This window comes from Pontibacter sp. LHS1 (genome assembly GCF_058932855.1).
Genome location: NZ_JBZYWF010000001.1, coordinates 346,029 through 403,699 on the forward strand (window position 1 = coordinate 346,029; position 57,671 = coordinate 403,699).

The following is a 57,671-nucleotide window of genomic DNA, read 5'->3' on the forward strand; positions in this document are numbered from 1 at the left end:
GCTCTGCGCTCCCAGGTGTTACCGTGTTGGAGCGGGGCACTACAAATGGTGTTACAACCGGAATCAATGGCGAGTACACCTTAACTGTACAGCCAAACGCAACACTGGTGTTTAGCTTTATCGGTATGCAGCGTCAGGAAGTGCCAGTAAATGGTCGCTCCACGGTTGACGTACAACTTGCTGCCGATGAACGTCAACTAAGTGAAGTGGTGGTAGTGGGTTACGGTACGCAGGAGCGTCGTGAAGTAACAGGTGCTACAGCCAAGGTAAAATCAGAAGATATTCAGAACCTGCCGGTTGTGGGTGTTGACCAGGCACTGCAGGGACGTGCTGCCGGTGTGCAGATCTCCCAGAACTCTGGTACGCCAGGTGGCGGTATCACAGTGCGTGTGCGTGGTGCGACCTCCATCTCTGCCAGCAACCAGCCGCTTTATGTAGTGGATGGTGTTCCGCTAACAACAGGTGACTTCTCTCAGCTAGGCTTTGGTGGTCAGTCTACTAACGCAGTGACAGACATCAACCCGAACGATATCGAGTCAATCGACATTCTGAAAGATGCCTCTGCCGCAGCCATCTACGGTTCGCGTGCTGCCAACGGTGTGGTACTGATCACAACCAAGCGTGGTTCTGCCCGTCAGACGCAGGTAAACTTCAACATGTATACAGGTACCCAGAACTACTGGAAAAAGCCTAAGCTTCTTAACTCGCAGCAGTATGCTGAAATCATGATGGAAGCCTTCGTAAACGACGGTTTCATTCCGGAAGGTGAGTATACGCCAGAGGAGTTCGCTGACTTCTACTATGGTGGCCTCGACTTCCCGCTAGCTGACACTGATTGGGTGGATGAGATTTCCCGCGCGGCCGGTATCTCTAACTATGAGATCTCTTTGAGCGGCGGTGACCCGAAGACGCGCTACTATGTGTCTGGTAACTACTTCGATCAGAAAGGTGTTGTAATCGGTAGCCGCTATCAGCGTTACTCTACCCGACTGAACCTGGACCACCAGGCAAATGACAAGTTCTCACTGGGCACCAGCATCCAGCTAAGCCGCTCAGACAGTGACCGTATCATCAGCGACAACTCGATCACCAGCCCGTTTGCCAATGCGCTGGCTGCGTCTCCGCTCTGGCCGGTTTTCACTGATGTAGAAACAAGAACTTACTCTTACCCTAACTTCTACTATACTAACCCGGTAGCTGAAGGCCTTGAGAACGATAACGAAACACGCAACCTTCGTGCTGTTGGTAACGCGTTTGCCAAGTACTCGATCATACCGGGCCTTGACCTGCAGGTGAAAGGTGGTATAGACGTGCTGAACGTGGAAGAACGTCGTTATAGCGCCGCTAACTTCCCTGGTTCTACTTTTGAGGCGCAAGGTGGTCAGGCCATCAATGCCACTACAACTGCTACCAAGCGCTTATTAGAGGCTACATTGGCTTATAATAAAACTTTCAATGAGATACACAGCCTATCCTCTGTGATTGGTGCCAGCAACGAGGACAATCAGATCCGCAGTGCCAGCGTTACAGGTGAAGGCTTTGCAAGTGAGCGTTTCCGTTACGTATCGAGCGCTGCCCGTGTGAACGCCGGCACAAACTCTGAAATCGAGTCTGCACTCGTTTCTTTCTTCGGTCGTGTGAACTACTCCTTCAGAGACAGGTACCTGTTAGGTGTCAACTTCCGTGCTGACGGTTCTTCCCGTTTTGGTGCGAACAATCGCTTTGGCTACTTCCCATCTGTTTCTGCAGGTTGGAGACTGATCGAGGAAAACTTCATGTCAGGACTTGACTACATGAGTGAACTGAAGCTGCGTGCTTCCTACGGTGTAACTGGTAACCAGGAGATCGGTGACTTCAGATACCTGCCGCTTTACACTGGCGGTAGCAACTACCTCGACCTCTCAGGTCTGGCCCAGTCTCAACTGGCCAACCCAGACCTTAAGTGGGAAACCACCAGACAGTTTAACGTAGGTACTGACATTGGCTTCCTGAATGGCCGTGTTAATCTTGCCTTTGACTATTATGTGAAGAAGACAGAAGATCTGCTCTTTGCACGTCCTATACCAACACAGAGTGGTTTCTCTAGTGTGCAGTTCAACGTAGGTTCTACAGAGAACAAGGGCTTTGAAGTTGCCCTGAACACAGTAAACATCTCTAACCCTGGCAATGGCTTCAACTGGACAACTGATTTCAATATTGCCCGCAACCGCAACAAGGTAACGTCGCTTTATGAAGGACAGGATATTTTCTACGGCTTCGGCGGCAACTCACTGGTACTGCGCGAAGGTCAGCCAATAGGTACGTTCTACGGTCTGATCTCTGACGGCATCTACAGCAGAACGGAGGATGTTCCGGAATCTAAAGCTGAGTTCAATGGAACGATGGCTGGCGACGTGAACTTCCGTGATATCAACGGAGATGGCATTATCACAGACGATGACTTTACTGTAATTGGCAACGCACAGCCAGACTTTATCGGTGGTCTGACGAACACCTTCCGCTACAGAGGTTTCGACCTGAATGTGTTCTTCCAGTTCTCTTACGGCAACGAAATCGCTATGCCATCACGTCAGTACCAGATGCACCTTGGTGTATATGACGACAACATGGTGGAAGATGTACTGGGCAGATGGCGCCAGGAAGGTGACGTAACTGATGTACCGCGTGCTACTTACCTGGATGAGAACTACAATGGCAGAAGCAACACATCACGCTTTATCTATGATGGTTCTTACATGCGCCTCAAGAACATGGTATTAGGTTATACCCTGCCTACTTCTGTTAGCGAGCGCCTGAGAATGAGATCACTGCGTGTGTATGCTCAGGCTCAGAACCTGCTTACTTTCACAGATTACCCTGGTTTCGACCCGGAAGTGAACTTTGCAGGTACCAGCAATACAACATTGGGTGTAGATTTCTACACAGTGCCTCAGAGCCGCACCATCACATTTGGTGTTAATGTTGGATTTTAATCATTAAACCGATTATCAAGATGAAAAAGTATTCATTCATATTAGCCGCAGCTCTAGGTCTGAGTGTAATGACCGGCTGCGAAGACAGACTGGAAGTGGCTCCGACCACTCAGGTAGAGGCTGGTGTTGCCGTAACAGATTTCAATTCACTAGACAAGGCTGCTCTGGGTGCTTACAGCGCTATGCAGTCTGAAGACTATTATGGCTACCGCTACGCCTTCTACAATGAGGTATACTCCGACAACATGGAGTTCATTGGTACATTTACCACTGACCTTGAGGCAACAAGACGTGCCTTTACGGCTTCCAACTTACAGATCGATAATACCTGGGGCACTATCTATGTGGTGATCAACCGTGCTAACACCGTTATTTCTCAGGCTGATGATTTGTTTTCAGCTGGTACTATAACGGCTGAGCAGCGTGATGCGATTCAGGGTGAGATGTACTTCGTAAGAGCGCTCGCTTACTTTGACCTGGTGAAGGTGTTTGGTGGTGTACCGCTTGAATTGAATGCTACCACTGGTCTGCCAGACATTCAGTTCCTTGCACGCTCTTCTGAGCAGGAGGTGTATAACTCCATCATCAGTGACCTGACCAATGCAGAGAACATGCTGGGCACTGAGGAAAGAACAGACCCTCGCCGTGCTTCAGGACTTGCGGCAACTGCCCTGCTAGCCCGTGTACAACTGCAAATTGGCAACTATGCAGAGGCACAGGCCAAAGCAAACCAGGTTATCACAAGCGGCGCCTTCGAGCTGATGCCTACCTTTGCCAGCGTCTTCACTACAGAAGGCAGCGGCAACAGAGAGTCTATTTTTGAGATCGACTTCACGCCAAACGACCAGAACAACCTGGGTTCATCTACTAACCCGAATACACCTGGTCAGAAATTCTATGTGCGTCAGGGTACTTACGATGCATTAGAGGCTTCTGCTGAAAATGGCGACACCCGCTTCGAGGCAACTGTTCGTATTGAAGGCTCTGCCAACCGCCGCAGACTGCTGAAGTACGAAGACGCCGTGAATAATGCCGATAACGTAATTGTGATCCGTTTGGCAGAGATGTACCTGATCAGAGCAGAAGCTGCTGTAAGACAAACAGCTAATGGTGGCGACAACATTCTGCCTGTAGCGCCACAGGTACTTGCTGACATCAATGCGATAAGAACAAGAGCTGGCCTTCAGCCACTGTTGGTTCTGACAAACAGAGCTGCTCTGGAAGAAATTCTGCGTCAGCGCCGTTTGGAGTTCGTAGGTGAAGGCCTCCGCTTCATGGATCTGCGTCGCTACAACCTGACCTGCGAGGTGCTTGGCTTCTGTAACGGACAAACCTTCCGTAACCTCTGGCCAATTCCGCTTCAGCAGATTGAGCGTAACCCGAACCTGGTAAGAAACGAAGGCTACTAATCCTTGATTTTTATACCTCTTGAAAAAAGGCTCCCGGTGAGGGGAGCCTTTTTTATTTAAAATATTCTCAAATAACTAAACAATTAGTTTGTAAACTAAGTAATTAGTTATATATTTATCCTATTAATCAGCCACAAGCCCCATGAAAGAACTCACCAAAGCCGAAGAAGAGATCATGCAGATTCTTTGGAAACTGAAAAAAGGATTCGTGAAAGATATTTTGGAAGAGATGCCGGAACCTAAACCAGCCTATAATACAGTATCGACCATTGTCCGTATTTTGGAGAAGAAGGGGTTCGTCGGCTACAATGCATTCGGTAAGTCACACGAGTATTATCCGCTAGTGGCCGAAGACAAGTACAAGAGTTTCTTTTTGAAGAACTTCATGAGCGGCTATTTCGGAGGCTCTTTCGAAAAGCTTGTTTCATTCTTTGCCAAGGATAACAACCTGGACGTAAAAGAGCTGGACCAGCTGATGCGCCATGTAAAAGACGACCTTAAAGAAGAGGACCAACAAGATGGAAACAATGCTTAATTACCTGCTGCAGTCGGCTTTAGCACTGCTGGTATTATACCTGTTTTACAGACTGGTGCTGCATAACCAGCCAGGCTTGCTTTACAGCAGGCTATACCTGCTGTTGGCTCCGGTTATTGCCCTGACCATTCCGCTACTGCAACTGCCTCTGCCCCTTCAGACGGTGCTTCCCGGCACGGATGTTATACCTGCCATCCAATTGCAGGAGTTGCAGGTGATCGCATACAGCTCAGCTGCTTCGGCCACGGCACCGCTTTTCACAACTGGTCAATTGCTGTTATTACTATATAGTATGATTGGGCTTGTGTTGCTCATTAGGCTGGGCATGCAGGTGATCCGCATCCGAACCCTGGCGTCTGCCGCCAAACCGCTGCCGGCACCAGGCTCCGAGGCGACTGTGCTACAAACTGAAGGGCAGTTTCCTTCTTTCGCCTTTCTGCACTATGTATTTCTGGGCGACATGAAACACTTGTCAATCCAGGAGCAACAGCAAATCCTTTCGCATGAAATGGCCCATGTGCGCCTGCGCCATACCTACGATGTGCTTTACTATGAAATACTGACGGCTGTGCTGTGGTTTAACCCGCTGGTGTGGCTCATGAAAGAAGAGTTGCGCAATGTACATGAGTTTCAGGCCGATGCTGAAGTACTGGCGAATTGCCAGCCGCAGGAATACAGTTCACTGCTAGCCAAAGAGGCGCTTTACATGGCGGGCATACCGGTGGGAAGTTATTTCCAGAAGCCGCAAGTGTTTCGCCGCCTGCGCATGCTGCAGTTACATGGAAAACCTGTAAGCAAAGCGCGTCTGTTGCTTTCCCTGCCTGTAATACTCATACTGCTGGTAGCATTCTCAAGTAGCAAAGTAAGCGCTGATGTGACAACTCTCGTGGAAGAACCCGCTTCGCTGACGGAGCTGCTCGTAATGGCTCCAGCTCGAAAGGCCTCAAATCCAGTAGGTGAGCAGAAGCAGCAAAGTATTGTTACGGAAACTGCAGCACCGACTACTGCGACCACCGAACCGGCCAAAACAGTGAAGAAAGAGGTTAAAATGGTAGTACCAACTGCTACACCTAACATTGCGACTGAAAATCCCAGTTCTGATGAAAAACCCTATACCTATGTAGAGCAGATGCCGGAGTTTAATGGTGGTGAAACGGAGATGATGAAATTCCTGGGCCGCAACATTCGCTATCCGAAGGAGGCGCAGGATGCCGGTGTAGAAGGCCTGGTCGTATTGAGCTTTGTAGTGGATAAAGACGGCACACTTCATGACATCACGCTCCTTAAGTCCCTGAACGAAGGGCTCGATCAGGAAGCCATACGTGTAGCCGAAGCCATGCAAGGAAAATGGTCACCAGGCAGACAGGACGGGCGAGCTGTGCCAGTACGCTATACCTTGCCAGTACGCTTTGCCATAAAATAATAACCTAACATCTTATTATACCTGTCAAACTCGGCCTAAAAACCGGGGCAAGATACCTATTGCCTTATCATTCCTAAAACAGAACCATAAAACTTACATCTCATGAAAAACAAAAACACACGCAAGACCTTACTGGCCGCTCCCCTGCTGGCCCTTTCGCTAAGTTTCGGGTTGCAGACAGACGTACTTGCACAGCAAAGCAAGCCTGCAGGCCAACCCTATACCTATGTAGAGCAAATGCCGGAGTTCAAAGGCGGCGAAGGAGAAATGATGAAATTTCTGGGCACCAACATCCAATATCCGTCAGTTGCCAAAAGTAACGGACTGGAAGGGCTGGTCGTGATCACCTTCGTAGTGGAAACCGATGGCGGAATCAGTGAGGTAAAAACAGTGAAATCACTCAGCCCAGAAACTGACGAGGAGGCCATGCGGGTGGTGAAGCTGATGAGTGGCCAATGGAACCCGGGCAGTCAGAAAGGGCAAGTTGTGCGAGTGCGCTATACCTTACCGATCAGGTTTGCATTGAAGGGACCTGAACGTGCTGCTGCAGCCGATGTGGCTAACCGTATGCCTGCTTTCAAGGGTGGCACTGAGGCGATGCAACAGGCCATGCAGGCGCACCTGGCACTACCGGCCGAGGCTAAAAAGGAGAACCTGAACGCCCGTGTGGTTGTGAAGTTCTATGTTGACCGCGAAGGACAGGTATCGAACGTGCGACTGGAAGGCACCAAGCTGAAGAAAATGGTTGGTCCCGGCTCCGAACTCGACTACATGGATGCTTCTACTTTCCAGCTCCAGAACAAAACTATGCTGGCTAAGCTTTCAGAGTCAGCCATGGCGGCCGTGAAGGCTACTTCCGGCCAATGGGAACCCGCCCTCAAAAACGGACAGCCCATTGGTTCTGAACTAGTGCTTCCCGTGCAGTTCCTGAGTTCAGAATCGGGCCGTGGCAGCGAGAAGATGGGCGTGCCGAGCATGACCAAGTATACCAAGAATTTCTACAAAGCAGATGAAGTGGATGTAAAGCCGACTTTTAAGGACGGCTCTATAGAGCGATATCTTGCCAAAAACCTGCGTTATCCGGCAAGTGTTGAATTCGAAGGTCCGATCGGATTGATTTATACAGTAAAAGCTGACGGCACCATCATGCATATGATCCCGACAAGCATAGGAAAGGAATTGCATGACATACTCTCCAACGCCTTCGAGAAAACGAAGGGTCAGTGGAGCCCTGGAAAGGTAGACGGCCAAGCGGTGAGCGTAACGCAAACAATCACCATTCTGTTTGTAACCGAAAATAGCGGCAAAAAGCACGACCTGGAGAAAGCCGATGTGGTTGTAACAAGATCTAGATAAGCTATAAACACAAACTCGTTAGGTTGCCCCCTGGCACTGCGCTATGCAGTCCAGGGGTTTTTACATTTACAGCCATTACAGTAAACGGAATAATCTCTATTTTTAGCTTTTCTTTCAGCCCCATGGCTGCTTTGTTCAACTTATTCATTTCATGCAAACACCTTTACAATTCTTTACCGGCCTGACACTGGCATTTACTTTTAGCGTACTGACTCCTTCTGATACGCTCGCCCAAAGCCAAAAAACCGAAAAACGAGACATCTATACCTTTGTAGAACAAATGCCTGAATTTGAAGGCGGTGAAGCAGGTATGATGCAGTACATCGGACAGAACCTAAAGTATGCAGAGGGTCTTCCCGGCGGCTTGTTAGTGGCCTCTTTTGTCGTGAACCCCGATAGCAGCGTTTCGGACGTGGCGATCCTGAAAGGCCTGCACCCGGAGCTGGAGCAGGAAAGTGTTCGTGTGCTTGAGAGCATGTCCGGTAAGTGGATACCGGGCAGGCAAAACGGCAAGGCGGTGGCAGTAAGATTCACGTTGCCAATTCGCTTTGAGGGCAGTGAGAAGCAGAAAACTGAAAAGACGAGAACGACTCATCAGGGGAACACTACTGAGTCGGTTACCCAATCGGTCTTAGCAGAGGGAGATAAGATGCCTGAGTACAAAGACGGCATGCTTCAATTACTTAAGTTTATACAAAAGAACAGAAAGTATAATAAAGTCAACTCTCCTGAAGGCATGACTGAGATTTCATTTATAGTTCATGAAGATGGGTCTTTAAGCGATTTCGCTGTAGTCAAAAGTCTTACGCCTACTTTAGACAAAGAAGCTATTCGGGTCCTGAGCCTTACCGATGGAAAGTGGAATCCGGGTGTGCAACGGGGAAACGCTGTGAAGACAAGATTTACGATGCCTGTTCGTTTTTAATAGAGCTTACAAAGCAAGAAGCCTCCCCGGAAACATTGATTCCGGGGAGGCTTCTTGCTTTGTAAGCTCTATACCTTAAATATCCCACTCATTGAGCGTGGCCATGGCATGGTAGGCTGTCATATCAAACTGGCAGGGCACTACAGACACGTAGTTGTTTACCAGCGCCCACTCGTCGGTGTCCTCACCTTTGTCGTGATTCACGAAGCTGCCCGTCATCCAGAAGTAGCGGCGGTTGCGCGGGTCAAGGCGCTCGTCAAACTCCTCCTGCCACCTGGCATGTGCCTGCCGGCATACCTTCACACCTTTTATTGGCTCACTGCTCTTCTTTGGCAAATTCACGTTCAGGGCCGTGTTCTCAGGTATACCATGCTCCAGCGCCTGCCGGATGATCAGCTCCACAAATTCTTCGGTATGTGAGAAATCGGCCTCATGCCCGTAATCGCAAAGCGAGAACCCGATAGCCGGAAGTCCTTCGATCGCCGCCTCTATTGCCGCTGACATGGTGCCGGAGTACAGTACGCTGATGCTGGAGTTGGAACCGTGGTTGATGCCGCTCACCACAAGATCGGGACGTCTGTCTTTCAACACATGGTGCTTGGCCAGCTTCACGCAGTCGGCCGGAGTGCCGGAGCATTCGTAAGCCTCTATACCTAAGTCCTCAAAAGCAATGGAGCGGTCGAGCCGCAGCGTATTACCGATTGTGATGGCGTGCCCCATACCTGACTGCGGTCCGTCAGGTGCCACAACCACTACCTCTCCTATTTTCTTGGCTACTTTCACCAGCGTCCGTATACCTGGCGCTGTAATGCCGTCGTCGTTCGAAACCAGTATTAATGGTAAAGCCATTTTATTATTTTTAGTTGATGTATGACAAAATAAACGAATTAAGTTTTCGTGCTAATATACGACAACCCCGGCTGTCACAACAGGGTTAAGATGAATATAATGATTTCCTAATTTCACCTCATGCTTAAGAATATACTTTACGCCATTTTGTTGGGGGTGGGCATGGCAGCTTGCCTGGCCGACCGTGACAACACCGATGAAGCGGCCAATACTACCGATACGGAAACCGAAGGGGGCCCGATGACAGAAACCGTTGAATTAGGCACCCCCTCCCCCGCAACCCAGCCTGCCGACTTTGTCATTCGTAAGGGGCAGGTGGGCAACATCCGGATAGGTATGCCCATCGAGGAAATGCACAACCAGGTGCCGACAGGTCTACAGATACGGGATACCACCCTACAACTCGAGGGTCAGCAGTCTACGGCTTATGTCTTCAGCGGTCCCGACAGTCCACGTGGGCTGCTGGTGGAGCAAACCTGCGAGCCCGATTGCCAGGTATGGCGCATCCAGGTACAAGGCGAGCAGTACAAAACGGCACAGGGTTTAGGAATTGGATCAAAATACAGTGAAGTAACACAGCACCATCCGATTGCCTACACCAGTTTGGGTGAGGCGGGCTTTGTGGCGGTAAGTGAATCCGCTGGCATGTCTTTTTTACTGGATAACAGCCAGTTAGACCAGAACAGCCTTCACAAACTGAAACCCGACCAGGTACCCGCCAATACCCTTGTACGCGGTATTTTAATATATTAGATTTTTGTAATACTTCAGCGGATTACGTATTATTGCTCTCATGTCATTACTCCGCACCCGCTACAGCTATAAAAACACCGGCCTGCTGCTGCTCCGCATCGGCATCGGCATTATGTTCATCCTGCACGGCTGGCCCAAAATGGTCGGTGGGCCCGAGCGCTGGGCTAAAATAGGAGCGAACATGCAGTTGCTGGGTATAGATTTCATGCCGGAGTTCTGGGGCTTTATGGCTGCGTTTGCTGAAACAGTAGGCGGTGCGCTGCTGGTGCTGGGCCTTTTCTTCCGCCCGACTACCATCCTGCTGGTTATCACCATGCTGGTGGCTACGCTGCGCCACATGAGCGCCGGCGACGGATTTGGGGGTTACTCACATGCACTCGAAGCGGCCATCCTTTTCTTTGCCCTCTACTTCATCGGCCCGGGCAAGTATAGCCTGGATAAACAGCTCTTCCCGACTAACAAACACCGGAAGACTTTTCAGGTATAAGCAGGATTTTTGCCCTGAATTGGTTAACATTGCTTTGCAAGACCAATTGTAAACACCACACATGCTAACCACTCTACTTTTAGCCACGCTGCTGGCTACCGGAACACCTGACAAAAACGACCTCAAAACGCCTTACGAGAAGGGCAACAAGAACCAGACAGCCACTTACGACGAGGCCATCGACTGGTACCGCAAACTCGACGCTGCCTACGACGAAGTGAAAATGGTACCCTACGGCTATACCGACTCCGGTCGTTTGTTGCACCTGGTCATCATCTCCACCGACAAAGACTTCGACCCGCGCTCTATCAAACAGAAAGATAAGCGGGTACTGCTCATCCAGAACGGCATCCACCCGGGTGAGCCCGAAGGTATAGACGCGACCATGCTGTTGGCCCGCGATTATCTGCAGGATAAGAACAAACGCAAGCAGCTTGATAATGTGGTGCTGGCCATTATACCTGTGTATAGCATCGGTGGCGCGCTCAACCGCAACAGCCATACCCGCACCAATCAAAACGGACCGAAGAGCTATGGCTTCAGAGGCAATGCCCGCAACCTCGATCTGAACCGCGACTACCTCAAGACGGATTCCAAAAACGCCCAGACCTTCCACCTGATCTACCGCGACTGGGACCCGGACGTTTTCATGGACAACCATACTTCCAACGGGGCCGATTACCAGCACGTGATGACCCTGATCGCAACACAGCACAACAAGCTGAACCCGACGCTGGCCGGTTATCTGCAGGGCAAAATGCTGCCGTCGCTTTACGAGGGCATGAAAAAAGACAAATTCCCGATGGTGCCTTACATGAACACCATTGGCGAAACACCGGAGAAGGGCATCATCGGTTTCATGGAGTCGCCACGCTATGCCACTGGCTATACCGCGCTTTACAACACCATTGGCTTTGTGCCGGAGACGCACATGCTCAAGCCATTTGACCAACGGGTGCAGTCGACGTACAAGCTGATGGAGCACATGATCAGCACCGTGAGCCGCGATGCCAAAGAAATAGGTGAGTTGCGTGCCAAGGCCAAGCAGGAGACGCTGACGCAGAAGACTTTTGCTCTGAATTGGCAGCTGGATACCACAAAGGTGGAGCAGATTCCTTTCCTGGGCTATGCTGCCAGGTATAAGCCAAGCGATGTAAGCGGACTCGAGCGCCTCTATTACGATCGCAAAGCCCCCTACTCTACCAACATCAACTACTACAACACCTTCACCCCCTCTGTGACGGTGGAAAAGCCAGTGGCTTACATTATTCCACAAGCCTGGCGTGAAGTGATCGAGCGTTTGAAGCTAAACAAAGTGGAAATGCGCCAACTCAAGCGCGACACCACCCTCACGCTCGACACCTACTACATCACCGATTACAAAACTTCGCCGCGAGCATATGAAGGTCATTACCTACACACAGCTACGCAAGTGGAGACACGCACCATGCCGCGTCAGTTCCTGAAAGGTGACTACGTGGTATACCTGAACCAGGAATCGAACCGCTTCCTGGTGGAGGCGCTGGAGCCGCAGGCCGTTGACTCCTACTTCAACTGGAACTTCTTTGACAGTATCCTGATGCAGAAAGAGTACTTCTCGAGCTATGTGTTTGAGGACCTGGCCGCGGATATCCTGAAGCAAAACCCAGACCTGCGCAAGCAACTGGAGGAGCGCAAAAAGAAAGACCCGGAATTCGCCAAAAGCGCCCGCGCTCAGCTGGACTTTGTGTACAGAAACTCTCCGCACTACGAGCCAACACACAACATGTACCCGGTGGGCAGGCTGATGAAAGATGTGAAACTGCCGTTGTAATCAGAAACAGAAAAGCCACCCCGAGGGGTGGCTTTTCTGTTTCTGATTTTAAAGATGAAGGTCTAAACTGAACCTTAATCAGTTGGTATTTATTTTGCAACTACTATTCTTCGGTTATAAATTTTACTATTTGTAAATATCAATGCAGTATAAATACCTGATGGCAAAGACTCCATGTTCAGACGCCCCTTATTTGAAAAATCACGCTCAACCAGAACAGTTACGCCGTTGCTGTTAACTACTTGTATTTTATCTATCAAAAACTCACCTTCTACTATTACGATGCTATTAGCTGGGTTAGGATAAAGCTTTAGCCTTATGTTCTCTTCCTTTGGTGTACTAGTGACCGTCTTCTGAACTTTATTGATAGTGATCACTCTAGAAGTTTCATAGATAAGCCCTCCTCTATCCTTAGTCTGAATGCGTATGCTATACCTGCTCTTCGTTTCATAACTAAAAATTTCTCCCGCCTTCAGTGCATTTCCATCTATCAAGAAGGAAGAATTATCAGCACTGCCTTCACCTTCGATGAGAGTATAAGTATGAAAATCTTCAAAATCCTGGTCTGTGGTGGTAAAGGTGCCTATTATTGCACCTATTTCATTATCTTCATCTAAATCTGTTCTACTGAGTAAAATGGCTGTAGGAGCCTCATTTACATCTATTATATCGATATTGAAAACTTTTTCATAAATGCCATTAAGCTTTCTATCATCAGTCCTAACTCGAATGCTATAGGAGTTTTTCACTTCAAAATCCGGCATTACAGCTATTTTCAAAGTATTACCATCAATTCTGAATTGGCTGTTGTCCTGAGCACCTTCACCTGGCACTAAGGTATACCTGTGTGTATCTTCAACGTCAGGGTCTGTGGTAGTAAAGAAGCCTACTGTGGTGTTAGCTGCAACATTTTCAATGACAATAAAATTAGAGAGTGTAATTGAAGTTGGTTTAGCATTTGTCTTTTCACTAAATTTCATCACTGTCAGCTTAAGGGCATTCTGTCTATCCTGATACGCGACATAAGGTGTACCATTCGTATCGATGGCTAGGAAAGGAAAATTTGCCTGTCCCGCTGAAAAGCCCGCATTCCCTACAGCCTCCCAATTTGTACCTGTGAACCTCATGACAGTTGCCTTAGCACCATTTATTCCATCCTGAAAGGCGACATAGGGTAAATCATCATTATCCAGAGCCAACGTCGTAAAATATGCAGACTCTACTGAAAAACCTGACTCCCCTACTGATTCCCAATTGGTACCATTGAATTTCATTACTGAGGCTTTGGTGCCGTTTGATCTATCTGCAAATGCTACATATGGATTATCATTTTTATCTAATACCATTGATGTATAGATGGCTGAGCCTTCCGAAAATCCTGCCTTACCTACTGACACCCAATTCGTATTATTAAATTTCATTACAGTAGCTTTGCTTTCTTTACCATAATCCCGATAGGCTACATAAGGCAGATTACCCTTTCCTAGGACTAGTGAAATATGATCCGCAACCCCTGACGAAAAACCTGCAGCACCTACAGTCACCCATCTTGTTCCATCAAACTTCATTACCACCGCTTTTCCATCACCAATAGATATATCTGTGTAAGCAACGTAAGGATTACCACTGTCATCTATTGCAATGGATGAATTGTATGCCGCTCCCATCGAAAACCCAGCTGTGCCAACTACTTCCCAATTGGTACCATTAAACTTCATTACAGTTGCTTTATCTCCATTGGCTTTGTCTCCAAATGCTATATAAGGAGTTCCATCAGCATCCAATATTAAAGATGGTGCGTCTGCCGTGCCCGCAGTAAAACCAATCCTCCCTATAGGCTCCCAGAGGATGCCGTCAAACTTCATCACCGTGGCTCTACCTCCATTACTTACATCAGAATATGCTACATAAGGTATTCCACTTTCATTAAAAGCTAGTTTCGGATGATCTGCCCGCCCTGCTGTAAACCCTGCACTGCCTACCGCTTGCCAATTATCAATTACCTGACTGAAGCCTGACGAAGAAAGTATGAGGCATAACAGGAGGAGAAGTGTGTCTCTGAATGCAATCGGGAAAAGTAACTTACTGACAAAGGTGAAACTCTTCTTAACAGAAAGGATTTGCTTATACCTACCAGGTGAATATTTAACTATACTTAATGATTTGTAATAAAATGTAATAAGGTAAAAGTCTCGCATAAAAAATCAGGTAGTTGTAAATTTTAGATACTATTATATAAAGTCCATATGATTAGTAGTTGCAAACTTGAATCATCCCGTTGAAGGCAATTTAATTTTCAGCTTAGAGCCCAATTCCTTCAAAAGGAATATCAGTATGTAAAGCGGGTGCTAACTCTTAGAGCTTTTGCAATATGTAATAATGACGATAAGTTATAAATTCTAATGACATTTGTTTCAAACTCACCACACTGGATCATCTTCTTGAATGTGCTATATATAGTCATGTATGTATAGTATATTTGCTTCACTTACTGATGCAATAAATAGAATAGTCTAAAATAAGCTGAATGATCAACAATTCAATTAATTTTTTGTCATTACTGGGGTTGATACTTTTAAGCTTCGAAAGCTGTACCAGTTCCAACTCAAGTACCACCTCAGCCAGCTCTTATACCGAAATTACAGCAGAAAATTCTACCAAAGAAGTAGCTCTTAGCGAGGCGCAACTGGAGAAAGCCCGCACCAACTACGCCAGCTATTGCTCCGGCTGTCACGGCGAACAAATGGAGGCCTTCACGGACCGCAAATGGAAACACGGCAGCACCGCCAACAACCTCTTTGCCGCTATCAAACATGGATATCCAGAGGAAGGCATGCCCGCTTTTGAGCAGACTTTCTCTGACCAGGAGATCACTGCCTTGGTAGCTTACATTCAGGAAGGTATACAGAACGTGAAGCAATACGACTTCACCGAAGAAGCCGCAGCCAGTGCTGTCTATACCTCCGAGTCACTCAGCTACCGCCTCGACACCGTGGCGACCGGTATGGAAATTCCGTGGGGTATGGCGTTCCTGCCGAACGGCGATATGCTGATCACGGACCGTAACGGCGCTTTTTACCGCCTGCCAAAGGGAAGCCGTCAATTGCAGAAAATTGCTGGTACACCGGAAGTGCTGGCTCAAGGACAGGGCGGCCTGTTGGATATAGAGCTACACCCTGACTTTGCCAAAAACAACCTAATCTATCTCTCCTATTCCGCCTTCAAAAAAGGGGGCGAGCAAACCCTGTCGACCACGGCCGTGCTGCGCGCCAAACTGGAAGGCAATAAGCTCACGGATCAGACAGTGATCTTTGAGGCGCAGCCTTGGGCCCGCACCCGCCACCACTATGGCTCTCGCCTGGAGTTTGGTCGTGACGGTTTGCTGTATGTGTCCGTAGGTGACCGTGGTCAGCATCACGAAAACGTGCAAACCCTGGAGCGGACGGCAGGCAAGGTCCACCGCATCAATGACGACGGCTCTATACCTGCCGACAATCCTTTTGTGAACGAAAAAGGTGCCATCGGCTCTATCTGGACTATCGGCAACCGCAACATTCAGGGCATGACCATCCACCCACGCACTGGCGCTATCTGGACAAACGAGCATGGCCCACGCGGTGGCGACGAGGTAAATATCGCCGAAAAAGGCAAGAACTACGGTTGGCCGGTGATCTCATACGGCATTAACTACAACGGCACCGTGCTGACTGAGCTGACAAAGAAAGAAGGTATGGAGCAGCCGCTTTGGTACTGGGTCCCTTCGATCGCCCCATCAGGTATGGCTTTCGTGACGGGCAACCGCTACAAAGGTTGGGAAGGCGACTTGCTGGTTGGCTCTCTCCGTTTTCAGTTCCTGAGCAAGCTCAAAATGGATGGCGACAAGATTGTGAGTGAAGAGAAGCTACTCAAAAACATCGGCCGCGTGCGTGATGTGAAAATGGGACCGGATGGGTATATCTATGTCGCAGTGGAGAGCCCGGGGACGATTTACAGGGTTGTGCCTGTGGAGTAGGTATCGTATGAGGCGCGTCCACACCTGTGATCACGAGCAAATGCCATAGAAAGCCCTGATACTTGGGAGTCAGACACCGATGTATCCTATACAACGACAAGGGGCGGGTAGTCCAAGAATCCCATCTGCTTTAGCGGAGGGAATCTCCATGTAGAAGCAGTGGCTGACCATTGATGAGGATATGCCCTACCCGTGAGGCGGTACAAACAGAAGATTTCACTGAGCGGCTACTCCCCCCCCTTCATTAGCAATCTGTCCCGGAGCTGCTGCATGTCCTCGCTTACCTTCCGGTCCAGGATCTTGGCATAAAGCTGGGTGGTTCTCTGGTTGCGGTACCCCAACATTTGGCTTACTACCTCGATGGGCACTCCGTTGGAGAGGGTGACGGTGGTAGCAAAGGTATGGCGGGCAATGTGGAAGGTGAGCGTCTTTTGTATACCGCACACGTCAGCAATCTCCTTGAGGTAGGCGTTCATCTTCTGGTTGCTGAGCACCGGCAGCACCCTATCCTGATACAGGCACTGCGGATGATCCTGGTACCTCTCCAGAATAGCCAGGGCCATCGGCAGGAGCGGGATCCGGGAGGGCGTCTCTGTCTTTTGCCTCCTGGTGAAAATCCAACGCTCTCCGTCCATGCCTTCCCCTATTTCGGAGCGCTTGAGCTGCTGCACGTCTACATAAGCCAGGCCGGTGTAGCAGCTGAAGAGGAACACGTCCCGTACCTGCGCGAGCCGGTCGGTGGCGAACTCCTTTTCTGCGATGCGCTGCAACTCGGTTTGGGTGAGGCACTCGCGCACCACCTCCCGCTTGCTCATCTTGAAGCCCAAAAAAGGGTCGCGCTCCAGCCAGCCGTTCTTGAGGCACAGGTGGATGACCTTCTTGAAGTTGGCCAGGTATTTCATGGTGGTGTTGTGGGCGCAGTTGCGCACGGTCTTGAACCAGAATTCGTAGTCGGTGATGAAGCCGTAGGAGAGCTTCCTTACGTCGATGTCCTCGGCGCCGTACTTCCACCGGATGAAGTCGCGGGTGTGTTGCAGGGAGGTCGTGTAGCGTTCCAGGGTGCCCGGGGCGTAGTCCTTGCCCACCAGCTGCGCCATCCGCTCGTTGTGCATGCGGTACACCTCCAGCAGCAGCACCGGCTTCTCCTCCACTCCCATCCACTTTTCCCTGAACGTCTCCACTGTCACGGGTCTGCCTTCCTCGAGCAGCTCCCGGTGGTGACCATAGGCCTTGTTCCGGAGGGTGTCCAGGTAGGCGTTCACGCTCCGGGCCTCGGCTGAGCTGCCCTTCACTTTGCCCGCCTCCGCCGACCAGCGCTCGGGCGAGACGTAGCGGTGGGTGCTGAGCTCCAGCCGCCTGCCCTGCAGCGTGACGCGCAGGTAGATCGGCAAGAGATTGTCTTTGGTGGTCTTGGCTTTCCTGCCGTAGAACAGGATACTGATCTTGGTGTCCATACAATTCCTCCTTTTATGCTTAAAATTAACATTCAAACGAAGGCCGCGCAAGATGTAAAAAATATGTACATCTTACTTACAGACAGCTAGTTGCACCACAATTCGGGTACCCGAATTGGCTGCCTCAGAAAGGAGAGAAATCGTAAAATTCAGGAGGGGCTAAAAACAAAAAAGCCCTTAAATCGCTGATTTAAGGGCTTTTTATGCTAACTGATAAGTTACTCAGTTGATTTACCTGCTCAAGAACCTACGTTTGCCCGCAGCACGCGCAGGAAGTTCCCGCCCAGTATCTTCTTAATATCCTCTTCGCTATACCCTCTGGCAAGCAATTCACGGGTTATCACCGGCATATCGGCTACACTATCGAGCTGCTTCGGTGTGGAAGTGACACCATCAAAGTCAGAGCCGAGACCGACGTAGTCTACGCCGACCAGCTTCACGATGTGGTCCAGATGGTCGAGCAGGATTGACAGGGGCGGACGCAGTTGGGAAGCTTCTTCCGGATAGTTTTCCATCGCCCAGTCAAATATCTCAATAGAGTTCTTCCCTTCCTTGCGCAGTGAGTCTACTTCGGCTTTGTGACGCTCCCGAAAAGCACTCATGCGCTTGTCATAGTCCGGATCCAGGAAGCCGGAAAAGAAATTGAGGTGGATCACGCCGCCGTTTTTGGCGATGGCTTTGATCTGGTCGTCTTTCAGGTTGCGGAAATGCGGGTTGAAGTGATGCACGCAGCTGTGTGAGATCAGTACGGGCTTAGTGGTCGTAGCCATGGCATCCCAGAAAGTACGCTCCCCTACGTGGCTCAGGTCGACCAGCATGCCCAATTCGTTCATTTTACGGACTACCTGTTTGCCAAACTTGGTTAGTCCGGGCTTGCGGTTCTTGGGCAGTTCGCCGCTTTCTTCATCCATGGCAGAGGTAGCCCATGGAGTTGAGTTGTTCCAGGTCAGGGTCATGTAGATGGTGCCGCGTTTGTGTAGCGCCTCCAGGTACTTCAGGTTGCTTTCCATCATATGGCCGCCCTCTACCCCGATCATGGTCGCCATTTTATTCTGTGCAACAGCCTGCTCTATATCGGCAGGCGTACGGGCAATCATCATTTTGTCAGGATTGCGCTCCACGATGGCGTAGAGTGAGTCAATCTGAAGGTTGGCAAACTTAAAGCCTTTGCCTTTCCCATAGGTGCCGTCGCTCCAAACCGAAAAAACCTGCACATCCACTCCACCCTCTTTGAAGCGGGCCAGGTCAGAGTGTGTTTTGCCGCGCAGGTCGTCCTCTAGCCGCAGCCCTTCCAGTACCGAGATCAGCACATCGTTGTGCGTATCCACAACGATAGCTTGTTCGTGCAATTGCTTGTAATCCTGTGCCGAAGCCTGCAGGTTGCTGCAAAGCAGAGCTGCCAGGGTAAGGCCTCCGCCAAGTAATTTTTTATAATTCATAGTCTGATGCTTAAAGTCTCAAAGAGCCATACCTTAAATATAGCCAAAAGGCGCGACTTTCCTACAGTGCCCAGTTCTCCACGATCAGATTAGAGAAAGCAAAGAAATTGGTCAGGATATGCGCCAGGGTAGGTATAAGAATGCGTTGTTGCCGGAAAGCAGTATAGCCCCAAAGCAGGCCCATCATAAATGCGCCACCCACCAAAGGTAAAAACCCTCCCTGGTAGCTGATGCCATAGGCGGCATAAACCGAAATATGCCAGAGCCCGAAAAGCAGCGTAGGAAGCACGAAGGCGTACATTTTATTTTGCCCATACCTGCTCGTATAAGCACCACGCCAGTAAAACTCTTCCACAAAACCATTGGTGAGAGCAGCAAGCGCCAGCACCAGGTATAGCTCCGGACCGAGGAAGGGATATGCAACCAGAAAAGCTGCTGTAAAAGCACCGATCACCGGCACAAAGCAAAGCGTTGCCAGGAGTAAGTCTATACCTGTGCGTGGCGGCCAGCTGTAGCGTTTCCCCATATTATCCTTCTTCAACACCAGCCCATGCACAATACACCAGCACCAGTACAGTATAAAACTGGTCAGATACCCGGTCGTTTTGCCCAAAAGCTGCGGCAGTAAATAAAAGGCGGCGAAGGTAACGGGCAGCAGCAGAAAGCCTGGCAATAGCAGGCGCTTTTGGCTGACATCTTGCGGACGTATAAGTGTAGGCATCTGTTAAGCAGATTTTTTTGAGCTAAGCACAAAACAACCGATCTTGTCTGGGTGGTCCTGCACGAGGTCGGAGCTATGCTGATGACGCAGCATCCAGAGAATTAGTAAGTCACCGGCAGCGGCCATACTGAAGAACAGACCAAACAGGAAGAGCAGAAAATGCCCCATGGCTATACCTGCCAGTGCGGGCAATAGCCCCATCACCAGTCCCGGCATCATCCCGCCAATCGCGTACTGCCTCAGCGGCAACACCTCTTTGCAGTGGCAGTAAGGCGTCAGCATTTTCCAGTACACGCCGTATTTGATCGACTTCACACCATTTTTGCAGAAGACTGCCCAGGTGAGGCCATGCAGTAACTCATGCACTACTGCCCCGATTATGAAAACCAGCAACATGATCATGGGAGAGATCATCAGCAGGTCCCGGTTCGTTTGCACAAGCTGCCGCAGATTTTGAGTCGAGAACTGTTCGGGCCAGATGAGCAGATAAGTCCCCACGTAGATCACCAGAATCGGCACGATGAAAACCAGCGCCCGCACATTGGCTTCGGCAGCCGTCATGCTCAGTTCTGTGGTCGTGTATTTTGCTTTATCTACCTGCATGTGGTAATGATCACTTATAAGTAGTAAAAAATAGACGAATATTCAAGTTGAATTTCAATCTTTTGGGGTCGAACTTTGTCAACATGGATATGAAAGGTATACTCTTCAGAATTTTACCGGCCCTGAGCCTTCTTCTATGGTTGAGCGCTCCGGTACAGGCGCAAAGCGAACGCATAAAAGACTTCAATAACAACGGCTGGTACATGTACTTCGGCGACCACAAACTCAACACCAGGTGGGGACTGCATACCGAGGTACAGTGGCGACGCCACAATATACTCAAAGACCCGCAGCAACTACTTATCCGCACAGGTATAAACTATGACCTTACCCCATCGGCCATGTTCACGCTGGGCTATGGCTACATCGAAACGCACCCTTACGGCGACTTCCCGGCAGCGGGTACTTTCCCCGAGCACCGCATTTACCAGCAGCTGCAGCTCAGGAACAGCGTGTCGCGGGTGGGCCTGATGCACCGCTACAGACTGGAGCAGCGCTGGATCAAACCGGCTGGAGCCGAGACCTCCACTTACCTCAACCGGGCACGCTACATGCTCAAGGCTACCCTGCCGCTTATCGGCACCAGCATCGACGCAGGTGAGCCATTTTTGGCAGCCTATGACGAGATCTTCATCGGCTTCGGCAACAACATCCAGCGGAATATTTTCGACCAGAACCGTGCTTATGCTGCGCTGGGATACAAAATCAACAATGCTGCCTCTATCGAATTAGGCTACCTCAACCAGATCGTGCAGAAGGCCAACGGCACTGTATTCGAGCACAACCATACCCTGCAGGTAAGCCTGTTTTACAATCTGGACTTCAGCAACAATTACTAGCTGTCCCATTTTTTGTCATCCTGTAAGTTGAAAATCCCGAACCTGTTTCGGGAAATCCTGAGACTAGATAGCAGCGGCCTGGCCTCTCTTTTACCCAGGTACCGAACAGAACGACAGGAGGCATAAGTCCATTTTCACAGCATGAAAAGCGCTCCTGCTATACCTGAGCAGAGCGCTTTTCTTTTCTCAAACAGTATCAGAAAAAGGCTATATTTGTCTAAACGACTTCCCGCTATGGCAACAGTCTTATACCTGGACGAACTCTCAAAGAAATACGGAAGCCTGCAGGCCGTGGACCGGCTGACACTTCAGGTGGAGGCGGGTAGCATTTATGGTTTGCTTGGCCCGAACGGGAGCGGCAAAACCACTACACTAGGTATGGTGCTGGACGTGATCCGGCCGAGTGCTGGCAGCTTTCTGTGGTTTGGTAGCTCTGTAAGCAGGGAAACGAAGCGTAGGGTTGGCGCACTGCTCGAAACACCCAATTTCTACCCCTACCTCACAGCCCGCGCAAACCTGGAAGTAGTGGCCGACACCAAGCAGGCAGACCACCGGAACATCAACAAGATGCTGGACATGGTAGGCCTCGGCACCCGTAGCCACACCACCTTCAAAGGCTTCTCGCTGGGAATGAAACAGCGCCTGGCACTGGCCGCCGCCATGCTCAACGACCCGGAGGTGCTGGTGCTCGATGAACCGACCAATGGCCTCGACCCGCAAGGTATAGCTGAGGTGCGCGACCTGATCACACGGATTGCTGCACAGGGCAAAACCATTCTGCTGGCCAGTCACTTGCTCGATGAAGTAGAGAAAGTGTGCACGCACGTGGCCGTGCTGCAGGCAGGAAAGCTCAAAGCCAATGGTCCTGTAGGGGATATCCTCTCCACGCAGGATCAGCTGCTCATCAGCGCCGAAGAACTGGCACCTGTGCTGCAACTGCTCGAACGCCTGCCTTACATTGTGCAGTTCGCGCAGGAGAAGAACTACATCAGCCTCACCCTCTCTGAAGGCTACACCAGTACCGACCTCAACCGGGACATGTTTGCGCAGGGCATCGTGCTATCCCAGCTCCTGGTGCGCCGCAAAAGCCTGGAAGCGCAATTTCTTGAAATCACCCAAAAATAAGCCCCGCATGAATCTGATCAGAACTGAGCTCAGAAAGATACTCCAATACCCTACTTTCTGGGTGATCATGGCCACTTATGTGCTACTGCAGGTACTGCTGATCTACTTCAGCAGCAATATGATGGTAGGCGGGCAATCGCTGGGCAAATCGCTGTATGATTTCCCTAACCTTTGGATGCGCTTCACTTATGTCGCCTATTTTTTCAACCTGCTTCTGGGTATACTGGTGATCGTACTGATCACGGATGAGTACAGCTACCGCACGCTGAGGCAACAGGTCATAGACGGGCGTTCCCGCACAGAGGCAGTGCTGGCTAAATTTTACGTCACACTGGGTCTGGCTGCATTGGCTACTGTGTTTCTGCTGGTGATGGGCTTGTTTTTCGGATTGATTTACAGCTCCGACACCAGCATGGGAGCCATATTCGGAAAGATCGATCACCTCTCCTACTTCTTTGTGCAGGCTGTTGGTTATATGTGCCTGGCCATGTTCTTTGCCTTTCTGATCCGCAAAAGCGGGCTGGCTATTATCGCTTTCCTGGCCTGGTCCAAAATACTGGAGCCCATCATGCATTACCAGATCGATGATCACATCGACCGTTTTATGCCCATGAAAGTGTTTGGGAGCCTTACCCCTACGCCGGGGCAGGAAATTATAGATGGCCTCACCAGCCCCATGATGGCGCTTAGTCCTGCCTGGGCTGTATTGCCTGCACTGTTTTATATCGCGGTGCTTGTAGTCGCGTCCATCCTGCTGGTGCGGCTCCGCGACCTCTAAGATTTTCGGCTCTAGAGTGAATTATAATAGTCTACTATGCTGAGTAAGTCTTTGGAATTATTATAGTCAAGCTTATTGGCCTTTACATACTGCTTCACTTTTCCTGCATGCGCACCGCAAAGCTTAAGCAGGTCTTTTTTGTGCTTGCGCAGCTGCACGATCTCTCCGTCGGGCAACATCACATACAAAACTTCCTGCAGTTCATCGCCGGCAGTGGCAAAGTGCGGGAAATAGTGTGTCTGCAGCGATGCCGTTGCCTGTTGCTGAACAGGCTCTCCTTTCGCAGTTGTTACCCCCACGTATCTTTTCATAAGCATGAGTTCACCCTGATTAATTTGCTCAAAGAACACAGGCACCCTGAAATCGCTTTGAAGACTTCCCCTATTCCACAGGAGTGAGCGAAAGATCTGCGGCTTGCCATCATAAACACCACTGACCATAAAATGACTGACATTGACCGCTGAAAGAGAGTTGATGGTGCCGTCTTCTGATGCTATTTGCACAACATCTTTTGCCGGATGATAAATCACTGCCCCCTGCAAACTGTCTCCGCTGGTTAGTACAACTTTTCCATACAGCCATCGCTCTGTATCAAATCCTTCCCGCATTTGTGCCCAACCCCACCCGCTTTCGCAGGCAAAAGCCACTAATAATGTGAAAAACAAATATTTGGTACTCAGTCTTTTCATTAGCAAAACGTTAAAATTGTGAACAACCTATTCTAAAACCACCCACCTAACCTATTGTTTCACAAAAGATTACATACAATTCATAACGTAAGAAAACAGAAGCGGATAGGCCTTTCCCGAAAAAATTGTTCAGCTGTACCCTTGCGTCTGGTACAAAAAAAGCCCGTACCTGGCGGTACGGGCTCTCTGTTCATTTATTTAAGGCTGCCTAGCGCACAATCGTATTTTTCAGGATCTCATGCCCCAATTTGTCACGCTTGGTAGTCAGGTAGTTCTGGTTGTGCGGGTTCGGCGCGATTTCTATCGGCACATTTTCCACTACTTCCAGCCCATAGCCGATCAGACCAACACGTTTTTTAGGATTGTTTGTGATTAGGCGCATTTTCGTTACACCAAGGTCACGCAGAATCTGGGCACCTACGCCATAGTCGCGGTCGTCCATACCGAAACCAAGCTCCAGGTTAGCCTCCACCGTATCGCGGCCCTGCTCCTGCAGCTTGTAGGCCTTCAGTTTGTTAATCAGGCCGATGCCGCGCCCTTCCTGGTTCATGTATACGATCACGCCTTTGCCCTCACGCTCTACCATGCGCATGGCTTCGTGCAGCTGCGGACCGCAGTCGCAACGGCATGATCCGAAGATATCACCCGTCACACAAGAGGAATGCACACGCACCAGTACAGGTTCGTCATCTTTCCAGTCACCTTTCACCAGTGCCAGGTGCTTGGCACCATTGCTGCGCTGTGTAAAGGCGTACAGATCAAAGTTACCGAAGTCAGTTGGCAGCTCCACCGCTATCTCACGGTCGATTAGGCTTTCCTTCTTCAGTCGATACTCTACGAGGTCCTTAATAGATATAAGCTTCAGGTTGAATCGCTCCGCTACTTTCACCAGGTCCGGTAAGCGGGCCATGGTGCCGTCTTCGTTCATGATCTCGATCAGCACGCCAGCCGGTGCGAGCCCAGCCAGGCGGGCCAGATCAACAGCAGCCTCTGTGTGGCCAGGGCGACGCAGAACGCCTTCTTTCTTCGCTTTGAGCGGGAATATGTGCCCAGGTTTGCCAAGTGAGTTCGGGTCTGTGTTCGGATCTACCAAAGCCTGTATGGTCTTGGCGCGGTCAGAGGCCGATATACCTGTGGTGCAGCCATGCCCGATCAGGTCAACGGATACCGTGAACGGCGTGGCGTGCAAGGCCGTATTGCGGCCGACCATCAGCTCGAGACCTAGCTCATCGCAGCGCTCTTCTGTAAGAGGAGCACAGATCAGACCACGGCCGTGTGTCGCCATGAAGTTGATGATCTCCGGTGTAACCATTTCTGCCGCGCAGATAAAGTCGCCTTCGTTCTCGCGATCGTCATCGTCCACCACAATAATGATCTTACCCTGGCGGATGTCTTCTATCGCTTCTTCTATTGAATCGAGCCTGATTGGCTCTAGTGAATTAGTTTCCATGTGTCTGTTTAAATCCAGCGAGCTGATTTTCTGGCTTTTACCTTACATTTGCAGCAACTCGGCAGCTCTTCTTACAGAACTACAAAAACCAGTGCATTGTTCAATTGAGGTATTTGTGCCAAAACTCCAGCATCTATGCGCTCATGATAGGGAGCAAAGTTAGAAAATACCCTTCTCTTAAAGAAACATTATCTATTTTTACGCTGCAGCAGCGCTGGTATAATAATTCTCAATTCCTGGTATGAAGTGTTCGGTTGTCATTGCCTGTTATAATAACCCAGACCTTATCATCGGCACGTTGCAGTCAGTAGAGCGGCAAACATATGATAACTGGGAGATTGTGCTGGTTGATGACTGCTCCACGGACAACACTTTAGAGGTACTAAAACGATTCATTGCAGCAAGTGCATTCAAAGCCAGGTATAAGCTTATACCCTTACCGGAAAACGGTGGAGTTAGTAACGCAAAAGGTACGGGCGTACGCAACAGCTCCGGCGAAATTATCGTGATACTGGATCATGATGACGAACTCGCTTTTAATGCATTGGAAGAAATTGTCCCCCTTCATCAGCTACACTCCGAGGCAAGCATTGTCTATACCCAGCATTACAATTGTGACCACCTGCTCAATCCACTAGAAATTGCACCTGAAAGCGCACAGGTGGTTTATTCAGAGATTCTGGAGGAAAAAATTGGGCATCTGCTAACATACAAGCGGCAATATTACGATTTGACGCCCGGCTATGATTCTTTCTTCAAAGTGTCTGATGACAAAGACATTATATATAAACTAGAAGAAGTCGGGGATGCTGTTTTTGTTGAAAAACCACTTTATTATTTCCGAATCAGCAACCGTGGCGCTTCCAGAGGCTTTGAAGGCTTTAATAAGTCCAGGGATGAAAAGTTAATTGCCGCCCAAAATGCGATAGCTCGCCGTAAAAGATCAGAGGTGAAACAAATTTCTCATCAGGATTACATCAACTTTTTGGCTGAACATTACCTCCTACAGGCAGAAGGGTATATCTTAATGGATAAGCCACTGGGCAAACCTTTCGTTGATTCGCTTTTCAAGTCCTTTTACTACAGGCCAACTGCAAATCTGAAGAGAAAGCTAAAAGCGGCGTTTCTACTCAGCAGAATAAGACGCTTGTTTTCTGGCAGTAAAACAACAGTATAAGCACTACTTATTCACCACAATCCCTAGCAGATCCCCTATCTGCTTTTCAAAGGATTTGAGCTGGAAGATGACCTGGAGTACACGGTCCTGCTCTGTTGGGTCAGTCACGAGACGAAGCTTCTCCATTTCGGTTTTCATAAGCAGCTGCACGTTGCGCCATTTCAGGCGAAGCACAGCCCGCTCGGCACCGTAAGGCAACAGGTCCGATTCGTGGGGAACGTAAATCTGGTGCGTTTCCCAGTTGTGGGAAAGCTCGTAGGGGTCCGACAGCAGGTTGGTTGCTTCGGTTCGTATTTCCTGATCCGGATAGTTAATAAAATCCTCAGCCGAAGGTATAACACTTTGTAGCAACTTCTCTTTTACCACCTCAATCAGACGGGCGTACAGCGGCGTCCGGAATTCCACATCCTCCAGCTGCTCCAGCATATACTGGCAGGTATTCTGCCCATCCACCAGCACCTTATCCGGGTAATTCAGCAGCATGCGCACGATTTCCCGTTCGTAGCGCTTCAGACTATCCGCTTCCGTGGCTGGCTTCTCAGCCTCCACCTGCTCTGCCTCGTAGGCTTCCGCTTCTGCCAGATCTTCCGGACTACCCGTACGTTGCTGCTTTTGCTGACGCTCCTGCAGGTGCATCTTGTTGTACTCCGAGATCAGCAGTTGCTCGTCAATGTCAAAGATCAGGCTGCAGCTGCGGAAGAAGACCGTACGCTTGATCGGGTCCGGAATTTTGGAGATAGAAGTCACGATCTCCCGTATCGCCTCCGCCTTCTTCACCGGATTGCCCTTCGACTCTTCGGCGTACAGGCTCGTCTTGAACGAGATAAAATCCTGTGCGTGTTCTGCCACATAGGCTTTGAACTTCTCGTCGCCTACCTTGTGGATATAGGAATCCGGGTCTTCCCCTGTCGGGAAAGTGACCACGTTCACATTCAGACCATTTTCCAGGATCAGGTCAATACCTCTCAAGGAGGCTTTTATACCTGCCGCATCGCCGTCGTACAGTACCGTGATGTTCTGGGTATAGCGGGCGATGAGTTTGATCTGCCCCTCAGTCAGTGATGTACCCGAAGAGGCCACCACGTTCTCTATACCTCCCTGGTGCAGTGAGAGCACGTCGAGGTAGCCTTCCACCATGTAACACATGTCCTGCATGCGGATCGCCTGCCTGGCCTGGTACATGCCGTACAGCACATTGCTCTTGTGGTAGATCTCCGACTCGGGAGAATTGAGGTACTTCGGGCTCTTCTTGTCGTTGCTCTTGAGCGTTCGGGCACCAAAACCGATGACACGCCCTGATATATTATGGATCGGGAACATGACCCGTCCCCGGAAACGATCGTATTTTTTGCCGTCCTCTTTCGCAATGGTGAGCCCCGTCGCCTCCAGGTACTTTTGCTTATATCCTGCCTTCAGGGCAGCATCGGTCAGGTCAGACCAGGCATCAAGGCTATATCCCAGCTCAAACTTTTTGATGGTATTGCCACTTAGTCCACGCTCCTTCAGGTATGACTGCCCGATAGCTCCTTCTTCATGATTCTGAAGCAAGTGCTGGTAATGCTTGCTGGCAAAATCAGAAACGATATACAAACTGTCACGCTCACTTTGCTCCCGGGCATACTCCGGATTCGGCTGGTCTTCCGGCACCTCGATGCCATACTTCTTGGCCAGGTACTTGAGCGCCTCGGGAAAGCTGGTGCCCTCCACGTCCATGATAAACTGCACCGAATTGCCTGCCTTGCCACAGCCAAAGCACTTGTAAATGCCTTTAGCCGGTGAGACCGAGAAAGACGGTGACTTCTCGTGATGGAAAGGGCAGCAGGCCCACAGGTTCTGCCCCTTCTTCTTGAGCGACACAAAATCCCCGACCACTTCCACTATATCGGCCTGTGCAAGAATCTGGTCAACTACTTCTTTTGGGATCAGGGACATGGGTACGCTGTTTTGAGGGGTTACAAATATAAGGTTTAAATTGTCTGAATCAGGATTGAAGGATTAAAAGATTTACAGGATTGGTAAATCAATTAAACCTACACATATACCGCAAGTTTAGCGTCAGCCCAACTTGTGGTCATCCATGGGGCAAGTTTGTAACTTGCGATACCCATTCAGGTATAACACTCATATCATGAGCCGTAACTACAAAATCAGCGACCAGAGCCAGCTGCATTTTCTTTCCTTCGCTACTGTTTATTGGATAGATGTCTTTACAAGACCTGTTTATAAAGACATAGTAGTAGATAGCCTAAATTATTGCATCAAGCATAAAGGCTTAGAAGTTTACGCCTGGTGCATCATGTCAAATCACGTCCACCTGATAATCGGGACTCAAACAGGCAATTAATCTGACATCATCCGTGACTTTAAGAAGCATACTTCTAAAGCAATAGTGAAGGCTATTAAAGATAACCTACAGGAAAGTAGAAAAGAGTGGATGCTGTGGCTGTTCGAACGTGCGGGCAAGCGAAATACCAACAACTCTGCCTTCCAGTTCTGGCAACAGCATAACCAACCAATCGAGCTTAATTCTACTTTTCTGATGGAGCAGAAGCTTGAATATATCCACAACAATCCTGTAGAAGCTGGATTTGCTACAACACCTCATGCCTACCCCTACAGTAGCGCTATTGACTATGCGGGAGGCAAAGGGATGGTTGATATCATAATGCTGGATTAACTAAATACCCTGACCATACCGCCAGTTTGAGCGAAGCGGGAATTGGTGGTTAATTATGACAGTCAGTTTGTAACTGGCGTAGCAAATACTTAAACTCTTATTTTCGCCAGTTACAAACTGGCCTCATAGATAACCACAAGTTACGCTAACGCTAAACTTGCGGTATAAGGAGTGCTGTGAGCGAGCGCAATAAGCACCCCTCAAATCATGTTTAAAGTTTTTTTGTTTGTATCTTTGTAAGGCTTTACAAAAGCTGTTAATACTATGGCAATTACAAAAGAAGATATACTAAAAGCCCTCAGCTATGTCGAGGAACCGGACCTGGGTAAGGACCTGGTAACCCTTAACATGATCGAGGATGTGCAGGTGGATGGCAAGAACGTGAGCTTCACCGTGATCCTGACTACACCAGCCTGCCCACTCAAAGACCTTATTCGCAATGCCTGCATCCGCGCCATCCATACCATGGTAGACAAGGAGGCAGAAGTGACCGTGAACATGACTTCTCGTGTTACTTCCGGCCGTGCAGGCAGTAGCGAGGTACTCACAGGCGTAAAAAACATCATCGCCATTGCCTCCGGTAAAGGCGGTGTTGGCAAGTCTACCGTTACAAGCAACCTGGCCATTGCCCTGGCGCAGTCCGGCGCCAAGGTTGGTCTGATCGATGCCGATATTTTCGGCCCGTCTATACCTACCATGTTTGGTGTGGAAGACCAGCGCCCGAGCATGGTACAGGGTGACCACGGCAAAAACTACATCATTCCGGTGGAGAAATATGGCGTGAAGCTGATGTCGATCGGTTTCCTGACCCCACCTGATCATGCGGTGATCTGGAGAGGCCCTATGGCAAGCTCTGCGCTGAAACAATTTATTAGCGATGTGGAGTGGGGCGAACTGGACTACCTCCTGCTTGACCTTCCTCCGGGAACCTCTGACATACACCTGACCATGGTGCAGGTACTGCCGGTAACTGGCGCTGTGATCGTGACGACGCCTCAGAAAGTAGCGATTGCCGACGCTCAAAAGGGACTGCAGATGTTCCGCCAGCCGCAGATCAATGTGCCGGTGCTGGGAGTGGTCGAGAACATGGCTTACTTTACGCCTGCTGAGCTTCCGGAGAACAAGTACTATATCTTCGGGCAGGAGGGCGGCCAGAACCTGGCTAGGAAATTTGATGTGCCGGTGCTCGGCCAGGTACCACTGGTGCAAGGTATACGCGAGTGCGGCGATGAAGGAACTCCGGTGGCCTTGCAGAACGATTCTCCGGCTTCCGGTGTTTTCAGAGAGTTGGCCCAGGCTGTTGCCCAGCAGGTATCTGTTCGCAATGCGACTTTGGCCAAAACACAACCAGTAGAAATTAAAAGCTAAGACAGATGGCAACCATTAACGTTGACAACGATTTTTTACTTCGCATCGAGAGTGCCCTCGACCAGATCAGGCCATACCTGGAAGCTGACGGCGGCAACGTGAAGGTGCTCGAAGTAACCGATGATATGACCCTGAAGCTGGAGCTACTGGGCGCCTGTGGTACCTGCCCGATGTCTACCATGACGCTTAAGGCCGGTGTTGAACAATCGGTGCTCAAAGCTATCCCAGAAATTAAAGCCGTAGAGGCTGTCAATATGACACCGCTGCCATAGGCTTTACAGATAAAAAATTTTTCTAATAAAGAAGAGAAATTATAAGCAGGTGCTGAGAAATCAGTACCTGCTTTTTTTATTATCATACCGCAAGTTTAGCGTAAGCGCAACTTCTGGTTAAGTTTGACAGCCATTTTGTAACTGGCGTTCTCAGCACTGTTCACATCTTGTACTTACGCCAGTTGCAAACTGGCCTCATGGACAGCCACAAGTTGCGCTTGCGCTAAACTTGCGGCATATACTGCTTTCATACACTTTCCCATACCCTTCAAAATCCCTATATTTGTCTAACAACCCAGATTTTCTTGCACTATGATAAAAGCGAATGACCCTGCATTGCATTCCTGGATCGAAATATCACCGGAGAGCGACTTCCCGATACAAAACCTCCCATTTGGCATTTTTGAGTCCGCTACGAAAGACCCGCGTATAGGTGTAGCCATTGGTGACTACGTGCTCGACCTATGTGCTGTCGCCCAGCATAATCTGTTCGAGCTCCTTGATGTTGACCCAACTGTTTTCCACCGTCCATACCTGAACGACTTCATCGCATTGGGCAAACCGATGTGGCGTGCCGTACGCAACCGTGTATCGGAGCTGCTCCGCAACGACAATGACGAGATCAGCGGTAACAGCAGACTGATGCAGGAATGCCTGATCAAACAAACAGAGGTCCGAATGCGCATGCCGGTAAAGGTGGGCAATTACACTGACTTCTATTCCAGCATCGAGCACGCCACGAATGTGGGCACCATGTTCCGCGACCCTAAGAATGCTTTGCTGCCCAACTGGAAGCACATCCCGATCGGTTACCATGGTCGCGCCTCTTCTATCATTGTATCAGGTACTGACATCCGCCGCCCAAATGGTCAAACCAAAGCACCAGATGCCGTTGCCCCTACTTTTGGTCCATCCCGCCTGCTCGATTTTGAGCTGGAAGTAGCTTTTATCACAGGCCGCGAGACCAGATTGGGTGACATGATCAGCCCGGACGAAGCAGACGACTACATCTTCGGTCTGGTGCTGTTCAACGACTGGTCTGCCCGCGATATGCAAACCTGGGAGTACGTGCCGCTCGGGCCGTTCCTGGCCAAGAGCTTTGCCTCTTCTATTTCACCTTGGGTTGTGACGCTGGATGCCCTGGAGCCCTTCCGCGTAAAAGGTCCTGTGCAGGACCCGAAGCCGCTGCCCTACCTGGAGTTCCATGGTGACCACAATTACGACATCAACCTAGAGGTTCTCCTGCAGCCTGAGGACGGTCACGAGAACAGCATCTGCCGCTCTAACTTCAAATACATGTACTGGAACATGAACCAGCAGCTGGCCCACCAGAGCAGCAACGGCTGCAACATCCAGGTAGGCGACATGTACGCCTCCGGCACCATCAGCGGTCCCGACAAGACCTCCTACGGCTCCATGCTGGAACTCACCTGGCGCGGCACCCAACCGATCAAACTCTCCGATGGCACCGAGCGCAAGTTTATCAATGATTATGACACCGTGATCATGCGTGGCTTTGCTGAGCGGAATGGGATTAGAGTTGGATTTGGGGAAGTGAAGAGTAAGGTGTTGCCGGCGTTGTAGGTGTTCTTTAGAGTAATAACCGCTAAAACGTTCTTCTTTTAGTCGTAGCTGCTATAGCGAGGAAACTATTTTGGACAAAGTAGGGAACAATTCCCCTCCTCGGAGGGGTTAGGGGTGGGTTAATCGTTCCCTCATGAAACGTGATATCATTCCCTATAAGCCACATCTTAAAATGCTGGCAAAGAAGCTTCGTCAAGACAGTACACTATCGGAAGTGCTACTTTGGAACGAGTTAAGAGCCAGGAAACTTTTGGGTTTGGACTTTGACCGTCAAAAGCCTCTTGATAACTTCATTGTAGATTTTTATTGCAAGGATCTTCTGCTGGCGATAGAGATTGATGGAGACAGTCATGATTATGCTTATGAAATAGATAAAGCCCGACAGGAAAAACTAGAAAGTTTGGGTGTCCGTTTTTTACGCTTTGATGACACTGAAGTAAAGCAAAATATCTCCAATGTACTTCGAGAGATTGAAGCTTGGGTGTTGGAGAATAGATAGTACCTGTAACCCACCCCTAACCCCTCCGAGGAGGGGAATTTTCTACAATATTATTATAAACCCTGCCCCCTTCTTTGTCGAGGGCCCCTACCCCCAAGGGGGACTTTTCCCCAGTACTTAAAAAATGTCAAGTGGTAAAACAGCAGAAGGCCCGGGCTTAATCCGGGCCTTCTGCTGTTTTACCATTCTAAAAAGGTCTTACTGCACCATCGAGTCCAGTTCTTCGAACCTGGAGTTCTTACTCTTAAACTCGGGGACGATCATTTTCATTTGCTTGACAGTATCCAGTTCGTCGCCTTCCTTGTTGAGGTTGAGGAGTTCGTTGATGCTGGCGAGGACTTTGTTGTAGGTGTACTCGCGCACTTTCGATACTTTGATCTTTTCGTGGTGGGTCGGGATGGTGAGCTCTTCCTGGTTCAGGAGCTCTTCGTAGAGCTTTTCGCCCGGGCGCAGGCCTGAGAACACGATCTCGATGTCGTTGGCAGTCAGACCAGCCAGCTTGATCATCTTGCGGGCCAGGTCTACGATCTTCACGGGTTGTCCCATGTCGAAGATGAAAATCTCGCCGCCTCTTCCCATCGTGCCGGCTTCAAGCACTAGCTGCACCGCTTCCGGTATGGTCATGAAGTAGCGGGTGATATCCGGGTGTGTTACTGTGATCGGACCGCCTTTTTCGATCTGGGAGCGAAAACGCGGAATCACGGAACCATTCGAGCCCAGTACGTTGCCGAAGCGGGTTGTGATGAAGCGGGTTTGTTGCAGGGCTGTACCCTGTACATTATCCTGTAGCTTTGGCTGCGTACTGATGTTATTGAGCGACTGGATGTAGATCTCTGCGATACGCTTCGAAGCCCCCATCACATTGGTTGGGTTGACGGCTTTATCAGTGGAGATCATCACAAACTTCTCCACATCAAAGGTCATTGAGAGGTCTGCCAGATTTTTGGTACCCAGTACGTTTGTCAGGATGGCTTCGGATGGGTTACTCTCCATCATCGGCACATGCTTATAGGCAGCGGCATGGTATACCATCTGGGGATTATACTCCTTAAAGAGGGCATACATGCGGTTGAAGTTCTGAATATCCGCTATGCAGATTTTCAGGTTAGCCTCCGGGAATTGCTCTTCCATCTCCAGCTGCAGGTCATGTAGCGGCGACTCCGCCTGGTCACAGATGATCACCATTTCTGGTTTGTAAGAAAGCACCTGGCGCACGATCTCTGAACCAATAGAACCGGCACCGCCTGTGATCAGGATACGCTTGCCAGCCAGGTCAGCTGATATCTTGTCGTTTTCGATCACGATCGGCGGACGCTGCAGCAGGTCCTCGATGCGCAGGTCCTGGATCTGGTTCATGCGCAGCTGACCCGACATCCACTGCTCGGTAGGTGGCACGGTCACTACTTTTATACCAAGCTCCACACAAGTTTCGATGGCATTCTTGCGGGCCTCTGACTTCAGGTCCTCGCTCAGGATCACCAGTTTATCAATGTGCAATTTGCTCTGCAGTTTTTCGATATCATTGATGTGGTATACCCGCTTCTGCTGGATGTGCTTGTCGATCTTGTTCGGGTTGTCATCCACAAAACCGGCAATTGTCAGGCGACCGGCATTGCTCACTTCTAGCGCCTGCTTCACCAGTATGGCAAAGCTATCGGCACCGTAGATCAGCACTGTTTCCTTATTGCCGCTGTCACCACGCTTAATGTAGTAAAACAACGCCTTGGCACCCAGGCGCATCATGATCAGCACCGAAGAACTGATAAAGAAGTTGACCAGGAGCACCACATAAATATTCACAGAGTCGATGTGAAAGGCAGGCGCAACCCACAGACCGACGATGGCGCCATAAAGCAAACTGGCCATCATTACAGCGGTAAAGATGCGGTAAATATCGTCGGTGCTGGAGTAGCGGATCAGGCCGGTGTGGATGCGCATGGCGTAAAATACCATCACAGATACGACCAGATAGATGCCGCTGTACACAAAAAAATGTCCGCGCAGGATCGTTTCGAAATCAAACTGGCGGATGATAAAGAAGGACAAAGCGAAAGACCAGGTGGAGATGATTTGATCGATGATCAGGATAATCCATTTCGGTAGCGCCTTGTTCTGTAAAAATGTTTTCATACGGTAGTCTCAGGGTAGAGAAGAGCTTAGATTACGGCATTAAGCTGGCCTTCGTTTTAATTTAAGTTAATACCTGTTTTGTCCAGTCAAGCTTCCAGCTTACGGTAGGATTCACGCAACAGTTCTCACTTTAACTAATTCATAACGACACTTCACCAGCATACTTATATTCTTCACATTATAAAAGACATAGATGCCGTCCAAAATTACACAAAAAATCTGAAAAGTTCAGCTTTTAACTTGCTGTTCCTCAAGTAGCACAGCTAATAGCCTATACGTAAAAATCCACCTGCGCTTTTCGAATAATATCGCTGCGCAGGTGGATTTTATTTTATTTGCTATGTATCGCGTCTAGTTAGCAAAGCAGGCTTTGATGCAGCGCACCACCCGCTCTTTTTCCTCGTCGGTCATGTTAGAACCCGATGGCAGGCAGAGTCCTTTGTCAAACAGGCGTTCGCTGGTGCCATCCCCATAATAAGGACTCCCTTCAAACACCGGCTGCAGATGCATCGGCTTCCAGAGCGGACGAGATTCTATGTTCTCCTTTTCCAGTGCCAGGCGAAGATCTTCCCGGCTTACCCCCTGGCTATCATCCACCAGCACCGTGCTGAGCCAGCGGTTAGAATAATAATCTTCATTCGGCTCCTCTGCAAATTGAATGGCAGGTATAGCAGCCAGTGCTGCCTGATAGAAATCATAGTTAGTACGGCGCTGCTGCACACGCTCCGGCAACACATCCATTTGTCCGCGCCCGATGGCAGCGCAGATATTGCTCATGCGGTAGTTATACCCGATGTGTGAGTGCTGATAGTGCGGAGCGGCGTCACGCGCCTGTGTGGCCAGGAAGCGGGCCTGTTTGATATAGGCTTCGTTGTTCGACACCAGCGCACCGCCGCCTGACGTGGTGATGATCTTGTTGCCGTTGAAGGACAGGATGCTCATGGCGCCAAAAGTACCCAGCTTGCGGCCTTTATAGGTCGAGCCCAGTGCCTCTGCCGCATCTTCCACCACAGGTATAGCGTAGCGGTCAGCAATGGCCATGATGCGGTCCATCTCGGCAGGCATGCCATACAGGTGCACCACAATGATCGCCTTCGGCTTTTTGCCTAGCCTGATACGGTCCTCTATAGCAGCTCCGAGCAGGTCAGGCGACATGTTCCAGGTACGGTCCTCGCTGTCCACAAAGACCGGTATAGCCTCCTGGTAGGCGATCGGGTTAGCCGAAGCGGAGAAAGTCATGCTCTGGCAGATCACTTCGTCACCAGCCTGTACGCCCAGCATGATCAGCGCCAGGTGCAGGGCCGCCGTACCCGAACTAAGGGCCGCCACATGCACGTCTTCACCCAGGAACTCTGCCAGGTCACGCTCAAAGCCGTCTACATGCGGACCAAGCGGTGCGATCCAATTGGTATCAAAAGCCTCTTTAACATTTTTAAACTCGTTTGTTCCCATGTGCGGGGAAGAGAGCCAGATCTTTGTGTTCATAGTAAGTATTTCGACAAAAGAGTTTTAGACAAAGGATAAAGGTCGATCTATTTTTAGAATTCTTATTATTCGCATGATGCTTAACGTCCGGATTAGCACATCTGCATAAAATTTAGGCAGCCCGGCTTAGTGTGTGTGGTGTTTTTTTATGATTCGGGCTGGATTACCCACTGCCGTTACACCATCGGGCAGGTCGCGTATCACCACGGTCCCCGCTCCTATTTTGCACCACTTGCCTATTTTCAGGTTCGGAATCACTACGGCTCCGGCTCCTATGTGTGTGCCTTCCCCTACCTGCACGTTACCGCTGAGCACTGCACCCGGGGAGATATGGGCATAATCTCCGATCTGGCAGTCATGGTCAATGCTGGCTCCTGTGTTAATGATCGCATGCTTCCCCACCTGTGCATCGGCCTGTACAATGGCCCCCTGCATCACAACGGTGCCTTCGGCGATAGAGACTGAGGGTGAAATAATGGCTGTTGGGTGAATGGCTTTGCCGAAGTCATGGGTTAGGCTTTCGGCTACCCGACGGCGGATGGCATTGTCACCGATGCTGATGAGCACGGGCTGCTTTAGCCCCTGTTCCATTTCAGCTCCCAGCACAGGTATACCGCCTATTTCCTTTATAGCAGGGTTCTTATCAAAAGCACCCAAAACAGGTACACCCATATCCCGCAGGATGTCGATGATCACTTTCGCATGTCCACTCGCGCCGTACAGGTACATGATTGGTTAAAGTATGGTGTGCTGCAAAGGTAAGAATTCTCAGTTTGTGATTTGGAATGTAATGAGAAATCTGTCTGAATCTGTACATAGGGCCCCTACCCCAAGGATTAACAGGATTTTTAAAGAGGGCCCCTACCCCCAGGATTAACAGGATTCTCGTGCATGATTGTCATCCCCCTGCCCCCTTCTATGTCGAGGGCCCCAACCCCCAAGGGGGACTTTTAAGCTACTACTTCTCTATCTTTCATCCAGGAAGGATCTTGGTTGTAGAGAGAGTGGCTGTAACTATGACCCACCCCTAGCCCCTCCGAGGAGGGGAATACTCGTGCAGAATGTTCCCCTTTGAAGGGGGCTGGGGGATGACAATCGTGCACAGAATTCCCCTCTGGGGGTAGGGGCCCTCTTTAAAGGAGGGGCAGGGGTGGGTTAATCTTTCACGTAGTTACTTCCTCTAAACCGCTCCATCGTCGCTACTCCTTCCGCACTGATCCCTTCCGACTTAAACACCTTCACAATTGTTTTGAAGATGATCTTCACGTCCAGCCAGAAGGAGATGTTATCCACGTACCACACATCGTAGCGAAATTTCTCTTCCCAGCTGATGGCGTTGCGGCCGTTTACCTGGGCCCAGCCGGTGATGCCGGGGCGCACTTCGTGGCGGCGGCGCTGGGTTTCGTTATAGAGGGGCAGGTATTCTACCAGCAAGGGACGCGGGCCAATCAGCGACATGTCCCCTTTGATCACGTTGAGCAACTGCGGTATTTCATCCAGGGAGGTCCTGCGCACAAAGGCTCCGATCGGCGTCAGGCGTTCGGCATCGGGTAGCAACTCGCCCTGCTCGTCCCGGCGGTCGTTCATGGTCTTGTATTTGATCACCCGAAAGATGCGGCCATCCTTACCCGGGCGGGGCTGCAGAAAGAAAGGCTTGCCGTCATTGACGATCGCCAGCAGCAGCGTGACCACCAGGAACACGGGCAGCAGCACGACAAAAGCCAACAGGCTCAGCACAAAATCAATCAGGCGTTTAAAGAAACGGCTATATACCTTCATCTTGCTTTAAGTGGGATCTGTATTCCTGTAACAAGAGCTCCCAGAAATGGGTTTGCTCGTAACGCTCCACGATCATCTTCCGCGCCTGCGCTTGCATGTGAGCATATGCTGCTTTGTCGGTGAGGAAGCGTTCCATGGCTGCGTACAAAGCTTCCATCGACTTTGGCGGCACGATCAGGCCGTTCTCGCCCTGGCGGATGATCTCGTTGCAGCCATTGATATCAGTGACGATAGCAGGAAGTCCAAAACACCCTGCCTGCATGGGTACGTTCGGGAAACCCTCGCGGTAGGACGGGAAAGCCAGCGCCTGGCTGATGGCCAGGTATGGGCGTACATCATTCTGGAAACCGACTGACAGGATCGAAGGGTTTTGCTTAATCTCCTGCAATACCTCTTCTGAGATCGGGTCCAGGTCCTGTTCGAAAGGCCCTACCAGCAGCAGCTTCACCTCAGGATATATCTGCTGTAACCTTACAAAGGCCTCCACCAGCTCCTGTATACCTTTGTCTTTTACCAGTCGACCGATAAAGACGAATACAAAATCATCAGGTTCTATACCTAGGCTGGCTTTTAGCTCCTGCAGCTTTGTTTCATCTAGTTGCTCCCGGCTGAAGAAGGCCGTGTTGATGCCATTGCTGCTGCCGTTGCCGATCACTTTCACTTTATCCAGACCACAGAAACCGCTCTCCAGAATAAAGTCTTTTAGTACCGTAGAGTTGGGGTATACCTTGGTGGCGCAGGCGTAGGTGAGTTTCTCTACTGCTTCCAGCAGTTGGCGGGTTTTGCCTTGTGTTTCCATCAGCGGAAGGCCTGCCACCGTGTGCAGTCGTACCGGCACGCCCGCCAGCCTGGCACCCAACATACCAATGATGCCCGCCTTCGGAGTATGGGAGTGTACAATAGCAGGCTTGTGCTTTTTGCAGAGGCGGTAAAATTGCCAGAGTGCCTTCATATCCTGCACCGGTGTAATCTTGCGCGTCATCCCGATCTGCACCAGGGGTGCCTCTTGCTCCCGCACCACTGCCTCTGACTCTGGGCCATTTGCTGACACCATCAGTGGCTGAAAGCCTTTTGATCGCATGTAGGGCAGTTGCCCCGTAATCAACTTTTGCAGGGAGAGTGGTACTGTGGTGATGCGGATAAGTACGGGTGGCATTGGGGTAACATTTGTTTTCGGGTGCAAAGGTAAGAAATTACCTCCCCGTTACATACTCATAAATAACCCGCATACTCATGCTTTGCAAACCGTATTGCTCCTGAAGTTTTTTATAGTGATCGATGATCACATGCAGATCTGCCATACTACGTTCGGGGTGACTGCCGAAGTTGTGTGGATGCCACCAGAGGTGGTAGCACTCCTTGCGCTTAGCGGCCTCCGTCATTTCTGACAGGATACGTTGCAGGCGCAGTTTGTTCAGGATATCTCTTTTCCCGTCAACCGGACGCAGGAATCTGCTGGCAGGTATAGACAGTGGCAAGCCCTCTACTATTTTCAGAGAAGTGAGCGGGAAAGAGGTTCTCTTGCCCAACGGGAGATAAGCATCGCCTGTTCGGAAGATCTTATTCGATAGCGTATCCTTCACCGTCTGTTTCCAGAACCAATCACTTGGGTTAGAGCGAACTGTCTTAATACCTTCTTCATAGCATACACGCAAATACTGTTCGTTGAACTGGTTACGCGGAAAAACCAGCGACTCCAGCTTCATTCCCTGTCTGGCTGCTATACCTTGAGCTGCCTGCAGGTCCTGCCGGAACTGCTCCAGTGTCTGCCCGGCCTCCTGGCAGTAGTAATGCGCGTAGGTATGGGAAGCCATTTCCTGGTAAGGCGTCTGGTTAATCTGTTCCACCAGCTCCGGCGCAAAAAAGAAACCTTTCAGGCTACTATCCCTGCCATATTCATCTTTTAGACGATAAGCCGACAGCTGATCATTTTGATACGAAGGCCGTAGCGCAGGCATAGCACTCGTCCAATCATTCCAGTCTTTAGCAAAGAGCATCCCCACGGTGGCCCAAGTCACATGCACCTGCTGCTGCTCAAAAAGCGTCAGCATCTCCGGTATCACCCGGCGGGTATTTTTAAAATATTGCTTCCGATCCGCTAAAGGCACTTTATCAAAAATCCCCCAATAGAGCTCAAAGTCCAAAGAGATGGTAAATATTGGTATGTCTTTGGCCATTTTAAACAATAAATCTGTTCTACTTTACACCTTTTGTAAAATAGTAATAGTAATACTCCCAAATTGTTGGATGTGACCAAAGCCTTGAGAAAGACACCCTAGATAAACTTTCTTGCTTCTTCCCCTCTTGTAGATTTTTTATAGCCTCAAGCATAAGATTTAGCCCCTTTGCAGTTTGAAGGTAAGGGTATGTGACGAAGTTGTCCCGCGAAGTTATTCTAATGGTATCCTGAGCTATAACTTTACCTGTATCAATACCCTGATCTATATAATGAATAGTAACACCTGCATTCTCACTATCATTATTTACCAATGCCCAATAACCACCATGCACCCCTCTGTAACCAGGTGTTATTCCTACATGCATATTAAGAAATACAGCAGAAACAGAGTCCAAGACCTTCTTTGTGAGAATACGAGTTCCATTAACAACAATCACATCAGGTGAAATTTGTTTTAAAATTTGGATTACCTCATCATCATTCACTGACTCTACTCTTGTTAGCTTTTCTTGGGGAATAATGGAAATTTCTAGTTCATTTTGAGTAAGTATTTCATCAATTCTTCTTCTTGACCTCCGTTGCAATGTTTTGACCACAATAAACTGAAATAGAATTTGCCCAATAACCTTTAAAATTCCCAGTTTTTTTATTCTTTTTTGTACAAGAACTTTCGCTGGCATCTTATCCTCCACAATAACAGCTTCGAACTTAATCTCCCTGCTCAAATAATTATACACTATTGATGACGATTGCGACATTCCAGCTAACAGTACTATTTTCATCAGAATAATTTAGTAGAATTTAAGTAAAATTATTTTGCCGATATTGGAGAGGCTATAAACTGCTCCGTAAAGGACTCTCTTTTAATTCTTTTTCAGCAAGTTTTATTTTATGTAACTTCCACTTCTGTATTAGTTGAGTCTTATTATGAGTCAATGTATATAGTATGAATATCAACAACGCTGGCGTTAACATATTTTTCATTCGCATCATAACGCCTAAATTTCCAAGAATATTGGAAAAGCCAAGTGTACTTACTATCAAAAATAAAAGCAGACCTTTGATAGGAAATGGCGCTGCTTTGAAAGAAGCCCATGGCTTTGTTTTCAAAGCACGATAAGTTAAAATCAATAAAATTAGATTTTCGAAAGAGGCTAGTAAGCTTGTTATGTTCCGAACATCAAAGAAAAGGGGTCTAAACAAAAAGGTAATAATCTTTATTGGCAGAGGATAAGCTGTCATATCTACGCCAGAACCACTACTTCTGCTTAATACATGAACCTTAGTTGCAGAATAACTTTCAATACTTTCAGTTGATACTTCATCCAGATTTATATACTCCATCACATCATCAAACAGATATATTGCGCCTGCAACGCAAACACCAGCCAAAAAAGTTTTTGAAATAAAACCTAATCGGCCGTCAAGCAATGCACTTACTCCATATGCTACTAGTGTAAACACTGCTATATGTGGCCTGACATAATACATCAAGTAAAGACTGATAGCAATCCCGAAAATTCTTTTTGGGGGGTTAAGTATACTGTATAAGAACAGCCCTATGCAAAAGAAGCTTAATGTATCCTTGCCAACGCCTGAAGACCAGAAGTGAAGATTTGGCAGAAAAAAAAGAGTTGGGAATAATTTATAACCTTGCATTTTAACTACAACTTTAGTTGGCACCAAGACTAAAGTTGATTTATAAAAAAATAGCACACCCAAATACCCTATAAAGCTGTAGATAATAGAGCCCGTTACAAATGACAAATTTAAATAATGGACAAAGGGATAGTTCAGAACATGAATAAAAGTAGTACCTGCACCGTGTGCAATATATTTCTCTAACGGAGTGTTAGTTTTCTTCCAATATCCTACAGCGTCCCCACCAAAGTTCAGAACATAAAACATGTACACCAAACCAAAAAACAGGTGGTATAACCACAACCATTGCAGGGTTTTTCTTGTATGAGCACTCTCACCCTTGGAATAAATACCAATGAGTACCTGAGACAATACAAGAACTGCTATTATAAAGATGATATCTAAACCAGACATACAGACTTAACAGATAAGTCAACCATTTCATAAGGTATAACTATCAATACTTTCATTCTAAACTAAACTTGTTAAGTTAGCTATCCAGGTAGTTGCTGCGGAATTTAAAGAGTATTTTGATTCAACTAACTTGCGGCCTTCTGCTCCCATCCTAATTCGTTGATGTTTATTTACTATTAATTTCTCTAGGGTTTCCCTCCATTCTGCAACACCTTCAGGTTTATAGCCATTAACGCCTTCCTTGATAATATCATCATTTGCACCAACTGGACTTCCAACAACAGGCAATCCACATCCCATATATTGAATTAATTTATACCCACATTTTCCTCTTTGCCATAGATCATCTTTCAGAGGCATTATACCAATATCGAATTTGTTTATAAACTCAACTTCATTTTCCTCTGACCAGGGTATTATAACCTCATATTCCCCCAATCCTATACTACCATAGCTACCTATTAAATGCAACTTAGCTTGAAATGATTCGCAGATATCACGTAAAGCGGGTGCTATAATTTCAAGATTATGAAAAGAAGTCGGAGACCCTATCCACCCGATAATAATTTCACCAGAACCTCTATCTTCTTTTACCTTATACTGGTCTGAATCAATGACAGTAGGTACAACAACAATATTTTTTGCACCAGCTGTTGCAGCATAATCCCTCAGGTAAGCGTTTCCGGCAACTACTAATGATGAATATTTCATAACAATTGCTATTTTATTCCCCAGTAACTTTCTGACAAATTTATTAGGATGAGTATCATAGTTGTGAAATACAGCATCATCATAGTCTACAACATACTTTACTCCTAGCATGGATAAAATTAATTCAAAGAAAGCTGGAATAAATGGAAATAACTCCTTCTCAATTACAATTATATCGTATTTGGAGATTTTAAATAATACTAAAAATCTCCTCAGATATGCTTTTGCCACATTCCACCTACTGGTACTTTTTTTCTTATATAATTCATTTAAATACTGATCGTTAAATAAAGGGCTTACCTCAAACTGTATCCCGTTTGCCTTGAAAAGAGGAAAAAATTGGTAAGTCCTTAATCTACTGCTAGCACCCAAACGGGTATATTTAGTTAAAAATAGAATTTTCAATTCAACTCCTTTAATGATGATTTATAAAGCTCAATACTTCTTTGTAGGCTAAACTCTTTTTCACCTAAGCTTCTAGCTGCTTGTCTAATAAGTGAATTGCCTGCTATACTTAATATCCAGTCAGCAGCACAACGTAAGGTTTGATCCTCATGGTCAGCCAGAACAAAGCAACATTCTTTTTCTGCCAACAGGTCCTCAGTATCACCAATCCCACCGGATGCTACTACAGGTAAACCTGTTAATAAGTATTCTCCAATTTTTATCGGAGCAACTCCCTGCATCGAAAAACTAGGCTTCCTGATTGCAAGACCTACATCTGCAGCAGACAGATATAGCGGTACCTCGTTAAATGCCAATGTCTTGATCACAACATTTGCATCTAGCATGCTTGAGTACACAACATTACTAAGATATTCTGGTGTGCCAGTTAAGACAAGAAAATAGGAGTTTGGTTGAATCTGTCTGACCCTCTGATAAATTTTAAGCATTTCAATCAAACAATACTGGGGTCCCAAGCTCCCAGAATAAACTAATAGTAGAGCATCTTTATCTATATTTAATTGCGTTCTAATTCGCTCAGAATGACTGGTAGGGGTAAAGAAACTTGTGTCCCTTCCATTTGTAACTTTTCGGAATTTTGACTTTAGCGCAGGATCTTTTTCTGTTAATATACCAACAGCCTTATTTGCTCTTGTAATAACTACGTCTGCAGCTCTTACAGCTTTACGCTCGATAGATTTTAGAAATCTATATTGAAATCCTGTGGGGTTTAATCCTGCAAAATCAACCCGCTCATCTAAAGGTAATCCATCAGCATCAAAAATAAATTTTATATTGAAATTATTATTAAGGGCTAATAAAGCCATCAAAGCAGGAAAAGTACTTCTAGGCATCGCGATATCTATATCATGACTCCTAATGTATTTTTTAATGAATTTGACTCCCTTGTTCAAAGTGAGAACAGTTCCAGGAATAGGATGTGGTCTTCTTGAAACATGGAAGTGATTATAAATTACCCCAGCTTTTTTGCAAGCTAGCTTTAACCTTAGCACCTTCTCGTCTGTAGACCAGGAAAATTGCAGAATGTGTACTTCATATTCAGACCTTAATCCGGCAAAAATAGGAAGAAAAAGCCCTTCCAAATAATTAACCTGCGGCCCATCCCAACATATAAACAATAATCGTTTCATTAATAACTGGAAACTTTCGGATTATTCAGTTTCACAATTCTCTCTTCAACCAGTAGCTCTTGGTATAGCGTTTCTACTTCACTAACATATCGTTGTGCACTATAATCATCTTGAGCTCTTATATATCCATTCTCTCCCATTTGCTTACATTTAAACTTATCTGATAGTAGACAATCAATTGCACTTGCAATCTGGTCAGGTCTATTTACATCAACTAAAATTCCTGTTCTATTATCTATTACAATACTTTTTAAACCACCTACACTTGTAGCAACAACGGGTAATTTATGAAACATAGCTTCAACAGCTACTAGTCCAAAAGATTCAGTTCTTGACACTATTGCAAAGATATCCATCATCTTGTAAAAAGGATGAGGGTCTTCCTGAAAACCGACCATGATAACCCTATCAGCTATTTGTTTGAGCTCAGCAGTTTGCTGTATTAGCTGCCTATCTGGTCCATCCCCAACAATGATTAATTTCAGCGTTGGATACTTCACCTTTAAAAGTGCAAGTGCTTCAACGAGATCTGTGAACCTTTTTACATTATTTCTTACACGTCCTACACTCCCAACAACAATATCTCCTTCCTCCAATCCATACTTTTTCTTTAAAGAACAGATGAGTGACTCATCACTTGGTACAGGTGGGGCTACACCATTATTTATTAGCCTTATTTTTTTAGTTGGTACACAGGCAGTATTTTTTAGATATTCATATGCAGCTGGCGAAACGCCAATAAACATTTTTGACACCATTGAAAGAAACCTGAGGAGCACAGAAGCCATTCTACTTCTATTGTATGGATCTGAAGTTTCCTCCGCTATGATAATTGGAACTTTCCCAATCTTTCCAGCTATGGTTGCAAGTAATACACCTTCAAAAACAGCTCCATGTATGATGTGAGGCTTAAATTCATTTATTATTTCGATTACTGCTCTGTATTTGCTCCAATCCCATACTTTTTTAAGCAATCCTATTTGTATTACCTCTACCCCCTCAGATCTGATTTTATCAGCGAGTGGCCCAATAGCTTGAGTACAAATTATTTTTAACTCATACTTATTTTTATCAAGTAGTTTCGCTAAAGTATAACGCCTTTGCTCTACCCCTCCACTTCCTACGGTTTCCTGTACTAATAATACTCTGATTTTTGTCACTGTTACTGTTTTTAATGGAAAATATGAGGAGCTAAATTTTTTACACAAATTATAAGCATACAACGAGGAGGTCGTTCCACCTAATTTTGTAAATGCTGCTTACCATGTTGAGCAATAAGCTTTATATGATAGTTGCTACTTCAGAAAACTCCCGGTTATGACATTGAGGGTTTTGACTGGCGCCAGATATTTTCCCAACCTAAATCAGAAAAACAAGGTCCTTGTGTTGCTTCAGAAAACTTTATATCGTTGTGACTGCCATTCCACTCCATTACCTTGATCCTATTATTCTTGTCTACAATCATGTCCCATCCTATACTTCTTACATGTGGCAAGGATTGATGTAATTCCAGAGCAGTTGCTATGCATTTCTGAAAATTAGGAATGGTTTTGTTTGAGAATAAAAAGTGAGTATCTGGATGCTTATCTATGCTAACCCAGGTTGGTAAATATCCCTTAGCCTCTAGTTTTCCGCTTTTAAGTTCAACTGGAACACGAATATGAGAGGCAGATTTAACATGAGTATCTTTACTACGACCAACTCTTAAATAACCAGCTCGCACAGAAGCTTCTCCTTTATCACTAAGTACTGTCGTTATGCGCAAAGTCGCAACGGAAGCAGGCATTATCTCTTCAAAAAACTGGTGCTGCTCAATGTATTCTTGGAAGACACCATTCCCTAATTTAAAAACTTCACTTAACTTAAAAGAAGATTTTTTAAGAACATAAACTCCTTTACCCTGTATTGAATCGTCTAATTTAAATACAACAACTTCTGAATATTTAAACAAAAAATCTTCAACGCAACCTTTTTGTAGAACTTCATTACTATTTGAAAAAAAGAGGCCATTTACATAATATGCTATATCCGGAAACACATCGTTGTTGAATATCTTTCTTGTCAATGGCTTAAGATCAGAAACTTTGCCATACACCCCCTTTATAGTGGGAACGACAACTTTACCATAATAATTATCAGGTATCCAGCCTTCCTCGAAGCTTTGAGCAATTGCGCTATAAACATATAACCATGGAGCATATCCACTCCACCCAAGTACATCTAAAGCATATTCATTGGATAGTTTGATAAGCTTAGGATCAGTTTTACCCTTTACTGATTCAATATCCTGTAAAATCCGTTTAGCCTGAAGCTTATGAGATTGATGATACTGATGATTTAAAATATTTTCTATTGCTTTTTTTGCTAGCAAATATGCTTCTTGCTTCATGTTATATTATCCTTTCCTCTACAAAAGAAGCTATAAAAATTAACCTTCTGTAGGTAACCGCTCTATTTTGTTTTAGCACATTTTTGCCCATTGCTATAGTTTTGCAAACTACTCCGCTTTTCTATATATTCTGAATAAACTTTTCATATGCTGCTCTAATGAATATGATTTAAGCACATGTTCTCTTCCTTTCAATCCTACACCTTGTAATTCTGCTTTAGGTTTCTGAATAACATCTTTAAGTATTTGCAAAATTTGATCTGGATTCTTTGGATCAAGTAAAAAACCATTAACCTGATCAGTAATAATCTCTGATGCTCCCCCTATTTTAGTAGCCATACAAGGTAAACCTGTATACATGGCCTCAACTAATGCATTCGAAAATCCTTCAGAAAAGGAGGGTAGTATGAATGCATCAGCTTTTAAAAGAAAGTCTCTTACATTCTCTTGAAATCCTTTAAATTTTACATGAGCGTGTAAATTAAGGTCTGTTACAAGAGCAGTCAATTCTTTTTTCCAAGGTCCATCGCCAACTATCCAATATTCTATATCAGATCTAACCTTGAGTAATTCAGGTATAGCTTTTATAACTGTATCTAAGTTTTTTATTGGATGGAGTCGGCTCACACTTAAAAGAATGAACGAGTTATGTTTACTTACAGGTTCTAGCTTTGGAAATAACACTGGGTTATACACTAACTGCAATTTTCTTGGCGGTACTCGATTCTCTTTTTCAAGGTATGCAAGTACCTGTTTTGCATTTCCTATCACAGTATTTGATAGAAGGTAAACTAAAGAAAAAATGTTTTTTGCTATTTTACTTTGGTTCGGCATGCCAATTTCCTCTGCGATCTTCACAGGCACTCCTGCTAGCCAGGCAGCTATAATTCCATGGAAGTTAGCCTCCGCTCCAGAAGTATGTACAACATCTGGTTTTTCTTTTCTAAAGAGTCGATATATACTTATTATTGCTCGTAGTGAAGGAATTCTCTGTGGTTGATTTAAACAGATAACTCGTTTCCCATTTTCTCTAATTTCATTTTCAGCAACACCACCATGATTTATAGCGACAAACACATGCTCAACGTTCTCCTGTTTATCATCAAAGCTTGATACATTTATTAACCTTTTCTCAATACCGCCAAAATCTAAAAAGGTAGTAAGCCTAATAATTTTCATTTAGTCACAGTAATCGCAGTAAATACTAAATTTCAATTTGGTATTTACTTTATTTTACAAATTCGTTGAGTTGTTTGGTAGATTTACTTTTAATATAGTAAACTAAAGATTCGGCATAGGTTCTTTCTAAATTAGGCTCCTCAGTTATGAACTCCCATTTCACTTCGTTCCCATTTTTAACTTCAGAGCAATAACCTGTAGACATCTCTAATGCATGCCAGCCAAAAGCGATACCTTGAAACTCAATTAAATAATTCTTGCCGTTAGCTTCAGCTATATCAAGGGAAACAAAAGGAACATCTAATTTTTGTGTCACTTCTTTGGCATAGTTCAATATAGAAGCCTCTAAAATATCATATTTAAACTTGCCGCTTCCACTTGCCCTAAAATCATTATCTCGTACATATCTCTTGAAGATGTAGTACTTTTCACCAAAGACTAATACTTTGTAATCACAATTTAAATTTTTAATGAACTCTTGAATAATAAAAGGGGTACGTTTTGTAAAAAAATCATCGTAATGCTTCAAAGAAACAGGATTTTGTGCTACATAGACTTTATCTTTCTGTTTAAGAAGATGTTCTTTTATCAGCCTTCTTATCCTAAGCTTATAGCTTTCTTTTTTCTTCTTGTTAATTATATTTCTTAATTCCTGATAACTATTTGCAAGAAAAACATTACTACTTATAGCCCCCCCCAACATTTTAACCACATAGGGATAATCTCTAAATTTTTCTGCTGAAAAATCAGATATATCTCCAAAGTAGTGACCATCTATATTACCTATATTTTCAGCTTTTTTTATGATCTCCTGAAAGCCTTTATTTTCAAAACATAATAGTATCTCATATCTCGGAAGCATCACTAAATCAGACCTTAGCTTAGAGAGTCCAAAAACTATATCTTCTACATATTTTCTATATGAAGGCTCATAACTTGAAGAATAGAATACAAAACTATTCTCAGGTAATTCTTTATACCTCTCAATTAAAAATTCAAATGGAACAACCGTAACTTTTATTTGATCGCTCGCATTTTCTAAAAAGCTTTCAATTTGTGTTATATCTAATCCCTTCCAGACTCTCCCACTAAAGAAGCTCCCATGAATAGGAGATATAATTATATTTATCATATGTGAGGCATGTTAAAAACTGTATTGATATATTTCATATAAAATCATCTCTTAAACATTTTCTTTTTTAAAAGCCTGTAGTGTAGTAGCAAAATGTAATAAAGAGGCCTAAATGAATCTATCTGCATCTTAGATAAGAGGCTATAATCAATCCCGTGATCTTTTATTACGAGTTTATTAAGAACCGCAAATATTGTACTATTTTGAAATTTATTAATCGCCTGCTTAAGAGCAGTATCTTTCGTTTGACTATATAGTTTGTTTAATGTTTCAAAAGTAGCTGGTAGTCTTGTAACAGCTGTTTTTGTAACCATATTAACTGAATCTACATGATATAAAGAAAGAGGCTTATTTATCCACAAATTATATCTGCTTTGCATTAGATACCTAATCCAAGTATCCAAGTCACCTCCTCTATTAAATTTCCCAGCGGGGAACATGCCGGCTAATATTAGCAAGTCTTTTTTCAATGCTACAGCACCGGTCCAAATTGGTCTAGGCCCATTCAGGTACTCTTTTAGTGAAAATCTTTTGCTTTCTAAATGCTTATTTTTAAGAGAAAAAGTATCTATATTTCTGCTGTCGCCATTGACATAAAACCATGACCAGCAAACTAGATCTGCTGATGAATTATAGATAGCGTTATCAACATGCTCCAAGAGTCGATTGTCCCATTCATCGTCAGCATCAAGAAATAGCACCCAGTCTGCTATTGCATTTTCTATTCCTAAATTTCTTGCTGCATAGCCCCCTGGCCCGGGTTTATCTCTTCGGAACAACTTAATTCGACTATCGTTAAACTGCTTCAATTTATCTGCCGAACCATCAGTGGAAGCATCATCGATAATTATTACTTCGAAATTATTGTATGTTTGCCTTATTACTGAGCCTATGGACCTTTCTAGATGCGGAAGTTTATTATAGACGGGGATGATGACAGAAAATCTTATACTTTCAGACATTATAGCAAATTAATATAGTAAATAGAAGGACTCTATGGAAAAGTTAATTCCACCATGGCATTATAATATATTGTCATTTTTTTCCCATAAATCGCTTACCTAGATAATAGTTGGCCTTAAGCATCGCTAGAACCATATCTATAGTAAATGAGAAATGCTTGAAAGCTGAGATATACTGTTTCAAACCTTCTTTATAGCTGCTTTGGTCCAGGCTGGTTTTTAATTTTGATAAAAATAAACGTTTTTGAACTAAAGGCTTGTACCTTTCATCAATTACATTCGAGAGGGTCTCAAAATAATGGATGTGGCTTTTTCGTTTATATTCTGTTGATTTCCTACTCCATATACCACCTCTATGGATTCTATAAACTGCGGGAGTTACATTTCGAGCGTAATGCGCCTTACCATACTGGCCTAGTAACGCAAAAAGAAAGGAGTCTGTGTTAACAACATCTAATACTTCAGGAGGATAATTCCTAATTAAGTTTTTCCTGAACATAACAGTATTTGTAGGAATCATATAGCCTAAGATCATTTCCTCTTGTGAAAGGTCTCTTCCCTCTCCTTTTATTTTAGATACATAGACTAGTTTACCTTCCTCATCGATCGCTTTTGTATCGTGAAAGCTAAGTGCATATTCGGGATTCACTTCTAAAAAGTCTACTTGCTTTTGAAGTTTTAATGGATCTGTCCAATAATCATCGCCTTCACATAAGGCACGATACTTGCCTCGTGATGATAAATTGTTAAAGATACCATTCAGCATATAACGTTTATAACCACACTTAAAATGGGACACTTCTCTATCGCGTAAGAAGAGCCTTATTTTATCAGGATACCTTTGAGCGTACTCAATACATATCTCCCGTGTTCCATCTGTCGACCCATCTTCGCCAATAATTAACTCGTATGGAAAAGTCGCATCCTGCATAAGTATCCCTTCCAAACACTCCCTTATGAAGGGCGCATGTTGGTAAGCCATAACAGTTACAGAGACAAGCGGTTTGATTGTATTTATAGGCTTTTCAGTACCTAAGTACTCCTCCTGAAGCCTAAATCTTCGATTAATTTCATGCAAAATATTCATCAAATATGACGACAGTATAATAGTTGATATATATTTTCTGGAAGTTTAATAAAGAGTAAGATTCATAGCTGCACTTTTTTAGTAAAAATTTTAAACAGGCAATACTAATATAAAATATTGCTTAACTTTTGCATATAGAGCCCAGATACTTGCTCCCAACGTTCCCTATATACTCTGTAAAAATTAAAATCATTTTCCTCCCTTAGCCATTCAGGCTCAAGTGCTTCCCAGTACCTGAAAGAAACATAATTACCTTTATGAATATCTACTTCAAAAGTGTTTAACTTTAAAATATCAAAAATAATCTCCTTCCAGATGATAAACATGGCAAGTGCTTCATGCCTACTTCCCTTCCTCTTAATCCAACTACACGCTTTACAGGTTGAAGCGCTAAAGTTTATTTTAGAAACCCTATTTAATCCTATAGGTTCTCCCTTAATATTTCTATAAATAAAATAATAATCCATTCCCGCAGTTTCTCTCTGTTTGTACTCTCTCAACCATGCCTTTTGATGTTTAATGTCAGAATTAAGAGTTAACATATATTTGGTTCGAGCATGATCAGAACGCAGTGAAACGATAAACTCTGCATCATCTTCCGTAACAAGACTAACTTTTAGACCATACTTTTCTATATTAAAATCTGATATTAAATTCATTTTTTATTTAAAATAAACGGTGTAAAAGTTCCTAATATTTTTTATAATAAACTCCATTTCCTCTCTTTTAGAGAACTTTAAGAGCAATAAACCTAATCTATCATAAAGAGTGTTAAACCCACATATAACATCACCCTCATGTTTAAAAAAAAGTTTCTCTACGATTTTGCTTTCTAATTCTGACGATAGCTCTATTTTATCCAATACTCCAGATTCAGGCGCATAAATCAAACAATAGGCTAGATATAATGTTTCTTGATTGAAGTCAGTAGGTTTATACTTGTGGCCACATGCTATTTCAACATTTACTTCTGCAAAGTCTACTCCCGTTGCCTCGCTCATAAGTCTGTAGATTAAGTTCCCACTATGCCTAGGATTGATTTCAATAAAATATACTTTATTACCTGAAACAATAGCTTCAAAATTAAACACTCCACTTTTGCAACCAATTATTTCAACAAGTCTTTGTAGTTGGTTTATAGTATTGGTAAGCTCTAAAGCTGCTGGAAAGATAGTTGCAACCGGAAGTATAGAATTGACATCTTTATCAAAGTAATAATCACCAATTAAGTAAGATACTATCTTACTATCTATTATAACACAGTCACCATTTATTGTAGAGGTGCCCTCTATAAACTCTTCAACAATTACCTCACCAGAGTTCGATTTAGATTTTGCAAGACTAAAAGCCTGAACAAGTTCTTCGTGCTTGTTTACTCTTGTTATACCTACGTTACCGCCTCTGTCAACAGGCTTCACAATCAAAGGGTAATTCAACCCTTCATCTATATCATTATGATATTCTGTAATTACTTTGTTACTAGGAGTATCAAAGGAGTGGCAATGTAAAAAGTCTCTAAACCTGCCTTTATCCATAAGCTTAGAGAGGCTCTCAGAGCTTAATCCGTTCAAGCCTAACTTCTCAGAAATATAAGACGCTGTTTTCAAACCATGCTCAGAGATAAAATTCACTACTGCATCTATTGATTTTTCTTTAACCTCATTATATACTTTTTCATAATCATACGTATCAACAGCTATAACTTCATCTGCCAATTGATGCCCGCTATTTAATGGATTGTTGTCACAGGTAATGATATAATATCCTTGGCTTTTTGCATACCTAATTACAGGCATTTGCCTATCCCCAGCAACTAAAAAAAGAATTCTTTTAGACATCTTAAATTAACTTATACTTACTCATCATACCATTAACCTCTTCAGGTGAATTGAACATCAAAACATCAATAATGGAGAGCCATGGAACAAAGGGCTCTCGAAATTGAACATACTCTGTAACTTCAGATTGAATAAAATTCAACTTTATATTACTGCTCTCAAATACTTCTTTGCTGTAAAGCTCAGCACCACCAATTGGGTTTATGTAATGAGTAGCTTGTTCTTTTATACATATATCTAAAACTCTTTCCTGCCCTGAAAATTTATTATTCTGATATATAATTGATGAAGGTACTATGTTAGTGGTTATATTTAAGTAGCTGATTGTATTAATTATACTTGCCCTTGCCACATCAGCCGCTGTAACATTATCAGCAAATAGCGTTTCCTCTACTAAGGGCACAACTACAGAAAAGTATGGTGCTTTTTTATAATTCTGCTCAAGCGTTTTAATAAACTTCTTCGCCCAATTATGGTAGAATTTTTGGCTTAACAATGTATCTCTAATCAAATTAAATGAGCTCGCTTTTTCAAGAGGAATAGTAAAAAGGTGTGATTTACCATTCATGAGAATATTATTCCTGTTTATCCATCCTTGCTTTATAAAGGTTACATCATCATAAACCACGAACCTATCAGTGGCTGCAATTAGCTGAAAATAACCTATGTATGGAAAAAAATATGGCTGCATTATGGCTAACTTCATAAGTTAATTATTCTGTACCCTTAGTAATAATCTGCAAACAAAGTCAACTTCTTCTATAGACAAATCATAATATAAAGGTAAACACAAAATTTTATTTGCAACACCCTCAGTTACAGGCATTTCCTTTGATATAAGATATGGTAAGGAAGTAGATAATGAAGGATAAAAGTACCTCCGCACGAAAACTTCATATGCTTGGAGTAGCTTCATGCACTTCAACAAGAGTTCCTCACTTTCCAGTATAATGGGAAGGTAGGCATAATTTTGAGTAGCTTGTTTATGCCATAGGGGGAAATCTCCGTTGAAATTTTTTAGCTTAAGTGTATATCGATTTGTTAGTTCCTTCCTCTTCTCAATTATATTCTCTATATAACCTAAATTCACCAATCCCATTGCCGCATGTAATTCAGAATTTTTGCCATTTATACCTAACCCTGAAAATGATTCTGGACCATTAAAACCAAAGTTTCTTATATAGGCTAGTCTTTTCAGTAATTCAGGATTCTTTGTTATAACTAAGCCTCCTTCTCCGGAATGGTATAATTTAGTAGCATGTAAGCTACATGTAGAGATATCTCCATATTCAAAAATAGACTTCCCGTTTATTTGAACCCCAAAAGCATGTGCCCCATCATATATTACTTTCAGATTATATTTTTCCGCAATCTCATCGATAGTATCCACATCGCAGGGATTTCCATATACATGTGTAGCTAAAATAGCAGATGTCTTATCTGTTATAGCAGCCTCTATTTTTGTTGCATCAATGTTTAATGTCTGCGCATCAATATCCACAAACACTGGCTGACATCCTTCCCACACTATGCTACTTGTTGTTGCAACGAATGAAAAAGGAGTAGTAATTATTTCTCCTTTTAGATCTAATGCTTTGATTGCCATTTGTAGGGCAATTGTACCATTAGTAACAAACAAAAGGTGTTTTACCTTTAGATGAGCCTTTAACTGGAGTTCTAACTCATTTGCTAACGGGCCCATATTAGTTAACCATTGCCGTTTCCAAATTCCACTCAAGTAATTCTCATATTCGGATTGTGGAGGAAGAAAAGGTTTTGTAACAGGTATCATTTTTTTAGAACAAGTTGTTTAAAATCTAACAAAGCTGGCATCTTAGATAGATAGCCTATTCCTAAATAAAGTATAGAATAAATTAATCCAGCTAAAAAGAGTCTCAGTAAATCTATCTGGTATTTTAATAATTGACTATCTAGCACCCACACAATGGTACCAACTATTAAAGCTAATACAATTTCAGGTAGAATAACTTTAAGCTGCTCCCCTACCGAATAGTCAATCATTTTACCACTATACCATGTATTTATGAAGAAGGCAGCTATTGTAAAAATTAGTTGAAAGTATAGTAAGCCGTAAATCCCGAATGGTATGGCACATGCTATACCTACAGTTACTAAACCCTTTTTAATAACCTCTAGTTTTAAAAATAAGTCACTTCTTCCTTTTACCTTTAAAATGTTTAGGTTGTAGGAATGTAGTGGGTACATAATGCCACCTGCGCACAGAATTTGGAAGTATGGTACAGCTGGCAACCATTTCTCCCCTAGCATAAACCCGAACAAGGGCTCAGCTACAACCGCCAAATATATCAGAGCAGGGGCAATCCAGAATATTACTTGCTGCATTAGCCTCTTATATGCATTCTTTAACTTAGCATTATCATCTTGAATAGATGAAAATAAGGGATACGTAACTTTATTCAAAGCTGTAGAAATGTTCTGAACAGGTAGTTGTCTTAAAGACTGCGCTCGCGTGTAGAAGCCAAGCTGCGTTGCTGAAAAGAACTTACCAATAATGAGATGATAGGCATTGTTATAAATCGTATCTAATAAACCTGAAAGCGTAAGTTTATAACCAAACTTAAAATGGAACATAAAGCGTTCTTTATCAAAAAGAAGGCTTGGATACCACCCAGAACGCAGCCACAATTGTGCAGTTGATAAGAGTGACTGAACCAAATTCATCCACACAAGACTCCACACGCCAAACCCATTATAAGCCAATACAATACCAAGAGTACCACTAACAATAATAGAGGGTATCTGGATGGTCATTTGCAACTTGAAATTCATCTCCTTCGTTAGTTTTGTGCGTTGCACACCAGCAAAGGCATTAATTATAAATGATAGAGTATACACCCTAACTATACTCTCCAGAATTTCCTGATTATAGAAGGCTGCTATAAAAGGAGCGCTAATAAAGAGAATTAGGTAAATTGTAATGCTACCTACTAAGTTTATAAAAAACACTGTAGAATAATCCCGCTGGTCAGGCTTATCGGTTCGTATAAGCGAAGAGGTTAGGCCACCATCAATCAGAGTAGTACCTATACCTATAAAAACAGAAAGCATACCTATCAGGCCGAACTCAGCGGGCATCAGCAATCTGGCAAGTATAATAGATACAAAAAAATTGATAAACTGTACTCCAAATTGTTGGCTAAATGTCCAGAAAAGGCCAGATATTGTTTTTTGCCTTAAACTCACGTATTCGATTTTAGAAATTTACCCCTCCAGCAGTGCGAGCATGTACTCACCATATCCGCTCTTGCGCAGCGGCTCAGCTACTGCTACTAGCTGCTCGTCATTGATAAAGCCCATGCGCCAGGCCACCTCCTCGATGCAGCCGATCTTCAGGCCCTGCCGCTCCTCGATCACCTGCACGAAGGTGGCCGCCTGCATCAGCGAGGCGATCGTGCCCGTGTCGAGCCAGGCCGTGCCGCGGTTGAGCACGCCCACCTTCAGCCTGCCCCTTCTCAAATACTCGCGGTTGACGTCTGTGATCTCGTACTCGCCCCGCGGACTGGGCTCCAGGTTCCTGGCAATCTCAACAACGTCATTGTCGTAGAAGTACAGGCCCGGCACGGCGTAGCTGGACTTTGGCTGCTTGGGCTTCTCCTCGATGGAGACTGCCTTTCCAGCTTCGTCGAACTCGACCACCCCGTAGCGCTCCGGGTCCGTGACGTGGTAGGCGTACACCACGCCCCCGTCGGGGTCTGCGTTCTGGCGCAGCACCGAGCCCATGCCCGCCCCGTAGAAGATGTTGTCCCCGAGCACCAGGGCCACCTTGTCCCGGCCGATGAACTCCTCGCCGATCACAAAGGCCTGCGCCAGCCCGTTGGGCACCTCCTGCACCTTGTATTCAAAGCGGCAGCCGATCCGGCTTCCGTCGCCCAGGAGCCGCTCGAAGAGGGGCAAATCGT

Annotated in this window: 51 protein-coding genes (2 of these 51 cut by a window edge); 20 read left to right on the top strand and 31 right to left on the bottom strand. The window is 45.9% G+C overall.

Annotated features, from left to right (window positions below):
• The 6 genes from AC5FXQ_RS01485 to AC5FXQ_RS01510 form a co-directional block, all read left to right on the top strand.
• Positions 1 to 2,972, top strand: partial view of a SusC/RagA family TonB-linked outer membrane protein gene (locus AC5FXQ_RS01485; protein WP_493600733.1) — the 3' portion only. It extends 106 nt beyond the left edge of the window; the window shows 2,972 of its 3,078 coding nt (coding positions 107-3,078); the start codon falls outside the window, past its left edge; its stop codon occupies positions 2,970 to 2,972.
• 20 nt (positions 2,973 to 2,992) lie between these two features.
• On the top strand, positions 2,993 to 4,381 hold the full coding sequence (locus AC5FXQ_RS01490; protein WP_493600734.1) for a RagB/SusD family nutrient uptake outer membrane protein: 1,389 nt from the start codon (positions 2,993 to 2,995) through the stop codon (positions 4,379 to 4,381).
• A 142-nt stretch (positions 4,382 to 4,523) separates the two neighbouring features.
• Complete coding sequence (locus AC5FXQ_RS01495; RefSeq protein ID WP_493600735.1) at positions 4,524 to 4,916, top strand: BlaI/MecI/CopY family transcriptional regulator; 393 nt, start codon at positions 4,524 to 4,526, stop codon at positions 4,914 to 4,916.
• On the top strand, positions 4,900 to 6,339 hold the full coding sequence (locus AC5FXQ_RS01500; RefSeq protein ID WP_493600736.1) for a TonB family protein: 1,440 nt from the start codon (positions 4,900 to 4,902) through the stop codon (positions 6,337 to 6,339). The genes AC5FXQ_RS01495 and AC5FXQ_RS01500 overlap by 17 nt, the downstream gene beginning before the upstream one ends.
• A gap of 102 nt (positions 6,340 to 6,441) precedes the next feature.
• Complete coding sequence (locus AC5FXQ_RS01505) at positions 6,442 to 7,695, top strand: TonB family protein (RefSeq protein ID WP_493600737.1); 1,254 nt, start codon at positions 6,442 to 6,444, stop codon at positions 7,693 to 7,695.
• A 151-nt stretch (positions 7,696 to 7,846) separates the two neighbouring features.
• On the top strand, positions 7,847 to 8,620 hold the full coding sequence (locus tag AC5FXQ_RS01510) for an energy transducer TonB (protein ID WP_493600738.1): 774 nt from the start codon (positions 7,847 to 7,849) through the stop codon (positions 8,618 to 8,620).
• 75 nt (positions 8,621 to 8,695) lie between these two features.
• Here the strand turns inward: AC5FXQ_RS01510 and surE are convergent, their stop codons facing one another.
• The gene (gene surE / locus AC5FXQ_RS01515; protein WP_007656749.1) at positions 8,696 to 9,469 is read right to left on the bottom strand and encodes a 5'/3'-nucleotidase SurE; all 774 of its coding nucleotides are present in this window, start codon (positions 9,467 to 9,469) and stop codon (positions 8,696 to 8,698) included.
• Between the two features lie 120 nt (positions 9,470 to 9,589).
• On the opposite strand from surE, the gene AC5FXQ_RS01520 reads away from it, so the two are divergent.
• The 3 genes from AC5FXQ_RS01520 (at position 9,590) to AC5FXQ_RS01530 (ending at position 12,522) form a co-directional block, all read left to right on the top strand.
• A complete protein-coding gene (locus AC5FXQ_RS01520; RefSeq protein WP_493600739.1) occupies positions 9,590 to 10,222 on the top strand; it encodes a mechanosensitive ion channel protein MscS in 633 nt (210 codons plus the stop codon).
• Between the two features lie 40 nt (positions 10,223 to 10,262).
• Positions 10,263 to 10,709 carry a DoxX family protein gene (locus AC5FXQ_RS01525; protein WP_007656753.1) on the top strand — a complete coding sequence of 149 codons (447 nt, stop codon included), beginning with the start codon at positions 10,263 to 10,265 and terminating at the stop codon, positions 10,707 to 10,709.
• 61 nt (positions 10,710 to 10,770) lie between these two features.
• On the top strand, positions 10,771 to 12,522 hold the full coding sequence (locus tag AC5FXQ_RS01530) for a M14 family zinc carboxypeptidase (protein WP_493600740.1): 1,752 nt from the start codon (positions 10,771 to 10,773) through the stop codon (positions 12,520 to 12,522).
• A gap of 89 nt (positions 12,523 to 12,611) precedes the next feature.
• Here AC5FXQ_RS01530 and AC5FXQ_RS01535 read toward each other — a convergent pair whose 3' ends face one another.
• The gene (locus AC5FXQ_RS01535; protein ID WP_493600741.1) at positions 12,612 to 14,720 is read right to left on the bottom strand and encodes a T9SS type A sorting domain-containing protein; all 2,109 of its coding nucleotides are present in this window, start codon (positions 14,718 to 14,720) and stop codon (positions 12,612 to 12,614) included.
• 329 nt (positions 14,721 to 15,049) lie between these two features.
• On the opposite strand from AC5FXQ_RS01535, the gene AC5FXQ_RS01540 reads away from it, so the two are divergent.
• Entirely contained in the window at positions 15,050 to 16,534 is a 1,485-nt protein-coding gene (locus AC5FXQ_RS01540; protein WP_493600742.1) for a PQQ-dependent sugar dehydrogenase, read from the top strand.
• A 227-nt stretch (positions 16,535 to 16,761) separates the two neighbouring features.
• On the opposite strand, the gene AC5FXQ_RS01545 is transcribed toward AC5FXQ_RS01540, so the two are convergent.
• The 4 genes from AC5FXQ_RS01545 to AC5FXQ_RS01560 form a co-directional block, all read right to left on the bottom strand.
• Positions 16,762 to 17,988, bottom strand: a complete 1,227-nt coding sequence (locus AC5FXQ_RS01545; protein ID WP_493600743.1) for a site-specific integrase — start codon at positions 17,986 to 17,988, stop codon at positions 16,762 to 16,764.
• 239 nt (positions 17,989 to 18,227) lie between these two features.
• The gene (locus AC5FXQ_RS01550) at positions 18,228 to 19,427 is read right to left on the bottom strand and encodes a dipeptidase (RefSeq protein WP_493600744.1); all 1,200 of its coding nucleotides are present in this window, start codon (positions 19,425 to 19,427) and stop codon (positions 18,228 to 18,230) included.
• Positions 19,428 to 19,488: 61 nt separating this feature from the next.
• Positions 19,489 to 20,148: a CPBP family intramembrane glutamic endopeptidase gene (locus AC5FXQ_RS01555; RefSeq protein WP_493600745.1), complete on the bottom strand. Its 660-nt coding sequence runs from the start codon at positions 20,146 to 20,148 to the stop codon at positions 19,489 to 19,491.
• A gap of 3 nt (positions 20,149 to 20,151) precedes the next feature.
• Entirely contained in the window at positions 20,152 to 20,751 is a 600-nt protein-coding gene (locus AC5FXQ_RS01560; protein WP_493600746.1) for a DUF3267 domain-containing protein, read from the bottom strand.
• A gap of 89 nt (positions 20,752 to 20,840) precedes the next feature.
• On the opposite strand from AC5FXQ_RS01560, the gene AC5FXQ_RS01565 reads away from it, so the two are divergent.
• The 3 genes from AC5FXQ_RS01565 (at position 20,841) to AC5FXQ_RS01575 (ending at position 23,493) form a co-directional block, all read left to right on the top strand.
• Positions 20,841 to 21,590 (top strand): DUF2490 domain-containing protein, encoded by a 750-nt coding sequence (locus tag AC5FXQ_RS01565; protein WP_493600747.1) that lies wholly within the window; start codon positions 20,841 to 20,843, stop codon positions 21,588 to 21,590.
• A 234-nt stretch (positions 21,591 to 21,824) separates the two neighbouring features.
• A complete protein-coding gene (locus AC5FXQ_RS01570; RefSeq protein ID WP_493600748.1) occupies positions 21,825 to 22,715 on the top strand; it encodes an ABC transporter ATP-binding protein in 891 nt (296 codons plus the stop codon).
• Between the two features lie 7 nt (positions 22,716 to 22,722).
• Positions 22,723 to 23,493, top strand: coding sequence for an ABC transporter permease (locus tag AC5FXQ_RS01575; protein ID WP_493600749.1), 771 nt, complete (start codon positions 22,723 to 22,725; stop codon positions 23,491 to 23,493).
• Between the two features lie 11 nt (positions 23,494 to 23,504).
• Here the strand turns inward: AC5FXQ_RS01575 and AC5FXQ_RS01580 are convergent, their stop codons facing one another.
• Both AC5FXQ_RS01580 and AC5FXQ_RS01585 read right to left on the bottom strand, forming a co-directional pair.
• Positions 23,505 to 24,182 carry a hypothetical protein gene (locus tag AC5FXQ_RS01580; protein WP_493600750.1) on the bottom strand — a complete coding sequence of 226 codons (678 nt, stop codon included), beginning with the start codon at positions 24,180 to 24,182 and terminating at the stop codon, positions 23,505 to 23,507.
• A gap of 208 nt (positions 24,183 to 24,390) precedes the next feature.
• Positions 24,391 to 25,632 (bottom strand): bifunctional 3,4-dihydroxy-2-butanone-4-phosphate synthase/GTP cyclohydrolase II, encoded by a 1,242-nt coding sequence (locus AC5FXQ_RS01585; RefSeq protein WP_493600751.1) that lies wholly within the window; start codon positions 25,630 to 25,632, stop codon positions 24,391 to 24,393.
• A gap of 241 nt (positions 25,633 to 25,873) precedes the next feature.
• Here AC5FXQ_RS01585 and AC5FXQ_RS01590 point away from each other — a divergent pair, with 241 nt between their 5' ends.
• Positions 25,874 to 26,809 carry a glycosyltransferase family 2 protein gene (locus AC5FXQ_RS01590; protein ID WP_493600752.1) on the top strand — a complete coding sequence of 312 codons (936 nt, stop codon included), beginning with the start codon at positions 25,874 to 25,876 and terminating at the stop codon, positions 26,807 to 26,809.
• 3 nt (positions 26,810 to 26,812) lie between these two features.
• Here the strand turns inward: AC5FXQ_RS01590 and dnaG are convergent, their stop codons facing one another.
• Entirely contained in the window at positions 26,813 to 28,741 is a 1,929-nt protein-coding gene (gene dnaG / locus AC5FXQ_RS01595) for a DNA primase (RefSeq protein ID WP_493600753.1), read from the bottom strand.
• A 196-nt stretch (positions 28,742 to 28,937) separates the two neighbouring features.
• Between dnaG and AC5FXQ_RS01600 the strand changes: the two genes are divergently transcribed.
• The 6 genes from AC5FXQ_RS01600 to AC5FXQ_RS01625 all read left to right on the top strand — a co-directional run bounded on the left by AC5FXQ_RS01600 (position 28,938) and on the right by AC5FXQ_RS01625 (position 33,209).
• A complete protein-coding gene (locus tag AC5FXQ_RS01600) occupies positions 28,938 to 29,153 on the top strand; it encodes a transposase (protein WP_493600754.1) in 216 nt (71 codons plus the stop codon).
• Between the two features lie 6 nt (positions 29,154 to 29,159).
• A complete protein-coding gene (locus AC5FXQ_RS01605) occupies positions 29,160 to 29,486 on the top strand; it encodes a transposase (RefSeq protein WP_493601263.1) in 327 nt (108 codons plus the stop codon).
• 264 nt (positions 29,487 to 29,750) lie between these two features.
• The gene (locus AC5FXQ_RS01610; RefSeq protein WP_493600755.1) at positions 29,751 to 30,854 is read left to right on the top strand and encodes an Mrp/NBP35 family ATP-binding protein; all 1,104 of its coding nucleotides are present in this window, start codon (positions 29,751 to 29,753) and stop codon (positions 30,852 to 30,854) included.
• Between the two features lie 5 nt (positions 30,855 to 30,859).
• A complete protein-coding gene (locus tag AC5FXQ_RS01615; RefSeq protein ID WP_493600756.1) occupies positions 30,860 to 31,126 on the top strand; it encodes a NifU family protein in 267 nt (88 codons plus the stop codon).
• Positions 31,127 to 31,438: 312 nt separating this feature from the next.
• Positions 31,439 to 32,710 carry a fumarylacetoacetase gene (fahA, locus tag AC5FXQ_RS01620; RefSeq protein ID WP_493600757.1) on the top strand — a complete coding sequence of 424 codons (1,272 nt, stop codon included), beginning with the start codon at positions 31,439 to 31,441 and terminating at the stop codon, positions 32,708 to 32,710.
• Positions 32,711 to 32,843: 133 nt separating this feature from the next.
• Entirely contained in the window at positions 32,844 to 33,209 is a 366-nt protein-coding gene (locus AC5FXQ_RS01625) for an endonuclease domain-containing protein (RefSeq protein WP_493600758.1), read from the top strand.
• Positions 33,210 to 33,407: 198 nt separating this feature from the next.
• Here AC5FXQ_RS01625 and AC5FXQ_RS01630 read toward each other — a convergent pair whose 3' ends face one another.
• From AC5FXQ_RS01630 to rfbA, 22 genes are all read right to left on the bottom strand, one after another.
• Complete coding sequence (locus tag AC5FXQ_RS01630; protein ID WP_493600759.1) at positions 33,408 to 35,339, bottom strand: polysaccharide biosynthesis protein; 1,932 nt, start codon at positions 35,337 to 35,339, stop codon at positions 33,408 to 33,410.
• Positions 35,340 to 35,690: 351 nt separating this feature from the next.
• Entirely contained in the window at positions 35,691 to 36,824 is a 1,134-nt protein-coding gene (locus tag AC5FXQ_RS01635; protein WP_493600760.1) for a DegT/DnrJ/EryC1/StrS family aminotransferase, read from the bottom strand.
• 126 nt (positions 36,825 to 36,950) lie between these two features.
• Positions 36,951 to 37,553: an acetyltransferase gene (locus AC5FXQ_RS01640; RefSeq protein WP_493600761.1), complete on the bottom strand. Its 603-nt coding sequence runs from the start codon at positions 37,551 to 37,553 to the stop codon at positions 36,951 to 36,953.
• Between the two features lie 426 nt (positions 37,554 to 37,979).
• Positions 37,980 to 38,603 carry a sugar transferase gene (locus AC5FXQ_RS01645; RefSeq protein ID WP_493600762.1) on the bottom strand — a complete coding sequence of 208 codons (624 nt, stop codon included), beginning with the start codon at positions 38,601 to 38,603 and terminating at the stop codon, positions 37,980 to 37,982.
• Positions 38,590 to 39,759 carry a glycosyltransferase family 4 protein gene (locus AC5FXQ_RS01650; protein ID WP_493600763.1) on the bottom strand — a complete coding sequence of 390 codons (1,170 nt, stop codon included), beginning with the start codon at positions 39,757 to 39,759 and terminating at the stop codon, positions 38,590 to 38,592. Before AC5FXQ_RS01650 ends, AC5FXQ_RS01645 begins: the two co-directional genes overlap by 14 nt.
• Positions 39,760 to 39,796: 37 nt before the next feature.
• The gene (locus AC5FXQ_RS01655; RefSeq protein WP_493600764.1) at positions 39,797 to 40,780 is read right to left on the bottom strand and encodes a polysaccharide deacetylase family protein; all 984 of its coding nucleotides are present in this window, start codon (positions 40,778 to 40,780) and stop codon (positions 39,797 to 39,799) included.
• Between the two features lie 19 nt (positions 40,781 to 40,799).
• Complete coding sequence (locus AC5FXQ_RS01660; protein WP_493600765.1) at positions 40,800 to 41,564, bottom strand: formyl transferase; 765 nt, start codon at positions 41,562 to 41,564, stop codon at positions 40,800 to 40,802.
• Positions 41,565 to 41,616: 52 nt separating this feature from the next.
• Positions 41,617 to 42,837: a hypothetical protein gene (locus AC5FXQ_RS01665; RefSeq protein WP_493600766.1), complete on the bottom strand. Its 1,221-nt coding sequence runs from the start codon at positions 42,835 to 42,837 to the stop codon at positions 41,617 to 41,619.
• Positions 42,838 to 42,894: 57 nt separating this feature from the next.
• Entirely contained in the window at positions 42,895 to 43,953 is a 1,059-nt protein-coding gene (locus AC5FXQ_RS01670; RefSeq protein ID WP_493600767.1) for a glycosyltransferase family 4 protein, read from the bottom strand.
• Positions 43,950 to 45,143 carry a glycosyltransferase family protein gene (locus AC5FXQ_RS01675; protein ID WP_493600768.1) on the bottom strand — a complete coding sequence of 398 codons (1,194 nt, stop codon included), beginning with the start codon at positions 45,141 to 45,143 and terminating at the stop codon, positions 43,950 to 43,952. The genes AC5FXQ_RS01670 and AC5FXQ_RS01675 overlap by 4 nt, the downstream gene beginning before the upstream one ends.
• Complete coding sequence (locus AC5FXQ_RS01680; protein WP_493600769.1) at positions 45,143 to 46,303, bottom strand: glycosyltransferase; 1,161 nt, start codon at positions 46,301 to 46,303, stop codon at positions 45,143 to 45,145. Before AC5FXQ_RS01680 ends, AC5FXQ_RS01675 begins: the two co-directional genes overlap by 1 nt.
• Positions 46,304 to 46,458: 155 nt before the next feature.
• Positions 46,459 to 47,532 carry a sugar-transfer associated ATP-grasp domain-containing protein gene (locus AC5FXQ_RS01685; protein ID WP_493600770.1) on the bottom strand — a complete coding sequence of 358 codons (1,074 nt, stop codon included), beginning with the start codon at positions 47,530 to 47,532 and terminating at the stop codon, positions 46,459 to 46,461.
• A gap of 108 nt (positions 47,533 to 47,640) precedes the next feature.
• Positions 47,641 to 48,711, bottom strand: a complete 1,071-nt coding sequence (locus AC5FXQ_RS01690; RefSeq protein WP_493600771.1) for a glycosyltransferase — start codon at positions 48,709 to 48,711, stop codon at positions 47,641 to 47,643.
• 49 nt (positions 48,712 to 48,760) lie between these two features.
• Entirely contained in the window at positions 48,761 to 49,843 is a 1,083-nt protein-coding gene (locus AC5FXQ_RS01695; RefSeq protein WP_493600772.1) for an ATP-grasp domain-containing protein, read from the bottom strand.
• 44 nt (positions 49,844 to 49,887) lie between these two features.
• Positions 49,888 to 50,805, bottom strand: a complete 918-nt coding sequence (locus tag AC5FXQ_RS01700) for a glycosyltransferase family 2 protein (protein WP_493600773.1) — start codon at positions 50,803 to 50,805, stop codon at positions 49,888 to 49,890.
• Positions 50,806 to 50,878: 73 nt separating this feature from the next.
• Positions 50,879 to 51,892, bottom strand: a complete 1,014-nt coding sequence (locus tag AC5FXQ_RS01705) for a glycosyltransferase (RefSeq protein ID WP_493601264.1) — start codon at positions 51,890 to 51,892, stop codon at positions 50,879 to 50,881.
• Positions 51,893 to 51,996: 104 nt separating this feature from the next.
• Positions 51,997 to 52,551: a GNAT family N-acetyltransferase gene (locus AC5FXQ_RS01710; RefSeq protein WP_493600774.1), complete on the bottom strand. Its 555-nt coding sequence runs from the start codon at positions 52,549 to 52,551 to the stop codon at positions 51,997 to 51,999.
• Between the two features lie 3 nt (positions 52,552 to 52,554).
• Positions 52,555 to 53,730: an ATP-grasp domain-containing protein gene (locus tag AC5FXQ_RS01715; RefSeq protein WP_493600775.1), complete on the bottom strand. Its 1,176-nt coding sequence runs from the start codon at positions 53,728 to 53,730 to the stop codon at positions 52,555 to 52,557.
• Position 53,731: 1 nt separating this feature from the next.
• Positions 53,732 to 54,436, bottom strand: coding sequence for a WbqC family protein (locus AC5FXQ_RS01720; protein WP_493600776.1), 705 nt, complete (start codon positions 54,434 to 54,436; stop codon positions 53,732 to 53,734).
• Positions 54,437 to 54,439: 3 nt separating this feature from the next.
• Positions 54,440 to 55,522 carry a DegT/DnrJ/EryC1/StrS family aminotransferase gene (locus tag AC5FXQ_RS01725; RefSeq protein ID WP_493600777.1) on the bottom strand — a complete coding sequence of 361 codons (1,083 nt, stop codon included), beginning with the start codon at positions 55,520 to 55,522 and terminating at the stop codon, positions 54,440 to 54,442.
• Positions 55,519 to 56,955 (bottom strand): lipopolysaccharide biosynthesis protein, encoded by a 1,437-nt coding sequence (locus AC5FXQ_RS01730; RefSeq protein ID WP_493600778.1) that lies wholly within the window; start codon positions 56,953 to 56,955, stop codon positions 55,519 to 55,521. Before AC5FXQ_RS01730 ends, AC5FXQ_RS01725 begins: the two co-directional genes overlap by 4 nt.
• Before the next feature lie 18 nt (positions 56,956 to 56,973).
• Positions 56,974 to 57,671, bottom strand: the 3' portion of a protein-coding gene (gene rfbA, locus AC5FXQ_RS01735) for a glucose-1-phosphate thymidylyltransferase RfbA (RefSeq protein WP_493600779.1). Its footprint extends 166 nt past the window's final position; 698 of the gene's 864 nt are visible here — the last part of the coding sequence; its start codon lies beyond the right edge, outside the window; its stop codon occupies positions 56,974 to 56,976.

Coding starts and splice junctions, on each gene's coding strand:
- AC5FXQ_RS01700 (WP_493600773.1), bottom strand. CDS start 50,805: ATGTCTGAAAGTATAAGATTTTCTGTCATCATCCCCGTCTATAATAAA.
- AC5FXQ_RS01495 (WP_493600735.1), top strand. CDS start 4,524: ATGAAAGAACTCACCAAAGCCGAAGAAGAGATCATGCAGATTCTTTGG.
- AC5FXQ_RS01525 (WP_007656753.1), top strand. CDS start 10,263: ATGTCATTACTCCGCACCCGCTACAGCTATAAAAACACCGGCCTGCTG.
- AC5FXQ_RS01590 (WP_493600752.1), top strand. CDS start 25,874: ATGAAGTGTTCGGTTGTCATTGCCTGTTATAATAACCCAGACCTTATC.
- AC5FXQ_RS01490 (WP_493600734.1), top strand. CDS start 2,993: ATGAAAAAGTATTCATTCATATTAGCCGCAGCTCTAGGTCTGAGTGTA.
- AC5FXQ_RS01520 (WP_493600739.1), top strand. CDS start 9,590: ATGCTTAAGAATATACTTTACGCCATTTTGTTGGGGGTGGGCATGGCA.
- dnaG (WP_493600753.1), bottom strand. CDS start 28,741: ATGTCCCTGATCCCAAAAGAAGTAGTTGACCAGATTCTTGCACAGGCC.
- AC5FXQ_RS01540 (WP_493600742.1), top strand. CDS start 15,050: ATGATCAACAATTCAATTAATTTTTTGTCATTACTGGGGTTGATACTT.
- AC5FXQ_RS01505 (WP_493600737.1), top strand. CDS start 6,442: ATGAAAAACAAAAACACACGCAAGACCTTACTGGCCGCTCCCCTGCTG.
- AC5FXQ_RS01640 (WP_493600761.1), bottom strand. CDS start 37,553: ATGTACCTGTACGGCGCGAGTGGACATGCGAAAGTGATCATCGACATC.
- AC5FXQ_RS01710 (WP_493600774.1), bottom strand. CDS start 52,551: ATGAATTTAATATCAGATTTTAATATAGAAAAGTATGGTCTAAAAGTT.
- AC5FXQ_RS01575 (WP_493600749.1), top strand. CDS start 22,723: ATGAATCTGATCAGAACTGAGCTCAGAAAGATACTCCAATACCCTACT.
- AC5FXQ_RS01720 (WP_493600776.1), bottom strand. CDS start 54,436: ATGAAGTTAGCCATAATGCAGCCATATTTTTTTCCATACATAGGTTAT.
- AC5FXQ_RS01555 (WP_493600745.1), bottom strand. CDS start 20,148: ATGCCTACACTTATACGTCCGCAAGATGTCAGCCAAAAGCGCCTGCTA.
- AC5FXQ_RS01690 (WP_493600771.1), bottom strand. CDS start 48,711: ATGAAAATTATTAGGCTTACTACCTTTTTAGATTTTGGCGGTATTGAG.
- AC5FXQ_RS01570 (WP_493600748.1), top strand. CDS start 21,825: ATGGCAACAGTCTTATACCTGGACGAACTCTCAAAGAAATACGGAAGC.
- AC5FXQ_RS01675 (WP_493600768.1), bottom strand. CDS start 45,143: ATGAAACGATTATTGTTTATATGTTGGGATGGGCCGCAGGTTAATTAT.
- AC5FXQ_RS01655 (WP_493600764.1), bottom strand. CDS start 40,780: ATGGCCAAAGACATACCAATATTTACCATCTCTTTGGACTTTGAGCTC.
- AC5FXQ_RS01610 (WP_493600755.1), top strand. CDS start 29,751: ATGGCAATTACAAAAGAAGATATACTAAAAGCCCTCAGCTATGTCGAG.
- AC5FXQ_RS01565 (WP_493600747.1), top strand. CDS start 20,841: ATGAAAGGTATACTCTTCAGAATTTTACCGGCCCTGAGCCTTCTTCTA.
- AC5FXQ_RS01585 (WP_493600751.1), bottom strand. CDS start 25,632: ATGGAAACTAATTCACTAGAGCCAATCAGGCTCGATTCAATAGAAGAA.
- AC5FXQ_RS01665 (WP_493600766.1), bottom strand. CDS start 42,837: ATGTCTGGTTTAGATATCATCTTTATAATAGCAGTTCTTGTATTGTCT.
- AC5FXQ_RS01650 (WP_493600763.1), bottom strand. CDS start 39,759: ATGCCACCCGTACTTATCCGCATCACCACAGTACCACTCTCCCTGCAA.
- AC5FXQ_RS01545 (WP_493600743.1), bottom strand. CDS start 17,988: ATGGACACCAAGATCAGTATCCTGTTCTACGGCAGGAAAGCCAAGACC.
- AC5FXQ_RS01645 (WP_493600762.1), bottom strand. CDS start 38,603: ATGAAGGTATATAGCCGTTTCTTTAAACGCCTGATTGATTTTGTGCTG.
- AC5FXQ_RS01660 (WP_493600765.1), bottom strand. CDS start 41,564: ATGAAAATAGTACTGTTAGCTGGAATGTCGCAATCGTCATCAATAGTG.
- AC5FXQ_RS01510 (WP_493600738.1), top strand. CDS start 7,847: ATGCAAACACCTTTACAATTCTTTACCGGCCTGACACTGGCATTTACT.
- AC5FXQ_RS01615 (WP_493600756.1), top strand. CDS start 30,860: ATGGCAACCATTAACGTTGACAACGATTTTTTACTTCGCATCGAGAGT.
- AC5FXQ_RS01560 (WP_493600746.1), bottom strand. CDS start 20,751: ATGCAGGTAGATAAAGCAAAATACACGACCACAGAACTGAGCATGACG.
- fahA (WP_493600757.1), top strand. CDS start 31,439: ATGATAAAAGCGAATGACCCTGCATTGCATTCCTGGATCGAAATATCA.
- AC5FXQ_RS01600 (WP_493600754.1), top strand. CDS start 28,938: ATGAGCCGTAACTACAAAATCAGCGACCAGAGCCAGCTGCATTTTCTT.
- AC5FXQ_RS01725 (WP_493600777.1), bottom strand. CDS start 55,522: ATGATACCTGTTACAAAACCTTTTCTTCCTCCACAATCCGAATATGAG.
- AC5FXQ_RS01500 (WP_493600736.1), top strand. CDS start 4,900: ATGGAAACAATGCTTAATTACCTGCTGCAGTCGGCTTTAGCACTGCTG.
- AC5FXQ_RS01685 (WP_493600770.1), bottom strand. CDS start 47,532: ATGAAGCAAGAAGCATATTTGCTAGCAAAAAAAGCAATAGAAAATATT.
- AC5FXQ_RS01580 (WP_493600750.1), bottom strand. CDS start 24,182: ATGAAAAGACTGAGTACCAAATATTTGTTTTTCACATTATTAGTGGCT.
- AC5FXQ_RS01625 (WP_493600758.1), top strand. CDS start 32,844: ATGAAACGTGATATCATTCCCTATAAGCCACATCTTAAAATGCTGGCA.
- AC5FXQ_RS01715 (WP_493600775.1), bottom strand. CDS start 53,730: ATGTCTAAAAGAATTCTTTTTTTAGTTGCTGGGGATAGGCAAATGCCT.
- AC5FXQ_RS01705 (WP_493601264.1), bottom strand. CDS start 51,892: ATGAATATTTTGCATGAAATTAATCGAAGATTTAGGCTTCAGGAGGAG.
- AC5FXQ_RS01550 (WP_493600744.1), bottom strand. CDS start 19,427: ATGAATTATAAAAAATTACTTGGCGGAGGCCTTACCCTGGCAGCTCTG.
- AC5FXQ_RS01630 (WP_493600759.1), bottom strand. CDS start 35,339: ATGAAAACATTTTTACAGAACAAGGCGCTACCGAAATGGATTATCCTG.
- AC5FXQ_RS01695 (WP_493600772.1), bottom strand. CDS start 49,843: ATGATAAATATAATTATATCTCCTATTCATGGGAGCTTCTTTAGTGGG.
- AC5FXQ_RS01635 (WP_493600760.1), bottom strand. CDS start 36,824: ATGAACACAAAGATCTGGCTCTCTTCCCCGCACATGGGAACAAACGAG.
- AC5FXQ_RS01530 (WP_493600740.1), top strand. CDS start 10,771: ATGCTAACCACTCTACTTTTAGCCACGCTGCTGGCTACCGGAACACCT.
- AC5FXQ_RS01535 (WP_493600741.1), bottom strand. CDS start 14,720: ATGCGAGACTTTTACCTTATTACATTTTATTACAAATCATTAAGTATA.
- surE (WP_007656749.1), bottom strand. CDS start 9,469: ATGGCTTTACCATTAATACTGGTTTCGAACGACGACGGCATTACAGCG.